Genomic DNA, 57,671 nt, shown 5'->3' with positions numbered 1-57,671 from the left:
TTTTTAGACTTAAGTGCTTGAATACATGCTTGGCTATCGAGAAGTGCACCGCGAGAGGTGTTAATCAGCATGACACCGTCTTTCATCCTCTTAAATGCGTTAGCATCAATTAAATGATGGGTGTGCTCGTTGAGCGGGCAGTGCAATGAAATGACATCACTTTGGGTAAGCAATGTGTCTAAATCGCATAGGGTGTAAGGGCCTTCACCAGCCATAGGGTCGCACACGAGCACCTTAGCACCAAAGCCATTTAAGATATTAACCAGTGCTAAACCGATTTTGCCACAGCCTATTATCCCAATAGTTTTTTTAAACAGATTAAAACCGAGTAAACCGTTTAAATCAAAGTTGCCTTCACGTACTCGGTTAAAGGCTTTATGGGTTTTTCGGTTGAGCGTTAGCATGAGTGCAATACAATGCTCTGCTACTGCTTCTGGGCTATATGCAGGGACGCGGCAAACCTTGATGTTATGCTCTTTGGCAGCATCAAGGTCAACATTATTAAAGCCTGCACAGCGTAATAAGATTGCTTTTATACCGACAGCCGCCATATCAGCAATGACGTGTTTGTCGACCGTATCGTTTACAAACACGCACACGGCATCAAAACCTTGGCAAAGGGGTGTGGTATTGCTGTTCAAGGATTGCTCAAAATAACTGAGCGAAACAGACTCAGCGTATTCAGTTAGATTCCTTTCAAAAAACGGTTGCTCATACTTTTGCGCACTGAATAAGGCCAGTTTCATCATTTAAATTACTCTCTATCACCATTTTGAGGGTTTCGGGCTTGGTGCGCGGGGCATATCGCGCAACAAGTTGACCCTCTGAGTTTATAAGAAATTTGGTGAAATTCCATTTAATTGCGCGGTTTTGCGCAATTCCACGGGTATGGCACTTTAAATAATTAAATAAAGGGTGAGCGTCAGGCCCGTTGACTAACACCTTGTTAAAAATAGGAAAGCTGACATCAAAGTGTTGCTGATAAAAGGCTTTAAGTTCATTGCCTTCAAGTGGCTCATTATGGCCAAATTGATTACAGGCAAAACCGAGTACGGTAAATCCTTGCTGTTTATATTCTTGATAGAGTTTTTCAAGGCTTGCCATTTGCACTGAAAAATTACATTTGCTAGCAATATTGACGATAAGCGCTGTTTTTCCTTGTAGCGATTCAAGGCTGAAGTTTTCACCAGATGCAAGCTGGGCATTGAAACGATATATACTATCCATGTTTTACCTGTGTGTTTTTAAACGGTTTAAATGAACTTTTTTTCATTCGCTTTTTAGTTATTCGGTTGAGATAATGAAATTGTTACTAATTTATCACTCAAATAGGTCAGTTTTATGTCAATGAAAGTCGCCTTCATCGGATTAGGTGTAATGGGTTACCCAATGGCGGGTCACCTTGCCAACGCAGGTCACAGTGTGACAGTTTACAACCGCACAACGGCTAAAGCGCAAAAGTGGGTATCAGAATATCAAGGTGAACACGCTGAAACGCCAAGTGAAGCCGCAAAAGGGGCTGATATCGTTTTCATGTGTGTAGGCAATGATGATGATTTACGTTCAGTTGTTTATGGTGAAAATGGTGTGCTGGCAAGCATGCATGAGGGCAGCTATTTAGTTGACCACACTACAACATCAGCTGAAGTGGCACGTGAAGTGGGTGCTCAAGCGAAACTACAAGGCATCGCATTTTTAGATGCACCGGTTTCTGGCGGTCAAGCTGGGGCAGAAAATGGGGTATTAACCGTGATGGTTGGTGGCGACGAAGCTGATTTTAATGTTGTTCAACCTGTCATGGCTGCTTTTAGTCGTTTTAGCCAATTATTAGGTGAAGTAGGCTCTGGTCAACTTTGTAAAATGGTAAATCAAATTTGTATTGCGGGTGTGGTACAAGGCTTGGCTGAGGGGTTACACTTTGCAAAACAAGCAGGCCTTGATGGTGAAAAAGTAATTGAAACCATCTCTAAAGGCGCTGCAGGCTCGTGGCAGATGGAAAACCGCTACAAAACAATGTGGGCTGGCGAATACGAATTTGGTTTTGCTGTTGACTGGATGCGTAAAGATTTAGGCATCGCTTTGGATGAGGCAAAGGCCAACGGCGCAACTTTGCCGATGACGGCAACAGTTGATCAATATTACGCCGATGTACAAGCCTTAGGTGGCGGTCGCTACGACACATCTAGTTTATTAGCGCGTATCGAAGCGTTACATAAAAAGTAATATCCATAAAAAACGCGACAATAATTGTCGCGTTTTTTATTACATGCTTTGTGCGTAATTGTACAACGCTTTTAATATATGCAGATTTTTCTCGTTATCATCATTTTCATGAGCCAGATTTTCAAGGGTGATCATGAAATCTTGGCCACTGATCGACGGGCTATCTTCACCGTGCATTAGCTTGTTTTGGCAATACTGGCGCCATTTTGCCAGTTCATCTTGGCTAAGCGTGTGTGGCCAGTTTCGAGCGCGGTATCTAAATAACAAGGTTGCAAACTTTTTATCATCAAAATCAAGCTGCATTGATGCTAGTTGCTCAGGGCTTGCATCTCGAATAATGGCAAATTTAGCTTTATCAGCATGGCTTGTAAAACCATCATAAAGTTGATAATCAGGGTTAGTGGTTTCGCCATAATCACGCTGCTCGTTAAACACTTCGGTGACTTTGTCGCGAAGTTCTGTGTTGGCTTTTAAAATAGCGAGATTTTGTAGGCACTTTTCGCGGTCAATACCTAAACGGGCTGCGTTCTCTGGTAACAAGGTTTTTGCTGGTGCAAGAATAGGGCACTTGTTTAAATGCACGAGTTTTAAGCCTACCGGTGCTTCGTCTTCGCCAAGGTCGCTGTGTTTTGTGTAAAGACGCGTGCGTAGCTCTTCAACAGATAAATCTAATAGCACTTGCGGATCTTCAGTTAAATTAAAGCAAATAATGGCGTTTTTATTAACTGGGTGAAAGCTCATTGGTGCAATCCAGCTGGTGCAGCCTTGGCTTGCCGGAATTCGTGATGAAGTGTGCACCAATGGTGTCATGTTAAACACATCAACTAAATCAGCCAGTGCTTTTTTAGAGCGTAAGCTAAAGAAGAACTGATACAACTTAGGTTGTTTTTCTTTTATTAATTTTGCCAACGCTATGGTTGCCGTTACATCACTTAATGCATCATGAGCGGCAGCGTGCTCGATGCCATTGGCAACGGTTAAGTGCTCGAGTTTAAAGCTCGGCGTACCATCTTCTTTAAGCGGCCATTCAATACCTTCTGGGCGTAGTGCATAACAGGCACGCACTAAATCAATAATATCCCAGCGGCTATTATTGTTTTTGTATTCACGCTCGTATGGGTCATAAAAGTTACGATATAAGCTGTAACGTGTGACTTCATCATCAAAACGGATGCTGTTATAGCCCGCAACACAGGTGTTAGGTTGGCTAAATTCAGCATGGATCTTTGCCATAAACTCAGCTTCAACTAAGCCTTTTTGCATCGCAACTTGCGGGGTAATACCCGTTATTAAACACGCTTCAGGGTGGGGCAAGTAATCGGCTGCAGGCTTGCAATACTCAATTAACGGCTCACCAATAATATTCAAATCGAGATCGGTACGAATACCTGCAAATTGACTCGGGCGGTCCTTTTGCGGGCTTGCGCCAAATGTTTCGTAGTCGTGCCAATAAATTGTTGGTTGCTGTTGTTCTGGATATGCCATGCATTAAACCTTGCTAAGCGTAGGGCCGCTTTGACTTATTTTTTGAATTAACAGAATTATGGCATAGAGCCTAGCTAGTTTATAGATCTAAACGGTTTGATGCTGTTCAGCGTACGTTTTGCATACGTGGATAGTATAAAAAATGGCCTAACGGTTTAATTTTATGCTTATATAGGGGCTAGTCGTTAGTTTTTACCCAATTTGTATTTTAGTGGCTCGGTATTTGCTAACGAAAACTATCTTTAACAATGAAGGAACAAAAAAATGACTTTATCAGCTTTATTACTATCTACTTTAGCATTCGACGCAGCACCAGTTTCAAGCTTTGATACGACAAAACTTCAAGGCTCTGGTGGAATCGTAATCATTAAAGAAAAGAAAAAGGAAGAGCTACAAGGTTCTGGTGGAATAGTTATTATTAAAGAAAAAAAACCTAACTAAACAATAGACTATTCAAAATAACCAGCTCAAACAGCTGGTTTTTTTTGCCACATAGTAATATCCTAATGCTTGGTATGAAGGGTAAACTATGTTTGAATACTTAGCAGAATTATACAACAAGGCATTATTGGTCAGTGAAAACAGAGAAGTGTTTTCATATCAAGTACTCATATCATTGTCTTACCTCTTAGCCCTCATACTTTCAATGATACGAGCTGTTAAAGATAAAGAGTTATTTAGTGACTTTTTAACAATAGCTGTTGTCGTCACGAAATACATGCTTACAACATTATTAATGGAATATGCATTGACTTATATTCAAGAAAATCATGCAGTTGATAATGTTCAGAATGTTTACCTTGGTTTAAGCGCTACTTCATTGTTTAGTATGTATGTGCTTGCAAAGCTTCATGAAAAGTTTAGTTATAAGTTCGGTTTGCTATTCTTTTGTGTTATCAAGCTAACAGTTGGCCTTTCTATAGCTCACTTTATTCTTTGGTTTAAGTTTGTTGTGTTAGACATACAAGCTGAACACGCCTACATACACTACATGTATAGCTTTATTGTACTCTACATTAGTATTGTGCTTGCTGTTGTGATGTTGTTTCCTGGTCTTTTGAAAACCAAATTAAAACTATTACTTAGTCCAAGCTGGCCGTTCGGAACAAAAACTTAACATTAATTATTAGATGAATTTCAGTCTCATACTAGCATTTATAATGCTTTTTCCTGATGTATTACGGACCAAGTTTGGGTGTATAGTAACTTTTAGTTTACCGAGGGATCGTAATGCTTGAACTAATTTACATAGCTATTGCCGTTTTAGCCATCTTGCTGATTGCAAGTACGTGGTTGATTGCGCGAAAAAATATCTTTGAAGATCAAATCAGGTCTAAGTCTGTTGAGGTGGTTTGGTGCACGTTACAAGCCGAACATGAAACAGATATCAGCAAAGCAATTAAACTATTTAATAAAGCTGAACAATTGAAGGGCGAAATTGCAACCTTAATGGGCAATTCACCACACGCCGCACATTTTAAATTAGCAGAACCTGCCGGGCTTGATAGCGATAAAATAAAGGAGTTATCGCTTGGGGAGCTGCAGCGATACTACGATAAGCAAAACAATATATCTGACATTTACGAGAAAATGTACAAAGGTAAGAATTAGTAAAAAGCCAGGTTATTTAACCTGGCTTTGTATTTTGAGCTCTTTTGCTATTTGTTTTAGCTGAATATCTGCAAGTTGACTAAGTGCTTCTTGCGTTTGGTTCTCACCTTTAATTAACCCCGCCATTGATAGCTTTTTTATACTCTTAATAATACCGTTACTGACTGCTTGTAATATGGGACCATCAAGTACAGCTGTGGTTTGGTTACTACCATTAAGTAGTGAATCAAAACTAACCTCAGAAGCTTTAGCTAGTTTATCAATTAACTCATAGGGCACAGTTGCAAGCTCAATACTTTGCTCACAAAAGCCAAGTTGTAATGATAAATGTTGCTCTAATTCTAAATTATTTTGCACCTGACAAAGCGTACATAAGCGCATAAAAATATCACTTACATGCTGTTGCTCAGTGCTGAGCGTTTGATTGAACATAGCATGTCCTTGCACTGCTTTTTTATTTATATTAAACGACTTTTTAAAAAATCTCATGCATAAAGTGATAGTTAGCGAATTTTTTAACTCATATACAATGCTATTTGATGATACAAGCCAATTCCTAGTAATACATTGAAAGGAAAGGTTATGCCTAAAGAACATAACATGGCTAAGCCTATGTCAGCATCAGGAATAGCTGCTTTTATAGCGGCTGGAGCTGCAATATAAGAGGCACTTGCAACTAGGCTTGCTAATATCACTACCGATCCCAGCTCGAGTTGCAGGGCAGTACCAACACAGACGCCGATAGCACCTAATAGATTTGGAGTTATAACAGCGAATAACGCTAAACGCCAATGATGCCATGGAATAGGGCGCAGTGTTTGTGCGGCCATTAAACCCATTTCGAGTAAGAATAACGCTAATACAACTTTAAAGCTGCTGGTAAGAAGGCTAGTTACTTGGCTGCCTTGCTGCGTGCCGTACATCATGCCAATAATCACACCACCCACAAGCAAGATCACACTTTTGTTAGTCAGTGTTTCATGCCACAGCGCTTTGAGTGATAGGTTTTGCCCAGAGCCATTTCCTAGACGGCGGTATAGTAATAAGCCAACGATGATGGCAGGTAATTCAAGCATTACTAAATAAAGCGTGACTTCAGCACCTACATTAAGTGAGTTCGATTCGGCATAAGCTAAAGCAACGGCGAATGTACCTGCGCTTACTGAGCCGTAATGCGCGGCAATACTTGCGCTATTAGCAACAGAAAGGTTAAGCAGTTTGTTTAATACCGGATACAGCATTAATGGTATCAAGCCGCCAAGCAGTAACACAGCGCCCATCTCGGGTAGAAGTTGCCAATGCAAATTGCCATGCAGCACCATGCCGCCTTTTAAGCCAATGGTGAGCATTAACAATAGGCTAAGGGTTTCATAGGTTGCTTGCGGAATTTTAAGATCAGAGCGAAGTAATCCGGCTGTGAGCCCTAAAACAAAAAACATTACAACAATATCAGGCACTTTGTTCTCCTCTTGGTTAAAAGCGCCGCTATTCTAGATAAAAATTCACATAGTAAATAATTAAATAAATGATAGTATCTTATAGGTTATTATCTATGGGTTGGTGTTAATGGACTTAAGGCATATTTCTTTTCGCTTACTTGAAGTGTTTATGTGTGTGGTAAAAACGCGCTCAATTAGTGAGACAGCAAGGCAGTTACACTTAACGCAACCAACGGTTTCACAACAAATTAAACGCTTGCAAGAAACAGTGAATGAGCCATTAGTGATGGTTAATCAGCAGCGTATTCATATTACAGAAGCGGGTTTTGCGTTGTTTCAAACTTGCCAGCAGGTGTTTGGTCATTTTGATGATTATCAGGATTACTTAGCTGAGCTCAGAGGTGGGGAGCGCGGGCGCTGTAAAATAGCCATGGTTAACACCGCACAATATATCTTGCCCAAATTGCTTGGACCGTACAGTAATTTACATCCTCATGTTGAGCTGCCGCTTGAAATAGGTAATCGTGCCGAGGTGCTTGCTCGATTTGAACGAGGCGAAGATGATATTTATGTATTTAGTCACCCCCCTTCATTAGAGCACGCAAAAGCAGGGCGGTTTTTGCAAAACCCATTAGTGTTTATTGCGCCAATAAACCATCTACTTGCGAGTAAAAGCCATGTCACTTTGCACGACATAGTGAGTGAACGTTTTTTACTTCGAGAGCCAGGCTCTGCTACGCGAATGCTTTTTGAAAGTGAATTACAAAGTAGAGGTTTTGTTTTAAGCAACACAGTACAAATGGCGAGTAACGAGGCAATACGTGTTGCAGTTGGCTCAGGAATGGGGCTCGGTGTTGTTTCTCGCCATGTATTGCCACCCCATGATACGAGCTTTTGCATGCTAGATGTAGAGGATGTGAATTTAGCCAGTCATTGGTATTTTGTGGTTCGCACCGATCGCCATTTGTCACATGCGGCGCGCAATTTTTTAAAATTTGCCCAACTTAACTTAGAGCAATGCTTAGATAAACAGTGGGTGACCAATGAGTTAAGTCAGCTAAATAAAAGTTTAAATTAAACTAACAAGCTGTCACGTTAAAATGCCATAGTAACAACTTGATTTCGGCCATTTAATTTTGCTTTGTATAAGCCTTTGTCGGCTTCTGCCAGTAATTCGTTAACATTATTTGTGCCCGATTTATGAGTTATGATGCCAACACTAATTGAAAGCTTTATTGAATGTTGCTGATATTGAAAGCTATCGTTGTGTATTGCTAAACGGATCCGCTCAGATAGGCTTTCGCCTTGGGTCTGACTGGTGCTTGGTAATATTACAGCAAATTCTTCACCGCCGATTCTGGCGACTAAATCGTGTTCGCGAAGCTGGCTTTTAATCTTTTTAGCAACCCATTTGAGTGCTTCATCTCCGGTTTCATGACCATATTGATCATTTACTTTTTTAAAGAAATCGATATCAATCATCAAAGCACAGAGCTCTGTAAGATTACTATTAGCTTGCTCTAAGTAATTATTGCTAATCATTATAAATGATCTGCGATTCAATAATCCTGTAAGCGGGTCACGATTGGCAAGATCGCTTAGTATCTGCTCTGATTCTAAAAACATCATTAATGGCCAAATCATAGCAGTTAGGGTGGTAATTATAATATGGCTTATCAAAATGACCGCGAGAATGTGGCTTAAATCAGTATTAATATCGCCCTTATAATCAGAAACTAAAAGCAAAAATTGTACTAACATAATCAAAGCATGAATTACAAAGCACAGTTTTAGTAAAGCCAGGTGTATGATGCGCTCAACTTGCAGCTTTCTGAGCGCAAATGCAGCGTAGCTAAAGCAAATAGCTATGATAGCCGTGCTGATTATTTGGTTTAATGGGGAGTCATGCACTGGCAGTAATATCAGCATGGATAGGATCAGCACAAAGGCGCAGGCTTTATGGTATTTCCTATCTGACTGACTATAAGCATGGATCCCTAAAATTGCAGCCAAAGGCGCTGAAATAATGAGTAAAGCTGCCAGATAATGGGTAATTAAAGGTAAGTCGATAAAAACACGAAGAGAAGCGGTGATTTGCGCAAATACAAAAAATAAACACGAACTACCCCAATATAAATAGCTCGGCTGTTGCCTTAAAAAATACAAAGACAGTAGAAACGCCCCAATAATCACATTCAATAAAATTGAAATGCTGATTATGGTGGGTAAATGCATCATGATTTTCCCTGAATAATCACTCGACTAAAATCAGATTAATTATTATGTATTAGTTGAGTATTATCAACCCGTACATTGTAACTATAATTTTAGACTTTCTAATGCTGGTTTTAACGTTGGGTAATGGAAGCGGTAATTATGACTAAGTAGTTTATTGGGAAGCACAAATTGACCATGAAGGAGTAGGTCTGACATCTCGCCCATCATCAATTTTAAAACCCAGCTAGGCATACGTAACATGGCAGGACGCGATATCACATGTGCAAGAGTTTGACTAAACTCATTATTATCAACAGGATTTGGCGCAGTGGCATTGACAGGCCCGTGTATATCCTGATGTGAAAGCACAAAAAGGATGAGTTGGATCATGTCGTCAATATGGATCCACGACATTCCTTGTTGACCATGGCCTACTGGTCCACCCAAGCCAAATTTAAAAGCAGGCAGCATTTTACCTAAAGCACCACCTTGCTTAGCTAATACGATACCTGTACGAAGTAGGCATACTCGAGTTTGGTCAGATTGTGCTTTCGTCGCTGCATGCTCCCAATCACGGCAAAGCACATGGCTAAATTCAGGATAAATATCATTAAAGCTTTCATCAATTGGCTGGTTTTCTTGGCGGCCATAAAAGCCAATCGCACTGCCAGAAATAAAGGTATGAGGTGGTGATTCACAGCGGCTAATCGCTTTAGATATCTGTAGGGTAAGATTAATTCTGCTATTTAACAAAGTGCGCTTTTGCGACTCGCTCCAACGTTTGTTGACAATTGGCTCTCCAGCTAGATTAATTACAGCGTCAACCTCTTCAAAATTCACCTCATCGAGTGACTTAACAGTGTGCACTTGATGAGTCAGAATAACAGCAGCTTGAATTGGGTTTCGTGTAAGTACAGTCACCTTGTGATGGTTTAATAAAAAAGGGCACAAATGCCTACCAATAAGACCCGTTCCGCCTGTCAATAAAAGATGCATAGTGTTGCCTTAAGTTAAAAGTGCTGTGTAAATTTTATACATAGTGATGAGGGTTTTTGCAAATATATACGGATAAAGCAGTAATTTAGATTAGTCTTCTTGAGTACTATTCTGGTAAAGATGATAACCATTTTTTGACGCTTGTTTAGCTTGGTACATTGCTTGATCAGCAAGCTTGAGCAGTTTTTGAGGATCTTGACTGTGATCAGGTGCTAGGGCTACACCAATACTAAGTGACACCGTAACTGTGTGTTGTTCGAATATAAAAGGGCTATCAAATCGTTCCATTAGATGGTTGAGCATGGCATTTATGTAGCAACGCTTGGCAATGTTGTGGGCAACAATAACGAATTCATCCCCTCCATAACGGTAAACATCATCATCAGCTCTAACTGATGAAGTAACCCGTTTTGCTGTTTCTTTAAGTACTAGGTCACCGATTAAATGACCATAGTTATCGTTGAGTTGCTTGAATTTATTAATATCAATAAAGATTACAGCCAGTTTGTTATCTTCAGAACAAAGACTAGTAGCGTGTTTTAATGCAGGCTCTAGTTCCGTTCGATTTAAAACACCCGTCAAATGATCGTGACTTACTTGAAAATTTAATTTACTTGCTCGCTTATTAATTATGTTGCTCATACGTATGAAGCGTTTGAAAAGGTAACCTATTTCATCATGAGAATTAATCGTCATCATTTTTGCAGGCATGCCTTTTTCAAGCTGTTTGGTATTTTTTATTAATATTTTCATTGGCTTGAAAAGTTTAGAATTGATATAAAAAGCACAAAATACTAATAAGATAACAATTAATGGGATTTGCAAAGTGACGAACCGGGTAATAAACAACCTATTTCTTTGGTACTCAGCATTTTGCTGTTCTAGCTTGGCTTTCTCAGTATTTTGAAACTGTAGAATATGCCAACGGATTTGGTCCATATACTGTTTACCCTCATCAGTTAACACAATCGCTTTAGCTTCTTCAAGGGCATAAGGTGTGCCTTGCATTACAAGTGTCACTGTTAATGCCAACTCAGCTAATTTTTTGTTAACTAGTTCATCAATTAAAGCAAGCGTATTTTGTTGTTCGGGGTTGCTTAGGGTAAGTCTATTAACAGCCAAAAAATGTTTTTTTACTTGTTCAAGAGCCGAATAGTAGGGTTCTAAATAGTTGAGGTCTTGCGTTAATAAATAACCCCGTTGTCCAGTTTCGGCACTCGTTATTTGATTGTAGAGCTTTTCTGATTCATCGAGCACATTATGAGTATGGATCACTGCTTCAAGCTTAGCCTGACCTTGTTTATCTAATGCATAGATAATGAAAGTATTGGCTACCACCACACAAAAAATTGTGGATAGCAGAAGGATAAATTTAGCTCTTAGCGACATTGAATGGGTAGGGGACTGTTTCAGTTATTAATAATAAAGTATTGATGGGTATTGAGTATTTTTCCAGTGTGAGTTTTAAGATATGTAGTCGAAATTTTGGTTAAATTATTAATGTGAGCTTAACAAATTGGTGCAGATTGTGTTTATTTTTGGTAATTTAGTCCCGATAATAAGTAAATAATGTATTTAAGGAACTATTATGCATAAGGGATTAATTGCAGGTGCTGCAGTTTTTAGTATGTTTAACGCATACTCTCTTCAAGCTGCAACAGTCGAAAGGGTCAGTCCCCTCAACCAACCACAACTTCAAAACCTGCTGTTAATAAATCAGAATCTTCAAAATAATCAAAAAAAAGGTTCTTATTTTGAAGAGGTAACTTTGCCTCACTTTAACTCGAGTAGTGTGTTAAGAAAAAACTCATCAAATAAAATTTTACAGCAATATTATTCTGGCATTCCAATTTGGGGCCAACAAATTCGTGTTCAAGCGCAGTCACAGCATATGAGTGGCTTTTTTGCGACTGATATCAATGAAACACAATTGCAATTAAGAGCGAATAATCAATTTGATTTAGAGACCGCTGTTTTAGCAGTACTTAAAGCCTCTAAACTGTCACTAGATTCTTCTTATAAGCTCGTAAAATCAGAGCGCTACATTTATGTTAAAAACGATCAAGCTCATTACGCATATTTAATTGAACTTGAAATTTTAAATGCAAAACATGAATCAAGGCCTTCAGCTATTATCAGTGAAAAGACTTATGAAGTGTTTAAAGCGTGGAATAATATCAAGCACACACAGGCGATGGGACCTGGTGGTAATGAGAAAGTTGGCCGTTATGAATATGGCGATGATTATCCCGCATTTGCTGTTTCCCAAGTAGGAGAAACATGTTTTTTAGAAAATGATAAAGTAAAAACTGTTTCGATGGAGTCAGGGAGCGAGCCTTCATCTGCGTTTTCATTCCCATGTGCTCGAAATACTCACAAAGAGGTTAATGGTGCCTATTCGCCTTTAAACGATGCCCATGCATTTGGTACCTCAGTGTTTGATATGTATGAGCAATGGTATAACACGGCACCACTGACTTTTAAGTTATTGTTACGTGTTCACCAAGGTGATGGTTGGGAAAACGCGACGTGGAATGGCTCTGCGATGAGCTTTGGTGATGGTGCTGATAGTTTTTACCCACTAGTTTCTTTAGATATCGTATCTCATGAAGTAAGTCATGGTGTAACTGAGCAAAATTCTAATTTATTTTATTATGACCAATCGGGAGGGATCAATGAGTCTTTCTCAGACATGGCTGGTGAAACTGCTGAATACTTTGTCAGAGGCACTACAGATTGGTTGTCTGGTGCCGACATCACAAAAAATAGAACTGCATTGCGTTATTTTGAAACACCGTCAAATGATGGTATTTCAATAGACCACGCATCACAGTTTTATTCTGGAATTGATGTTCATTACAGTAGTGGTGTATTCAACAGAGCATTTTATTTACTAGCAAATAAGCCAGAGTGGGATCCACGTAAAGCTTTTCAAATTATGCTCTACGCAAACCAAAATTATTGGGTAAATTCAACGGACTTTATCGATGGTGCATGTGGTGCAATAAACAGTGCCATTGATTTAGGTTATGCGGCAAATGATGTTGTTGATGCATTCAATACGGTAGGTGTTGTATGTAATAATATTCAATTCATTGATAATGATAACGATGGAATGGATGACAATTGGGAGTTGTTATATTCACTCGATTCATCAGACCCTACAGATGCCTCAGGTGATCTAGATGAAGATGGATTGACCAACCTAGAAGAATACAGTTTAAATTCTTTGCCAAATGATTCTGATTCAGATGACGATGGTTTAACTGATTACCAAGAACATCATGTGTATCAAACGAGCCTAACTAACCCTGATTCTGATAACGATAAAATGACGGATGGTTGGGAAGTCAATTTCGCCTTAGATCCACTTGATAGTTCAGATGCACAAAGTGATTTAGATAATGATAGCTTCACTAACCTAATTGAATTTTTATTAGGTTCAGACCCAAGTGATGCTGATTCTACGCCAACAATACCTGCAACAATCTCATTTAACTTTAATGACAATCTTGTTCCTGAGAGTTTTAATTTTACAGACCCTTCTACGCCTTGGGAAACTTCACAAATAGATGAAAACTATAGTTTCTCTTTGGCTAATAATGACATTGACGATAGTCAAGCAACTAGTTTTGAATACAGCTTTGTAACAGACCAGACTAAGTATTTAAGCTTTATTTATAAACTTTCTACAGAAGCTGGTTTTGATCATTTGTATGTTTACCTAAACGAGCAATTAATTGTTATTGATTCTGGTATCACCGATTGGCGCTCTTTCGAGCAGGTTATTCCTGTAGGCTTAAATACACTTAAATTCGCTTACATTAAAGATGGTTCTGTATCATCAGGCTTAGATACAGTTTTCATTGATAACATTTATATCAGTAATGAATTTGCAGATAATGATGGTGATTCAATACCCGACTCTTGGGAAGTTGCACACGGACTAGATCCTTCGAATCCAGACGATGCATCATTGGATAATGATAATGACGGTTTGAGTAACCTCAATGAATTTTTAAATCAGGGCGATCCTAATAACCTTGATACAGATGGAGACCAAATTCCAGACGGCTGGGAATATGAGCATGGTCTAAATTTAACAGACTCTACTGATGCAATGCTTGATAGTGACAATGATGGATTTAGTAACTATACCGAGTTTCAGTTACAAACAGACCCACAAGATGCAGCGTCATTTCCAGAGCAATTGAATCTAACTAGTTCATTTGAAGACTCTCAACTACCTCAATGGTTTAACCATTCATCAGAGAACAACTCAGATTGGTACATTGATAATAGTTTTGCTACCGATGGTTCGCATAGCATTCGTTCTGGTAAAATCTCAGATAGTCAGATGAGCTCATTCAGTGCTACAGGTGTCTTCGTAGAAGCATACCTTGTATTTGACTATAAAATAGAATCTGAAGAATGTTGCGATTCTTTTGCGCTGAGAATTAATGGTTCAAATAGTGATATTGAGTGGATCGCTGGAACGAAGGAAGGGTCGGTAACTGTTAAAATCCCTGAAGGTATTAACGTTATTGAGTTTTCATATTCAAAAGATGGTTCAATATCTACAGGAGAGGATGCTGTTTGGCTAGATAATTTTAAGTTTATTTCTAAAACGAGCGATGCTGATACAGATAGTGATGGGCTGCCAGATTTTTGGGAAGTTGAAAATGGGCTTAATTTAACTGATGCTAATGATGCATCTTCTGACTACGATAATGACGCATTAACAGCTCTGCAAGAGTATGGTATTGGAACAGATCCTAGACATTCTGATAGTGATGGAGATGAACTTCCTGACGGTTATGAAGTAAATATACTTATGACCTCACCGATTAATGCAAATGTTACTGGTGCTGATTTAGATGAAGATGGTTATACAGACGTACAAGAGTATTATGCACAAAGCTCACCATCAGATTACGCTTCAACACCTTCAGCAATAAATAACCTTTTCGAAAGTTTTGAATATGGTGGGTTACCAAACCGCTTTACGGTGTTAGCAGCAAATAATGTTGACTGGATTTCAAGTGATAGTTGGTCTACAAACGGAGTGAATAGCCTTTCTTTCAATCCTAAGTTTGATGGCGAAGATTATACAGAAGTAAATGCAGGTTTTGCTATTGCTGGTTTGTTTGAGCAGGGTTTTATCACCGTTGACTATAGAGTTAACAAAAATGACCACTTTCAAGTTCAACTGAACAACGAAAATCTCCTTGTTCAATATAGTGAATCTCGTTTACTTATACCTGTCAATGATGGCTTCAACGTCATTAAAATTAATCTAGCTGATGCAGACTTTTACCGTTATGAACCATTTTATATTGATAGAGTCATGTGGATTTCTGAGGTTGATACTCGTTTAGATACCGACAATGATGGCATTCCAGATTTCTGGGAGTATCAATTTGGCTTAAATGTCCTTGACTCATTCGATGCAAGTCAAGATTTAGACAGAGATGGTTTGGCTAACATAACTGAATTTGAAATAGGGTCAAACCCAACAGCTGAAGATACTGATTCAGATGGTGTGGTTGATAGTGAGGATAGTCATCCAGATGATCCAAATTTAGGAGAAAATTTACCACCTGTTTTCTCTGATTTAACACCTGTGACAATTGAAGGTGTCTATGAAAACACATCTATTCCTAGAAGTCTTTATCCTGAGGTTACAGATAACAATAGAGCAGCAGTTGAGGTATACCCTTTATCTAGAACGCTAGTATATGGCGAGAATCAAGTAACTTGGGTCGCTGAAGATATTGCAGGGAATAGCGCAAGAGCTGTGCAAACATTCTTTGTAACTGATACGACGGCTCCAACCATCCGAAACGATGTCGTCGCTATGAACGGCGAATTTACTGAAGAACAATTGTTTGAAACCTTGCTAGAGCAGTTTATTGTTTTTGATAGGGTATCAGGCATCAAAGAAATAACTGTCGGATCAGGGCTAGATATAGAATTTGAATCAGGGCGTTACTCATTAGATATTACAGCAAGCGATAATGCTGGTAATACAGCCTCAGGCACAATAAACCTACATATAAATCCTCGTATTGATATTCAGCCTTATACCTATGCTTATCGAAATGCTCTGCCCGTCGTTGCCCTTAATGTAAGAGGTAAACCGCTATATGATTATTTGGGGTTAAATTTAAGTGCTGGAAATTATAGCCATTATGTTGGTGACTACAGTATTGAAGGGATCAAGAATGTAGTCTTCCCAAGTATCGTGGAATCGTCAATCGATTCAATTGAGCTTGAAGTATACGACGGCGGTTATACAGGGGAGTTTAGTAAATCTGAAATAATTCATTTAGATGAAGATGCTCCACGTACTATCAGTGCCACTTATAAACAAAATGGTAAGAAAATGGCAAGTTTGGTCAAAGGGAATAGCGCCGAACTTTATATACAAGTATATGGCTTTTCAGATTATGAAAGTTTAGAGCTAAAAGTAACATTATTATCTGCTGAACAAGTCATCAATGAAGTTGATGTGTATATGTATGACACATCAATTTGGAGTGGCTATTTTGGTATTGAAGATGCTTGGCAAGGAGACATTACCTTACAGTATGACATTTTACAAAATGGAGAGTCGGTTCTGACTAAAACTGAGACCGTGCCATTAATTAATATTGTTATCTTTGATGATGAAAGTGCGGACACCGATGGTGATAATATCCCTGATAGCATAGAGTGGATAGGCGACAGTGATGGTGATGGGATTGTTGATTTCTTAGATAATTCAGCAAACACCTCGAAGGGGGTACTCGCATCTGATTCTTATGTACATACGAACAATGTTTTCCATATCATCAGAGCAGGTGACGTTATTCGCACTCACAGTGAGCACTTCATAGAAAATATGAATGTATCTGAAGAGATGTTGCTTGATGCCTTCACCGAGATGAGGGTTGAAGATCCTCACTTCCAATTGAAGAGTGACATGATAAACATTAATGTTGAGCTCGCTCAGCGCACAGAATCAGTAGACCTTGCTTTACCAATGCTTGAAAACGCTTTATTGAGCGATGAGCTACAAGCACGCGTACTAACGTTAAGTGGTTGGAAATCGGTAGAGATAATTGCAAGCAGCGAGTTTAGTTCTGAGTGCAGTAATTGTTCAGTGATTAGGATTGAAGATGGTAGTGAATTTGACTTAGACGGCGTGAAAAATGGTTTTGTTGAGGTTGTCGCAAAACTTGCACAAGAAAGTCTTAATAGCGCACCAACATTATCTCTTATTATTCCAGAAACGATAGAAGAGCTGCATACTTTCGTTCTAGATGCGTCAGGCACATCAGATAGTGACGCAGATGAATTAACGTATCACTGGGCTATTTCGATACCCGAAGTTACTATCGAAAACCAGAATGAAAGTATAGCAATCTTGAAAGTGTCTGAGCTTTTAGAGTCGAAGCAGGAAACAATTTCTTTAACCATTAACGATGGTTACGAGGAATTTGTTCATGAGCAATCTGTTTTATTCATGCATGTAAACCAATTGCCAACAATTGAACTTGCTAATAGTTATACAGTTAATGAGAATGCAGAAGGTGTGATTACTGTTTCTGCGACAGATAAAGAATCACAGTCATTAACTTACAATTGGACGCAAACGCAAGGGCTTCAAGCTGATATTCTTCAATCTACTTCTCAAACGTTAAAATTTAAATCTCCAACTGTCTCAGTGGATTCGTTAATCAGATTCAAAGTAGTTGTTTCGGATGGAGAAGGAACGACAGAACAATCAATAGATGTTACTGTCAAAAATGTAACTACTAGTAGCAATGGTGATAAAACTGAGTCTAGTAGCGGTGGCGTTTTTGTATTTCTAATTGCTCTGTTACCTTTCGTTTATAGAAGGCGAGTATACAGACACTAAAAGAGCTAAGAAAAGCCCCTTTTTAAGGGGCTTTTTAATAAGTGAAAATCATTATTAATAATACAAATTCAATCTTAAATTATGATTCCTGCTGTTGTTATTTGAAATTCTTGGTATGCTTCTTTAGAGCAAAATAAAATTCGTATAACTAGGGAGCTAGGTTGAACTTTCTGCGCCAATTTCACGATATAGTATCAAACCAAGAAATTGATTTTTCTAGTAAAGTAGTCAAGTTACTGCAATTTGGTTTAGATGTTTTCGAACTCGAATTTGCGATTGTGAGTCAAGTTGATGACAAGCTCTATACGGTCATTCATGTGGTTGCACCTGATGATGCGATTGCTGTTGGAACGCAGTTTGATATTGAGGGAACCTATTGTACTCATACTCTTGAAGCGAACAAGGCTTTGTCGTTTCATCATGCATCAAAAAGCCATATTGCACAGCACCCTTGTTATGTAAATTTCCAACTTGAGTCATACATAGGTGCACCTATTTATGTTGGCAAAAAAGTATTTGGTACAGTTAACTTCTCTGCCCCGAATGTATCAGAGCCATTTAGTGAAGAGTCCCATGATTATGTTGAGCTATTTGCTCAGTGGTTAGGGAATGAATTGGCACGAAATGCTTCATCTGAACGGTTATTGAAAAAAAACTACATGCTGGCGCAAGTGGAAGAGGTCGCTCGAATTGGTTCATGGGAACTCGATTTGTTGGCCAGTAAATTGTACTGGAGCAAGCAAACGAAAGCTATCCACGAAGTCCCTGCAGATTATTCCCCTAATCTTGAAACGGCCATTGAGTTTTATAAAGAAGGTGAAAGTCGTGATGCAATACAACACGTAGTCCAAGAAGCAATCGAGCAGGGTAAAGATTGGAATATCGAAATTCAGCTCATCACAGCAAAAGGGAATCCTATATGGGTTTCAACGTATGGCGAAGCTGAATTTGAAAACGGGCAATGCATTCGTTTAATTGGTACTTTTCAAGATGTCACGAAAGAGGTGCTACTTCGTGAAGAGCTTAAAAAGCAAAAAGCGGATGCTGAACGTACACTTGAAGATCGCAGTATCTTGCTGGCTAAAATTAGCCATGAACTGCGCACGCCGTTAAATGGCATTACAGGCATGCTAACGACTTTACTTTATGAAAAGTCAGAGCAAAAGCGAGAAGAAAAACTCAAAGTTGCACTACGAAGTGCTGATATTTTGTTAAACATCATCAACGAAGTGCTCGACTTTTCTAAGATAAATCATGGTGAACTCAAATTAGAGCCTAGTCACTTTTTACTAAAAACAATCTTTGTTGATCTTGCGTCATTATATTTACCTTTATACCAGGAAAAGAATCTCAATTTTGACGTCGACATTGATATTAGTGATGAATGTTGGATTTATTGTGACAATACTCGACTCACTCAAATAGCCTCAAACTTACTGAGTAACGCGTTAAAGTTTACTGAGCAGGGTGAAATAAAGCTTAAGGTATCTGCTAAACATCATGATGGTGATGTGAGCCTTCATTTACAGGTTAGCGATACAGGAATAGGGATGACCGAGAGCTTTATGAAATCGCTATTTTCACCCTTTACACAAGAGGTTACAAAAGAGCGTAAGCAAGGCGGAACAGGCCTTGGGCTCGCTATTGTCAAAGAACTGATTGATTATATGGGTGGCACAATACAGGTCAGTAGCGAATATCAAAAAGGCAGTTGTTTTGATATTCAACTACCTCTAAAGCTCGGGCAGCCACAATCACATGATGCGCTACTTACCTGTGATATCGACTTTTCAACCTTGCCTCTATCAATACTGGTTGTTGATGACAATCAAATAAATCGATTTGTTTTGAAAGCGCATCTTGAGAAATTAGGTTTAACGGCCGATTATGCCTGCGATGGGATTGATGCGATAAATAAGTGTAAGCAAAACAATTACAATCTAATTTTTATGGATTGTGTAATGCCTGAAATGGATGGTATTGAAGCAACCCGTATTTTAAGAGAGGAGCAAATCTGCCCAACGGATAAAACCTATATCATCGCTTTAACAGCCAACACCTCTGCAGATGATAAGGCAGCCTGCAAACAAGCTGGAATGGATTTATTTGTTTCAAAACCTGTTAAAAACACGGCCATTGAACAAGCAATAGCAACTGCAAAAGAGCATTTTTCAATGTAAGCATTCGTGTTGTATGGCTGCTCAGGATAGAAAAATTATAACAAGGTAAATTAGTACTTATTTTAGGCAATTTCGAAATTTAACCTATACTTTTAATGGGTTTAAAATGTTGGATTGCTAAATGGACTACTCTGATAACCGCCGTGACTTTCTTAAGACATTAGGTGTTGGTGCTGTGGCTTCAACACTTGCTTTCAAGGCTCCTTATGTGTTCGCGAAGAGCACGCCTACAATTAGGGTAATGGGCACCCACGTAACTCTACAAGAAGAGCTCAGGCAAAAAGCGATGCTTGAGCTGGGTATTAATATTGAATTTACTCCAATGGGCAGTGCCGCAGTGTTGCAAAAAGCAGCTTCAGATCCAAGTAGTTTCGATTTATATGAGCAATGGTCAGATTCAATTAACATTCTCTGGCAAGCAGGTGCAATTCAGCCTATCGAAACAGAGCGGCTTACTTATTGGCAGGAAATTAATCCACTTTCTAAAACGGGAAAAATTGTACCTGATGCTAAATTAGGCGCTGGTGACTCACCCAACAAACTTCTATACGTACAAGCAGATGGTTCGCTTGCGACTACACCAACCAATGCAATAAGTTTTATGCCTTATGTACACAATGTTGACTCGTTTGGCTACAACACACAATTTATAAAACAGGGTACTCCTTACGAAACAGAGTCTTGGTCTTGGTTACTCGATGAAAAGAATAAAGGTAAGGTCGCCCTTGTTAATGCGCCAACAATCGGTATTTTTGATGCTGCACTGGCTGCCGAAGCGCAGGGGCTGATGACATTTAAAGATATGGGCAATATGAGTATTAGCGAAATTGACCAGCTGTTTGCAATTTTATTGCAAAAGAAAAGGCAGGGTCACTTCGCTGGCTTTTGGACTTCGGTACCGCAATCCGTCGATTTTATGAAAATGAAGCGCGTCACGATTCAAAGCATGTTTTCGCCCGGTGTCAGCGCTTGCAAAGGGCAAGGTATACCCGTTGTGTATGCCTCTCCAAAAGAAGGCTATCGTGCTTGGCATGGGGTAATGTGCTTATCTGCAAATGCACAGGGGCATGTTAAAGATGCTGCCTATGAATACATGAATTGGTGGCTTTCTGGCTACCCAGGCGCGTTTATAGCAAGACAAGGCTATTACATTTCAAACCCAGAGCGGAGTCAGCCTCTTATGTCAAAAGCTGAATGGCAATATTGGTATGAAGGGCAAGAAGCATCCATCGATTTACGCGGAACAGACGGAAAAATATCTGTGCAAGCGGGTCAAGTCCGCGATGGAGGCAGCTATATCAAGCGCTTTTCAAATATAGCGGTATGGAATACGGTAATGCCTAACTATGATTACAGTTTAGATAAATGGTATGAGTTATTGAACTCATAAGGAATTACTTTGCTAACAATTGTTTCTAGGTCTTTGGCGGCCAAGGTGTTATTAGCATTGACGCTTGTATTACTTGCAATGGGGGCGAGCTACTTTGTCTTGAACAAGCGATTGCAAAGAATTGAAGCATCCTTTAACGATATAAGCCGTATCAGTAATTATGCTGTGGCTATTCTTCGAATAAATAAAGATATCGTTGAAATGCAGCGGGATATCTCTGTTTATGGATTCTCAGGTAGTAAAACGGTATTTAGTAAAATCATAGAGAACTTTGAAAGTATAAAAACACGCTTAGAAAGTGTTGATTTGAAAAGTGATGAACTTGAAAGCCAAGTGTATTTAAATTCAATGACACAACTGATTTCACGGTACGGTGAAAATTTAGATGTGCTTGCCAAGCGTTATGAAATCAAAACAGAACTTACTGACGTTGAGTTACCGCAAATCTATTTAGCTGCCATCAATGAATTAAATGGCCTTAAATTAACGGCGACTAACACTGAAGAAATACTGGTTATCACCGAGCATCTCAATGTATGGCATGAATTGCATCGTGATGCTTCCTTGTTTCTTGCCAAAAAGGATTATTCTAAAAGAGCTGCGGTTAATAAGGCACTAGCTATCTTATCAAATAAAACGTCAACCAATACAGAATTAAGCAAAAACCGTGACTATGCAAAAACATATCAGCAGGCTTTTTCGAAAGGCGTGCAGGCTAACCGAAACTATTTAAGTTTGGTTAATGTTGTTATGGCTGGCGATGCCATTGAGTTCAGTACCCTTGCCGATAAACTCAGGGAGCAATCTTTAGCAAAATTACAAAAGATTAAAAGGGAAGCGCAAGAAACAGTCATAAAAACAGATCAAACTCTGCGTTTTCTTGCTGTTGGCGTGGTTATTTATATTATCGCGCTTGCCATCTTTTTCCACCTGCATATATCGCGTGCAATCACACGTTTAACTGCAAGTTTTCAATACTTCTTAGCTGGTGATTTATCAGCACCCATTTATGATTTAAAGCGCAACGATGAAATTGGTGTGCTTGCAACTGCAGCAGATAGATTTCGGGTGTTAAGCCAAGATCTTACCCAAGCGAAGAAAACGGCAGAACACACCACCAAAGTTAAGTCAGAATTTCTGGCAAACATGAGTCATGAAATTCGCACTCCAATGAATGGCATTTTAGGAATGGCAAGGCAGCTTGGGCGTACCAAGCTGACACATGAACAAATGAAGATGCTTAATATTATTCAATCTTCAGGGACTGGACTATTGGTCATTATTAATGACATTTTAGATATCAGTAAAATTGAAGCATCTAAAATTGAACTTGCACCAATACCAATTCACTTAAATTCATTGTTAGATGAGCTAAAGCATCTATTTGCAGAGCAAGCAAAAAGCAAGCATATCAAATTACATATTTCTGTTGCAGATGAACTGCTGCATTGTATTTTTCTTGCTGATGAAACACGCTTAAAACAAGTGCTTATCAACCTGTTAGGGAATGCAATAAAGTTCACTGAAAAAGGCAGTGTGACGCTCAACGTAAAAATTAACGAGCTTGGTAGCGATAATCTGAGCATCAAATTTAGCGTGATTGATACAGGAATAGGTATCGCAAAAGAAAATCTCGGTAAGCTATTTGAAGCGTTTTCTCAAGCAGATACCTCAATTACACGGCGCTTCGGTGGCACAGGACTTGGCCTTGCTATCTCAAGTAAATTACTAAATTTAATGGACGCTCCTTTGCAAGTTGAGAGTGAGGTTGGGCAGGGGTCTCGTTTTTATTTTGAACTAAAAACTACACAGGTTATTGAGCAATCTGAGTTTGAAGTCGTAAATAAGCAAGAAACCGAAGAAGAACAACTAGACTTTTCATCACTAAATGTACTGGTCGTCGAAGACAATGATATTAATCAGGTTGTTATCGAAGCGATGTTAAATGAGTTTGGTATAAGCTCAATAAAAATAGCAGGGGATGGTGAGCAGGCCGTTGCGCTATGTAAGGAACATAGTGAGGAAAACAACCTGCAAAATAACTTTGATATTATTTTTATGGATATGCAGATGCCGGTACTTGATGGCCCACAAGCAACAATATGCATAAGAAAAATGCCAGCATATAAAGATACCCCTATTATTGCCTTAACCGCCAATGTACTTGAAGCGGATAAACGGCGATGTTTTGCAGCAGGAATGAATGATTTTGTTGCTAAGCCGATTGATTACCAATGCGTGAAAACGGCTTTGCTAAAGTGGTGTGAAAATGAATGCCATAAGTGAGAGGTATGCTAGCAATTCTCAATAATACTTAATCGTTTTGAGAGATAAAACCTGTCGCTATTTAAGCTAAAACTTCTGATTTAGAATAATAAAATTCAATTCATGAATCGCTTAAGCAAAAAAAAGAGCTACCTCTTTCGTGTTCAACACACGTAGAGGTAGCCCTTTTGTTAGCTAATGAATTAGGTTTAAGGAATTAAACCAGCTTAGCTAGAATGTCATTAAATGTTGAGCTTGGGCGCATTGCTTTAAATGCTAACTCATCATTTGGCTGGTAATAACCACCAACGCTCATAGCTGGACCTTGTGCATCGTTTAATTCAGTAACGATTTGGTCTTTTTGAGACTCAAGATCAGCTGCGATTTGTGTGAATTGTGCTTTTAATTCCGCATCATCATTTTGTGCAGCCAGTTCTTGTGCCCAGAATAATGAAAGGAAGAAGTGTGAACCACGGTTATCAATCTCTTTCACTTTACGTGAAGGTGATTTGTTTTCAGCTAGGAAAGTACCTGTTGCTTTATCAAGTGTATCAGCAAGTACTTGTGCTTTCTTATTACCAGTATTAACCGCTAGGTGCTCTAAAGAAGCCGCTAGTGCTAAGAATTCACCTAATGAATCCCAACGTAAGTGGTTTTCTTTTTCGAATTGTTGAACGTGTTTAGGCGCTGAACCACCTGCACCCGTTTCGAATAAACCACCACCATTCATAAGTGGTACGATAGAAAGCATTTTCGCACTTGTACCAAGCTCAAGGATTGGGAATAAGTCAGTTAGGTAGTCACGTAAAACGTTACCCGTTACTGAAATTGTGTCTTTACCTTCTTTGATGCGCTCTAAAGAGAATTTAGTTGCTTCAATTGGTGCTAAGATGTGGATCTCAAGACCGTCAGTATCATGTTGTGGTAAATACGCGTTTACTTTTTTGATTAACTCGGCATCGTGTGCACGGTTTTCGTCTAACCAGAAAACTGCTGGCGTGCCAGTTGCGCGAGCGCGGTTAACAGCAAGTTTAACCCAATCTTGAATTGGTGCGTCTTTCACCTGACACATACGCCAGATATCACCTTGCTCAACAGCATGCTCAAGTAAAGTTGTACCAGCGGTGTCTACTACACGGATAGTACCCGCAGCGGCTACTTCAAACGTTTTGTCGTGTGAACCGTACTCTTCAGCTTTTTGTGCCATAAGACCAACGTTAGGTACGCTACCCATAGTTGTTGGATCGAATGCACCGTTTTCTTTACAGAAATCGATAGTTGCTTGGTAAACGCCTGAGTAACAACGATCTGGAATTACAAAGCTCGTGTCTTGTAATTTACCTTCGCTATTCCACATTTGACCGCTAGAACGGATTGCAGCAGGCATTGATGCATCAATAATCACATCGCTTGGTACGTGAAGGTTGGTGATACCACGGTCAGAATCAACCATTGCGATAGCAGGGTTGTTGTCATATACCGCTTGAATATCAGCTTCAATTTCAGCTTTTTTAGCTGCATCTAGGCTTTCAATTTTTGCAAATACATCACCAAAGCCGTTGTTTACATCAACATCTAGTTCTTTGAAAAGATCAGCGTGTTTCGTGAATACGTCTTTGAAGAATACTTTTACAGCGTGACCGAAGATGATTGGATCAGACACTTTCATCATGGTTGCTTTCATATGTAATGAGAACAGCACACCTTTGTCTTTCGCTGCTTGAATTTCTTGAGCAAGGAAAGCTTGCAGCTTAGCAGCACTCATGCGCGAAGCGTCAATTACTTCACCCGCTAGTAATGGTGTACTTGCTTTAAGAACAGTGATATCACCGTTTTCAGCAACATGCTCGATACGTACGTCAGTTGCTTCTGCAACCGTTACTGATTGCTCAGAACCGAAGAAGTCACCGTCTTCCATGCTTGCAACGTAAGACTGAGAATCTTTGCTCCATGCACCCATTGAGTGTGGATTGTTACGTGCATATTCTTTTACTGAACCAGGAGCACGGCGGTCTGAGTTACCTTCACGAAGTACAGGGTTTACTGCAGAACCTTTGATTTTGTCGTAAGTTGCTTTAACTTTCTTTTCTTCATCAGTTTTTGGCTCTGATGGGTAATCAGGTAATGCGTAACCTTTTTCTTGTAACTCTTTAATTACCGCACGTAACTGAGGAATAGAAGCACTGATGTTAGGTAATTTGATAATGTTAGCTTCAGGTGTCTTAGCCATTTCACCTAATTCAGCAAGTGCGTCATCAATACGTTGATCTTCAGTTAGGTACTCAGGGAAGTTCGCAATTACACGGCCCGCTAATGAAATGTCGCGAGTTTCAACTTCAACACCCGCCGCGTTAGTGTACGCTTGGATGATTGGTAACAATGAATACGTCGCTAGAGCTGGCGCTTCATCTGTTTTAGTATAGATAATTTTTGATGTCATCATCATTCCTAGATAGTTGGCGTAATGTTTGGTAATGACTGCTAACAGTAACCCTTAATTAGCCATATTCAACAATGCAATAGATAGCTTTGAATTACCAAGTTTAAGCCCCTTGATAAAACAACAGCAAGCAGTCTGTTAGCTGTTGCAACTCAATACGTCGTATTAAAATAACCACAGCTGACAGACTGTAAAATTCTTATAGCTCATTTGAGCTAATTATGAAATTAGCCAAAAGCCGTACGTCAAAAAATGACGAAAAAGCTAAATTTGAGCAACAAGAGTGTAACAAGCTTGGCTCTAAAGGGCTAATAACAATTAAACAATTGGGGTAAAGAAATGGAATTTCAAGAGAATAATAAGGATATATTTAGTGAGGGAAGAGTAAGCGAGGAACTTAACAAGGTCGCTCGCTTGATACTCGAATAGGTTTTACCTAAGAGATTTCATCGTTAGGCGCAATATTCGTTGCGTGTAACCCTTTTGGACCTTGTTGCAATTCGAATGTTACATCTTGACCAGCTTTAAGTGTTTTATAACCGTCCATTACAATCGTTGAGTAATGAGCGAAGATATCAGTCTCGCTGCCGTCTTCTACGATGAAGCCAAAACCTTTGGCATTGTTGAACCATTTGACTTTTCCACAAGCCATACTTCTACATCCTTCTATAAGTTGACTAATTTAGTTATTCTAAACCGTGTAATTTGCTAGACTGACTAATGATTAATCAATCTATATTTGACTGTAGTTTATTTAGCCAGTCAGTCAAGTGTTTTAGACTATTTTTTAACAATTTATTTATTTTTTTATTCAAGTTTGCTTGAGTTCTAAAGACAAGACTATATTTAATTATGAGTGGCATGAAAGATTCTGGTGTTATTGAAACGGTTCGCGATAGTGAAAAGCAAAAATTGCAACCACCGCGAAAATATAAAGTCATTTTGAATAATGATGATTACACGCCTATGGACTTTGTGATAGAAGTACTAATGACGTTTTTTAATATGGATAGCGATAGAGCAACAGATGTGATGCTTCAAGTTCATCATAATGGTAAAGCGATATGCGGTGTTTACAGCGCTGATGTAGCACATACCAAAGCTGAACAAGTTAATCGTTACGCGCGAGACAACGAGCATCCACTGCTATGTAGTTGTGAGCAGGAATAAATACCAAGGTAGGGTGAACCAATTAGCCCGTCACAACGGTATATAAATATTATCTCAGTAAGGGGTTGCCAATGCTAAACAAAGACTTAGAACTAACCTTGAATGCGGCGTTTCGCGAAGCGAGAACACGTCGTCATGAATTTATGACTGTCGAGCATCTTTTACTTGCACTGCTCGATAACCCTTCTGCTGGAGAAGCGCTAAACGCCTGTGGCGTAGATATGAGCGCATTAAAAGTCGAATTATCAGATTTTATTGATGAAACAACGCCTGTTATTCCAGATCTTGAGGAAGACAGAGAAACTCAGCCAACGTTAGGCTTTCAGCGTGTTCTACAGCGCGCAGTATTTCACGTGCAGTCATCGGGCAAAAACGAAGTAACAGGCGTAAATGTACTGGTTGCTATTTTTTCTGAGCAAGAAAGCCAAGCTGTTTATTTACTTAAAAAATCAGACGTTAATCGTTTAGATATTGTTAACTTTATTTCACATGGTATCTCAAAAGCAGATGATGACATCGGCGGTGAGGACCACGATGACATACATGAAGAAGTGCAAGAAGTACAAGGCGAAGAGCCAACTAAACTTGAAAACTTTACGACTAACCTGAATCAGCAAGCTATCGATGGCAATATCGACCCATTGGTCGGCCGTGATAACGAAGTTGAGCGCACTGTACAAGTGTTATGTCGCCGTAAGAAAAACAACCCGCTCTTAGTGGGTGAAGCAGGGGTGGGTAAAACCGCGATTGCAGAAGGCCTTGCTTATCGTATCGTAAACAAAGAAGTACCTGAAGTGATTGCTGATGCCGTGGTTTATTCACTCGACATGGGCGCATTATTGGCGGGTACTAAATACCGTGGTGATTTTGAAAAACGTTTCAAATCGCTACTTAAAGAGTTACAAGCTAAACCAGGTTCAATTTTATTTATTGATGAAATTCATACCATCATAGGTGCCGGTGCGGCATCCGGTGGCGTAATGGATGCTTCGAACCTAATTAAACCATTACTTTCAAGTGGTAAGCTACGTTGCATGGGCTCAACAACATACAATGAGTTTAAGAATATCTTTGAAAAAGACCGTGCGTTAGTACGTCGTTTCCAAAAAATCGATGTACTTGAGCCGAGTGTGGCTGATACCACGAAAATTCTTAACGGCTTAAAAGAGCGTTATGAAGAGCACCATGGTATTCGTTACACTCAAAAAGCATTAAAGGCTGCTGCTGAGCTTAGTGCTAAATATATCAATGAACGCCATTTACCGGACAAGGCAATTGATGTCATCGATGAAGCTGGGGCGAATCAACGTTTACAGCCAGCATCGAAACGTAAGAAAACCATTGGTGTGGCTGATATTGAGTTGATCGTCTCTAAAATGGCGCGTATTCCTCAGCAAAGTGTTTCATCAAGCGATAAAGAAACATTGAAGAATCTTGATCGCAACTTGAAGATGCTGGTGTTTGGACAAGATCAATCGATTGATGCACTGACTTCGGCAATTCGTTTATCGCGCTCAGGCCTTGCTAACGAAGACAAGCCAGTAGGTTCATTCTTATTTGCGGGCCCAACAGGGGTTGGTAAAACAGAGGTGACTAAGCAACTTGCTAAGTGTATGGGTGTTGAGTTTATTCGTTTTGATATGTCTGAGTATGTTGAACGCCATGCGGTGAGTCGTTTAATTGGTGCACCTCCAGGTTATGTTGGTTTTGAACAAGGTGGCTTACTAACTGAAGCGGTAATTAAGAATCCGCATGCGGTTGTACTACTAGACGAAATCGAAAAAGCGCATTCAGATATTTATAACATCCTATTGCAAGTAATGGATCACGGTACACTGACTGATAATAATGGCCGGAAAGCTGATTTCAGAAACGTGGTATTAGTGATGACGACAAATGCGGGTGTACAAGAAACGGTTCGTAAGTCGATTGGATTTACAGAGCAAGACCATTCACACGATGCGATGAGTGAAATCAATAAAGTGTTTTCACCAGAGTTTAGAAACCGCTTAGATAACATCATTTGGTTTAACCACCTTGAGAAAGAAGTTATCTTGCAAGTGGTTGATAAATTCATTGTTGAATTACAAGCTCAACTTGATAAGAAATCAGTTAACTTTGAGCTTACTTCTAAAGCAAGAGAGTGGTTGGCAGATAAAGGCTATGATAAAGCAATGGGTGCACGTCCGATGGCACGTGTTATTCAAGAGGAGCTTAAAAAGCCACTAGCAAACGCAATCTTGTTTGGTGAACTCGCTGATGGCGGTTCGGTTAAAGTATCTGTGAAAGATAAGAAAATTCACTTTGATTTTGAGACTAGCTTAGAAACGGCTTAAGCTGTTTTTACTGAAAACAAAAAGCCCAGCAACTGCTGGGCTTTTTGTTTATTAAATGGAATTAAAACTAAGTTAGTTTGAACACCATTTAACAAACGCTTTTAGCTCTTTGTAATAAACACATCTGCTCATTCAAAGCAGCAAAAAGCTAAATCTCTCGTTAACGCACTAACTTAGCGAGCACGGAATACGATGCGACCTTTCGATAAATCGTAAGGAGTCATTTCTACGGTTACTTTGTCGCCAGTTAAGATGCGGATGTAGTTTTTGCGCATTTTACCAGAGATATGAGCCACAACTACGTGACCATTTTCTAGCTCAACTCGGAACATTGTATTTGGTAAAGTATCAAGGACCGTACCTTGCATTTCGATTACGTCTTCTTTCGCCATGTTTAGCGTAACACCTCTTTAATAGTTAAACGCTGCAGATTTTGCCGAAAATACAGCAATAAGTAAAGCTACAGGGCTTAATTTTGTAAATTAAATCGCCAACCACTCATCGCCAATATGCTTTTGTGCAGGCAAAAATTGGGTTTTATATTTCATTTTGTTGCATTCGTCGATTTGATATCCCAAATAGACAAATTGTTTTGCTTGTTGTTTAGCAAACTGAATTTGCTCCATGATCATGATGCTACCAATACTGTAGTGTTCATAATCTGGGTCAAAAAATGTGTAAATCGCTGAGATAGCGTTATGCATGCAATCGGTTACTGCAACGGCGACTAACTTATCGTCATCTCGTAACTCAATAAATGTGACAGGTAACCACTGGCAAAACAAAAAACTTTCGTATTGGCTCTGATCGGGTGGGAACATGGAGCCATCTTGATGCCTTTGGGTGATATATTTGCAGTATAACGGGTAGTATTCTGCACGCTCGTATTCACTATAACTAACGGTGAAAACTTTTTTCGCTTTATTTAATTTGCGCTTTTGTGATTTTGAAGGGATAAATTGTTGGGCTAAAACGCGCACTGAATTACACGCATTACAAATAGGGCAATGAGGACGATAGATTTGGTCGCCACTGCGTCTAAAACCCAGCGCTAATAATTGTTCAAATTTATCAGGGCAATAGCAACTTGGATCGAGTATAACAAGTAGCTGTTCCTGACGATCGGGTAAGTAACTGCAATCAAATTGCTGGCTTAAACCAAGCCTAGCGGGTAAGTGCTCAGTCATAAATATTAATCAACTCTTGCGGTTGCCACATGTCTTTTTTAGGCACAAAACTGTGCGCTAACTTAAGTCTAGTTAAAAATTCTCCGCGTGGGATAACTTTTGCACCTAAAGTGATTAAATATGGGTTTTCTAGTTGGCAATCAATAAAATACGCTTGATGTTTCTTTAGCCAATTGACTAACGCCCACATCGCCAGTTTTGAGCCGTTACTAATATTATGAAACATTGACTCACCACAAAATATACCGTTTTGCATGATGCCATACAGACCTGCAACGAGTTCATCTTCGTGCCATATTTCAAGGCTGTGTGCGACACCTTGATGGTGTGCTTCGATGTAGGCATGCATCATTTGCTCTGTGATCCACGTCCCTTCAGCATCAATACGTTGTTCACGACACGCATTGATAACGTGGGCAAATGCGTGATTAATGGTGACACGCACAGGAAAACGCTTTAAATGCTTTTTTAAACTGCGGCTGACATGAAATTCATCGAGTTCAATAATACCGCGCATACTCGGTGACCACCACATGATGGGCTCATAATCACTAAACCAAGGAAACACGCCGGTTTGGTAGGCATTTTTAATTCGTTCTACTGATAAATCTCCGCCAATTGCCAATAGGCCATCGGGCTCATCAAGGGCGAGTTCTGGGTCTGGAAAATCAACACTCTCGGGCGAGAGTTGGTAAAGTTGCTTGATCATGTCAGCGGTATCGTTGTTATTTGCTCTGATTTTAACAAAATTTTAGCTATAAAAAAGGGGCTGTTTTGCAACAGCCCCTAGTATTTAGTGCTTTAGATCAACTAACTATAGGTTATCTAAGAAACGTTCTGCATCAAGTGCAGCCATACAACCCGTACCCGCAGAAGTAATTGCTTGACGGTAGATGTGATCACACACATCACCTGCAGCAAACACACCAGGTACACTTGTTTGTGTTGCGTTACCGTTTAAGCCAGACTCAACAACTAAATAGCCATCTTTCATTTCAAGCTGGCCTTCAAACATATCAGTATTAGGTTTGTGGCCGATTGCGATGAATACACCGGCAAGATCTAGGTTTTCTGTCTCTTCAGAATCAGTTGCTTTGATACGGATGCCTGTTACACCCATTTCGTCACCAAGCACTTCATCCAAAGTACGGTTGTAATGAAGAACAACATTACCGTTGGTCGCTTTTTCATTTAAACGATCAGCTAAGATTTTTTCACTACGGAAGCTATCACGACGGTGGATAACATGCACTTCATCTGCAATGTTTGATAAATAAAGAGCCTCTTCAACAGCAGTGTTACCACCACCTACAACGGCTACTTTTTGACCGCGGTAGAAGAAACCATCACAGGTAGCACAAGCAGAAACACCACGACCTTGGAAGTTAGTCTCTGATTCTAAACCTAAGTATTTAGCTGACGCGCCGGTTGCGATAATTAATGCATCACATGTATACGTGCCAGAGTCACCTGTTAAAGTGAAAGGGCGTTTTGTTACATCAACTTTATTAATGTGGTCAAAAACGATTTCTGTTTCGAAACGCTCAGCGTGTTCTTTCATACGCTCCATTAACGCAGGGCCAGTTAAACCATGCGCATCGCCTGGCCAGTTTTCAACTTCAGTGGTTGTCGTTAATTGACCACCTTGTTGAATACCAGTAATAAGAACCGGGTTAAGGTTGGCACGTGCTGCGTATACCGCCGCTGTGTACCCCGCAGGGCCAGAACCTAAGATTAATAGTTTACAGTGTTTTGCGTCACTCATGGTTTTTCCTAAAAACGTTTCAATACGATGTCTATGCGCCCGATTCTAAGAAAAACAAGGCGGATGTAAACAAAAGCGCTGATTATTTTTTTAGTCAAATCGCTAAGCTGTCAAATAATCCTTACTGATTATAATTTAAATGCTTCTTTTTGCTTATAAAGTGAGCTGTTCGTGAATTGTTATGTGATCTAAGTACGGTAATTCATGACCAAGCAATAATTTTTTGATATGTTTTAGCTAATTTTGATATTAGCTCGCGGTATGAGCTAACTAAACGAACAGGCAATTATGGTATTTTGGCAGGAAAAGCCCGCTTTTGGGCTGACTACAGAAGACGTTCAAGTCTTAACAAATGCAAAAGAGTATCGCACTGAACTATTGCGTCTAATTGGTTCAGCAAAAAATAGAATTTATATTACCGCTTTGTATTTACAAGATGATGAAGCTGGCCGTGAAATTTTAACTGCATTACATCAAGCCTCGCTTGCTAACCCTGAGTTAGAAGTTAAAGTGCTGGTCGATTTCCACCGTGCTCAACGAGGTTTGATTGGCGCAGCAAAATCTGATGGCAATGCCAGCATGTATTGTGATTTTCAAGAGCAGTATCAATCAAATGTGAAAGTACATGGTGTTCCTGTTAAAGCGAAAGAGCTTTTCGGGGTACTGCATCTAAAAGGCTTTGTGATTGATGATACATTTTTATACAGCGGCGCGAGTTTAAATAATGTATATCTGCAGCAAGATGACCGTTATCGCTTAGACCGTTATTTTTTAGTTCATCAAGCAGGCTTATGTAACTCGGTTATCGATTTTATCGAAACCCATCTTTTAAGTTCAGCGGCGGTCCCACGGATTGATACGCGACCACTTATTAAATTTAATGATATTAAAGTCGCCCAAAAACAATTGATGCGTGAATTAAAATCGGCAAGTTATGAAAGTGCTGCAGAAGCGAGTGCTGGTGAGCTGGGTGTGCGCTTATTCTTAGGTTTAGGTCGCCGAAGTAATAAACTGAATCGTTTAATCAAATCGTTATTTGATACCACAGAGCAAGAACTTGTTCTTTATACCCCTTACTTTAACTTTCCAGCGCCTTTAATGCGCTCATTACGTCGTTTATTAAAACAGGGTAAGCAAGTAACTATTGTGGTAGGGGATAAAACAGCAAACGATTTTTATCTGCCGCCAAGTGAACCATTTAGTAAGATTGGTGCATTACCTTATTTATACGAAACGATTTTGTATAAATTTTTAAAGTCACAGAAACGCCATATCAATAATGGTAATTTGAATGTTTATCTTTGGAAGCATGAAAGTAATTCTTTTCACTTAAAAGGGATTTGCGCTGATAAACGTTTGCATTTATTAAGTGGCCATAATCTAAATCCGCGTGCATGGGGCTTAGATATTGAAAACGGTATTTTAATTGACGACCCTAAGCAGCACATTCTTGAGCAAATTGAACAAGAAAAGCAGGCTATTTTACAGCATTGTCGTCGCTTAACTGGTCCACAAGACTTAGAAACGATGGATGATTATCCTGCACCGGTTAAAAAACTGTTGGGGCAGGCTAAACGTGTGAAAGTTGATTTTATTATCAAACGTTTTATTTAATCGGAAATTAAAAAAGCAGCGAAAGCTGCTTTTTTTGTGTTTAGATATTAGCTATCTACTTTACTTCTGTTGAGCATCTAAAGACTGGCCGTTCACTTCTTTAGAGTCGTCGCTCATCAAGTATAAATAAGTCGGCATTAAATCTTCAGGTGTTGCTAACTTATCTCTATCTTCACCAGGGTATGCTGATGCACGCATCGATGTGCGAGTAGCACCTGGGTTAATACAGTTTACGCGAATATTAGTTTTACCCACTTCACAAGCCCACGTTTGCATCATGCCTTCAACAGCAAATTTTGAGATTGCATATGCACCCCAGTGTTCGCGGCCTTTGCGACCCACACCAGATGAAGTAAAAATAACAGATGCACTATCTGATTTACGAAGCAGTGGAAACATGAATTTGGTGATCATAGCTTGTGCGGTTACATTCACTTTCATGATGTTTTCAAATGTTGATACACAGAAGTGCTCAAGCGGACCTAATGAACCTAAGATACCTGCGTTATTAAGTAATCCATCTAACTTACCAAACTGCATTTCGATGGTTGCAGCTAGATCACGGTAGTTTTGTTTAGTGGCACCTTTTAAATCCATCGGCACGATGGCCGGTTGTGGGTAGCCCGCGTTTACGATTTCGTCATAAACACATTCAAGTTTATTGGTTGTTTTTCCTAGTAAAATAACAGTGGCACCATGCTTTGCATAAGTTAATGCGGCAACACGACCAATGCCGTCACCAGCACCTGTTATTAAAATTACTTTGTCTTTTAGCGCATTCTCTGCGGCTGTATAAGTATGCATAAACGTACCATCGATTAGATTTTTCATCATTTTACCATAGCAAAAAGCCAAGTTATCGAATTTATTGCAAATTAAGGTGGCGAAAATTGAAACTTTACGTTAACTTTAACTGGTCTAATGTCTTATTAATAATCTAATTACATTAAATTAACTTAGAATAAAGGTAGTAGAATAACTACTTTTAACCCTGAACACACAATAACAATAATATTTGCGCGGAGCGAAATTATGAAAAAACTGCTACTCTCACTAGCCATTGCGTCAGCCATTACTGGCTGTGGTGGAGGAGAAACATTAGAAGATGTTAAAAATGATAATCCTCCTGTTCTCCCAACCGCGACAGTAAAATTTGACCCAGCGAACAGTGTAATCTCAGTACCGAATGATTTACTGATGAGTGGTACCCTTGATGGTACTTTAAACATACCGGGTGAATTAGACGACAACAATGTCAGCGTTGAACGCGCAGCCTATGCCGATCCACAACTAGCACTGGGCGCGCTTGATGGCTGGTCAACACAAACTCCGTTTAAAATCGATTTAACTTTCCCTGCGGGGATCTCTCTTGATATGACATCTGCTGCTTCACCAGGCGCTGTGCGTATTTTTGAAGTTGTAATGGGTGCAAGCCAAACAGATGAAACTTGCTCGCAAGTCCCAGCAGGTATTGCTTGTAAACTAGTGTCTGAATTAACCTTTGGCGTAGACTTCGTCACTCAAGGTTCTGGTGATGCAGTAGCTGTGATCCCACTTAAACCATTTAAAGCTGGCAGCACTTACATTAATGTTTTGACAACATCATTAATGGACTCAGAAGGTCGTTCAATCGAGCCATCTTCAACATATGCGCTAGTGAGCGAAGAGACTACGCTTATTACTGATTCGCAAAAGTCACTTCAAGCAGTTATCAATAGCTATGAAGATGCAGTGACATCGGGCGGTGCCATCACAAAAGATGAAATTATCTATTCTGCTGCGATGACTATGCAATCAGCAGGTCAAGTGCTTGGCACAGTAAAGCAACTTCTTGCCGCAAGTTTAACGCAAGATGCACTTCCAACGCCGATGGTGCAAATTCCTGAGCAACCAGTCATTACAGTTGAGCAAGTATTCGCATCACAAGGTATTACCGGTGTGTCACCTGTATTTGGTGGTGTGCAATATCAAAAGGGTAGCGTGATGTTACCTATGTATTTAGCCACACCAACCGGCGCAACGGTTAACGATTTATCTGCAACGTATTGGCAAGGTTTATGTGACAGTGGTGTAGCTGTATTAGGTTATGCAGCTGCTGCGGGGGATTCATTCCCAACAGACCCTATTAGCGAAACTGATGGCCTTTGTATGGCGTTAAGTGGTGGCAAGTTACGTGATTTAGGCTTAGATCAAACTAAACATCTAACTAAGTACAACACAATTCCAAAAACACAAAGTATCGCTAATGTACCAGTGCAAATTACTAAACCAATTTTACCTGTGATCAATGCAGTGCGAGCTCAGCTTGGCTTAGACGCATTAAGCATGCCTGAGACAGGTTGGCCTGTTGTTATCCTTCAGCACGGTATTACTTCTAAAAAAGAAGATATGCTAGCAATTACAGCGCAGCTAACAATGCAAGGCTTTGCAACAGCAGCAATCGATCACCCTATGCATGGTGAGCGTGGTATTGATGTAAATGGTGACGGTACTGATGATTTTAATGCTTCTACAGGTTCTGTATTAAGCTACATGAATTTACAGTCGTTATTAGTAGCGCGTGATAGCTTACGTCAATCAGTTGCAGATTTACTTGGTTTACGCTTAGGTCTTAACTTTACAGGTGCTGCTGATTTAAATGCGCAAGATGTATCATTCTTAGGTCATTCATTAGGCTCGGTAGTTGCTCCAGCATTTGTTGCTGTGACTAATGCACCGCTTGCTGACCAAGTTGATCCAATGTTCAACGTGAAAAGTGTGGCACTTGCCAGTGGTGGCGGTGGTATCGCAAGCTTCTTAATTGAGTCAAATACATTTGGTCCATTTGTACAAGGATCTGTATTACTTGCTGCGGGTATTGATGAGTCAGCTGAGTTTGGTGCCTATACTCAAAATGAAGCATTATCAAACTGTGGTGCGCTTGCTGCTAATCAAACCGCGTTCGTTACATGTGCCTATAAAGAATATATTGGCGCGTTAACGGTTGCGGGTGAAACTGCAAAACTTGCAAATATTCAAAGTGTGATCACTCAGTTTGCTTTTGCTGCGCAAACAGCCCTTGATAGTGGTGATCCATCTAACTATGCATCATCTGTTGCAGCGCTTGGCACGCCAGTGTACATGAGTGTAGTGGTTGGCGATGGTGCTAACAACAATGCTGATATGGTTATTCCACCAACAGTATCAAGCAACCCAATTGCTGGTAGCTTACCTCTTGCTAACCTAATGGGTTTATCAACCGTTGCTGAAACACAAGGCCCGACAGCTGATGCAATGAGCTATGTGGTTAAATTCACTAAAGGCCATCACAGCTCAGTGTTAACACCTGTTGCAACCGCTGATTCTGGTGCGACTGCTGAAGAAAGTGCTGCGGCAACTGCAGAAATGCAATTGCAAATCGCGACGTTCTTAGCAAGCCGTGGTCAATATCTTCAGGTTACCAACCCAGACGTTGTTACAGAATAATCGAAACCTTACTAATTAAGTAAAACCAATTAAGTAAAAAGCCACTTTATGTGGCTTTTTTTTACTTTAAAGCGTGGTAAATTGTGCCGATGCATTAATAAATGGAGAGTTTGATTGGAATTTTTATATGAATATGGGTTATTTTTTGCAAAGACCCTCACATTTGTCATCGCACTTGCGGTGATTGTAGCCATTATCATGGGCGCTGCAGTAAAACCCAAAGCAAAGAAAGGGGAGATAACAATTGATGATTTGAGTGAGCAACTTGATGACTTAAAACAAAGCTTTATAGCAAATACCCTTTCCAAAAAAGAGCTCAAGGCTCACCAAAAACAGCAAAAATCTGAAGCAAAAAAACAGCACAACGACGAGCCAAAATCACGTTTGTATGTAATTGATTTTAATGGCAGTGTTGATGCCCACGAAGTAGAAAGCCTGCGCGAAGAAATTACCGCTATTTTAACCATCGCTGACAAAGAAAAAGATCGCGTGCTGGTACGCCTTGAAAGCGGCGGCGGTGTGGTTCATGGTTATGGTCTGGCGGCATCTCAACTGCAACGCTTACGCAATGCTGGCATTCATTTAACTGTTGCGATTGATAAGGTTGCGGCAAGTGGGGGCTATATGATGGCCTGTGTGGCCAATGAGATAGTGGCGGCACCTTTTGCAATTGTTGGCTCGATTGGCGTAATTGCGCAAATTCCTAACTTTCATAAAATTTTGAAAAAGAATGATGTGGACTTTGAGCAAATTACAGCAGGTGAGTACAAGCGTACGTTAACTATTTTTGGTGAAAATACCGAAAAAGGCCGTGAAAAATTCAAAGAAGAAATTGAACAAACCCATGGTTTATTTAAAACCTTTGTTAGTGAGCAGCGTCCGTCTCTTGATATTGATACTGTTGCAACCGGTGAGCATTGGTTTGCTACACAAGCGTTTGATAAAGGCTTAGTTGATAAGATTGATACCAGTGATGATATTTTATTGAGCCAAGCGAAAGAGCGTCAAATCTATAAAGTGAAGTACCGTATTAAGAAGAATTTAAGCGATAAGCTTGCCGTAGGTTTAAGTTCAGGGGTAAGTAAAGCGGGTGTTAGTTTAATGTCTCGCTTAAAAGGCTTAAACCCATAATCCAGCACTATCAATAAAAAACCCGCTAACTTAGCGGGTTTTTTATTGGCTGCGAATAAGTCTTTACTTAATTGACTTATGATAGTCCTCTAAATCTTTAGCGGCATTTGGGTCGTTAAATACGTCCTCATCAAATTCACCTTCAGATTTTGCGACCACGCAGGTCACCATACAGTCACCTGTTACGTTAACAGCGGTTCGTGTCATATCAAGTAAGCGGTCAACACCAATGATGATTGCAATTCCTTCTACAGGCAAGCCTACTTGGTTTAACACCATGGCTAACATAATAAGGCCGACACCTGGCACACCTGCAGTACCAACAGAGGCAAGTGTTGCAGTTAAAATAACCATTAAGTAATCAGAAATTGTTAAGTCAACTGAAAATACTTGTGCGATGAACACGGTCGCAACACCTTGCATAATTGCTGTGCCGTCCATGTTAATGGTTGCGCCTAAAGGTACAGTAAACGAAGCAACTGAGTTGTGCGCACCTAATTTCTTGCTCGCAGTTTCAAGGGTAATAGGCATAGTTGCACTTGAGCTAGATGTACTAAATGCAAATAGACAGGCGTTTTTCATCTTCTTTAAAAACATCACAGGGTTAAGACCAGTGAACATTTTTAATAGCACACTGTAATTAACAAAACCGTGGAATAATAACGCGAATACTACTACACCGAAGTATAAAGCAAGGCTTTTAATTAATTTTAGGTCAATGGTAGTAAATAGTTTAGCCATCAAGAAGAAGACACCATAAGGTGCAATGTTCATCAGTAGGGTAACAAGTTTTAAAATTACTGTGTTTAAGTCTTCGAACACACTTGCAACACGTTGACCTGCTTTACCACTTAGGGCCATAGCAACACCAAACAGTAATGCAAAAACAATAACCTGTAACATGTTACCACTTGCCATAGCGTCAATAGGGTTTGTTGGGAACATACCAATAATAACTTGTGCAAGGGTCGGTGCTTCTTTTGCACTGTAGTTAGCATCAGAAGGTAAGTTAATGCCCTCACCAGGATTAACTAATAAGGCTAAAGTAATAGCAACAGTAATGGCGATTGCTGTTGTCGCTAAATAAAGCAAAATAGACTTACCACCTAAACGGCCTAATTTTTTAGGGTCACTTAAGCTACAAGTACCACAGACTAATGATACAAAAACCAGTGGCACGACAAGCATTTTTAAGCTTGCAATGAAAATTTGGCCACCAACATGGAAAATACCATCAACAAAAAATGCTTTAATTGGTAAAGAGAATAACCCTAGTGGAATAAGGAAATCGTCTTCACCCGCTAAAATGGCTTGGAAGATAAAACCAACGATTACACCCAGTACCATACCTACCATGATACGAGATGTAAGGCTTAAAGATCGTACTTTTGACATACACCCAGACTATTTTTTTATAAATTTTGTCATAGACTACCAGCATGAAGATTTTTATACAGAAAAATTCGATAAATAGTGAAATAAATTCGTTGCCTTTAAAGGAAAAAAATTATGATCTTCGTTTAATTTTTAGGTTAATATTAGGTAAACAATCAAATAAGTAAAAAATAGCTAACTAGGGAGAGGTCGATGCCTTTATTGCGATGGCTAAGTGTTTTAGTTTTCATCTCATTGTTAGCCGCCTGTGGCGGTGGTGGATCATTAGACAGTGATTCATCAGACGGAGATGATGGCACAACCGTAGAGACAAACTATGTTGTGTCTGTTCAGGGTTACAGCCAATCAACGACGGAAACAGCGAATGCAGTTACAGCAGACGCACCGTTAACCATTTCGGCAACACTCACTAACAATGATGAAGCCGTAGTTGGTGCTGTAATTAACTTTAGCCTCAATGGCGATATCGGTTTACTAGATCCTGTTTCTGGTACCGACCTAACCGATACAGACGGTGTGGCATCTATTACGTTAACTGCGGGCGATACTGCTGGTGCGGGGATTGTTACTGCAACATATGTAATCGACAGTGAAACCTACACTGATACCTTTGGATTTACTTCCGATGGCTCTGAAACCGATGACTCAAGTGTCAGTGGTAGTGTGACTCTTAGCTTGAACATCGTAGATAGTTCAGGCCAGCCATTCTCTCTTGATAACCCAGTAAGCAAAGATAACAAGGGTACGGTTACAGCGACTTTACTTGATGATGATACGCCACTGGATGGGCAACTTATTTCATTTACTACGAACTATACAGGTAAAATCACGCCTGTATTGGGCACTGCTTTAACGGACGAAAACGGTGAGGCATACGTTACACTTAGTAGTGGTGACTCTAAAGGCGCAGGACAAGTTGTAGCTACTTACACAGATGAAAGTGGTAACAGCATTACAAAAGTAGCTGGGTTTATTTCAAATGGTGATGATGCTCCTGTCGAAAGTGCTGAAGCTGAACTTGATATTAAATTACTTCAAGGTTGTGCGACTGATTGGGACGCTAATCGCAGTACAACATCTCTTGAAACGACTTACTTAACGTCAGGTTGTACGGTTGTAAATCAGTTCTCATCTGACGAACTAATCGATGTCATGGTCAAAGTAACTGATACAAGCTCGGGTGACGGTATCGACGGTATTATTGCTGAGCTTTCGACTGATCTTGGTGGTTTATTACCAGAATCAGGTAAAGCGCTAACGGATAACTTTGGTTTTGCCATTTTAAAATTACAGCCTGGCGCAAACAGTGGTGCGGGCGAGGTTACTGTGACTGCTAAGTCTGTGACTTCTTCAAAAGCATTTGAAATTGCAACAGCTGAGTTGAGCGTTGAAATTTCAAATGGTCTATATAATAAGCTAGATGACTCAGGTAATGTTATTGATGACGAATTTGTGCCGCTTGCTGCAGGTGCGACAACTGTCATCACGGTTACAATTTACGATGCATCAGGTGATTTATATGTTTCGCCTCTTGATGTTGAGTTCACTTCAGGGTGTGTTGAGTCAGATTTATCTGTAATGGATGAAACCGCAACCAGTATTAGCGGCATTGCAACAGCAACATACAGAAGCAACGGCTGTAACACTTCGCAGGGTGATACAGTAACGGCGACAGTATTAACTGGTGGTACGCCAAAAGTGGTATCAGTAAATGTGCCAGTATCGGCTGCTGAAGTAAGCGCAATCGAATTTGTAGAAGCGTCTGCTAATGTGCTTGCATTAAAAGGCACGGGTGGTGTGTCACGCCAAGAAACAAGTCAACTTACATTTAAACTTACTGATGCAATTGGTAATGTTGCAAAACAAAAACGCTTAGATTTCCGCTTAAGTTCGACCAATGGTGGTATTTCTCTCTCTGAAGTAACTGATGCAAGCGGTTACTCGCATGCTAGTGTGTCAACTGACTCAGAAGGCTTAGCGCGCATCCAAATTAACTCTGGTTTTGTGCCGCAAGCAGTGCGTGTACAAGCTTGTTATATTCCTGATGATCAAATCCCAACGGATCAAAACAACAATGTGACATGTTGGAAAGAGCTTTTTGACGAATGTCTTCTAGATGAAGCAGACCGTGATAGCAATGTATCATGTCCGACAGGGGAACTTTCGTTAGTTGCACTTGATGAGCAAGTAACCAGCGTGTCAGATCTTGTTTCAATCAGCTCTGGCTTACCTGATGGTAATAGCTTTACTGCTGGCCCAGAAATCATCAACATTGAAGCATTAAATTACATTGGTGATACTACGGATATTTCGGTTTATGTTGCAGATCACTTTAATAACCCAGTACCAGATGGCACGTCGGTTTATTTAACGACTGAAGGTGGCGCTGTAGGGACATTAGATGGTGAGGAGTTTAATCCTCAACTTGAATGTAATACTGTTGATGGTGCGTGCGTTGCACAGTGGCGTTCACAAAATCCGATTCCATTTAGCGAAGATAAATGGGGCAACAAAATTAATAGCACTAATCCAAAAACAAGTGCAATTAACTGCGACCTTTATTTTGGTGTGGCAGCACCTTGTATGGCGGGCATTTTAAATGCCGCGTTTGATGACGATGGTGTACCGCTCGGTGGTCGTGCAACAGTGCTTGTGACAGCCAAAGGTCAAGAGTCATTTATCGACATTAATGGTAATGGTCGTTTTGACAAAAATGAATATTATAGTGGTTATGACTTACCAGAAGCCTTTGTTGATCATAATGAAAATGGTGTTTATGATGGCTTAGCAGCAATTTATGATCCTGTTACAGCAACGATTACAAAGGCTGCTGAAAACTGCCAAGAAGGTGATGCAAGCGACCCATGTAGCGCAACGAACACAAATGCAGGTCATACTGAAGAGAACTTCGATATTGACTTAAATGAGATGCATACACTTGCTGATGGTAAGTATAACGGCCTTGAGTGTTCTGAAGATGCGACAGAGCCAGATGAAGATGCAACATTTGAAAGTTTATGTACAAAAGAGCTAATTGATGTTCGTGATTCGTTTGAGATCATTATGTCAGGGAGCTTTGCATACAGTCGCTTCGTGGTAACAAAAGATGAGCTTCGAAATCGCTTTGCTGAAGCACTCGCTGAAACAACAGAGGACGATCCAACTGTATTTACAGATAATGCGATGCAACTTGCTGTGGATATTGAGAACTGTAGTACTATTTATCGACAAGCAGATACTCAGTCAGGTGCAATTATCGCTCGTTTAGAAGCGACAGCGAATACTGACTACTGTGATTTAGGCTCTATTAACATTACTACCGCTGATTCGGGTAATCAGTTAGCAGCACTGAGCTTTGAGATTTATTTCTCTGATATTTATAACAATCCAATGCCATCTGGTACAGCGGTTGCAATTAGTGCAGATAATGGTGATTACAGTGGTACATCTGGTTTTGATATAGGTAATACAAGCCGAACAACAGCGACTGGGGTTGCCCTTACGATTAGCCGTGAAGCTGATCCAAATGATAAAACAGATGGTTTCTTAACAGTTGAATTCACAACAGGCAAAGACAATGTTTCAACTGCTACAATAGCAATAAGTGACGATGGCTAATAAGTAGTTATTTGTTTAAATTTAAAAAAATGCCAACCAGAAGGTTGGCATTTTTGTTGCTGTTCTATATATTCCCCTTGAAATTACCGCAAAACACCACATTGACTAAATTAGCAACAAAAATTGTTTAATTATTCACTCAATGAAGAAAAGTTTCGATTAAAAGCTTGTAACAATTGGTGTTTGTAGATATACCTATAAATATTCGTGCTCCAATGTTAAAAAATCATACTTATTTGTTTAATGTGATGGATATACATTTATAAGGGCAAAAAACTTTTAAAATATTCGGTCAGAAATAGGCAACTATGGGCAAATCACTTGTAATTGTAGAGTCTCCAGCAAAGGCAAAAACAATTAATAAATACTTAGGTAACGATTTCATCGTAAAGTCCAGCGTTGGACATGTGCGTGATCTACCAACTTCAGGTTCGGGCAAAACGAAAACTGCAGCAACAAAAACGCCTGCAGAAGTTCGAAAAATGTCACCAGAAGAAAAAGCTGCCTATAAAAAGCAACGCGATTATAAAAATCTTGTTGCCCGTATGGGTATTGATCCTGAAAAAGGTTGGGAACCGCATTACGAAGTCTTACCGGGCAAAGAGAAAGTTGTTCAAGAATTAAAAAAACTTGCTGAAAACGCCGATAAAATCTATCTCGCAACCGATTTGGATAGAGAAGGGGAAGCGATTGCATGGCACCTCGAACAAATTATCGGTGGCGAGCCTGAAAAGTATAAGCGAGTTGTTTTTAACGAAATAACTAAAAATGCAATTCAACAGGCATTCGAAACACCCGGTGAACTAAACACTGACATGGTCTACGCACAGCAAGCGCGTCGTTTCCTTGACCGTGTAGTGGGCTTTATGGTGTCGCCATTACTGTGGGCTAAAGTTGCTCGTGGTTTATCAGCAGGTCGAGTGCAATCGGTAGCAGTGCGTTTGCTTGTTGAGCGAGAGCGTGAAATTAAAGCATTTATTCCAGAAGAGTTTTGGGATGTGCATGCCGATGTAAAAAATAGCGAAGCTGCACTTCGCTTAGAAGTGACTAAACACGCTGATAAGGCTTTTAAGCCTGTAAATGAAGCACAGGCAATGTCTGCCGTTAATGAACTTGAAAAAGCCCAGTACAAGGTCATTAGCGTTGAAGAAAAGCCAAGTAAAAGTAAACCAAGTGCACCATTTATTACCTCAACCATGCAACAGGCAGCAAGTACACGCCTAGGTTATGGTGTTAAGAAGACCATGATGTTGGCACAACGCTTATATGAAGCGGGTCACATTACTTATATGCGTACCGACTCAACAAACCTATCGAAAGATGCTGTTGAAATGTGTCGTGATTACGTGACAGAGCAATTTGGTGAAAAGTATTTACCAAAAGCCCCAATTAGTTATAGCTCTAAAGGCAATGCGCAAGAGGCGCACGAAGCGATTCGTCCTTCAAGCGTTACCGTGCTCTCTGGTCATTTAGACGGCGTTGAAGCGGATGCTAAAAAACTGTATGAACTTATTTGGCGTCAGTTTGTTGCTTGCCAAATGGTACCCGCTGAATATGACCTAACCACATTAACGGTAGGCGCAGGTGATTATCAGTTAAAAGCAAAAGGTCGTGTACTTCGCTTTGATGGTTGGACAAAGGTTCAGCCAGCTGTTCGTAAAAAGAATGAAGAAGACCAGTCGCTGCCTGCGGTTAAAGAGGGTGAAGTACTCACATTAGTGGAGTTAGACCCTAAACAGCACTTTACAAAACCACCTGCACGTTTTAGTGAAGCAAGCTTAGTTAAAGAATTAGAAAAACGTGGTATTGGTCGCCCTTCTACGTATGCATCAATCATTTCAACGATTCAAGACCGTGGTTATGTACGCGTTGAAAATCGCCGTTTCTTCGCTGAAAAAATGGGTGAGATTGTTACAGACCGCTTAGTCGAAAACTTTGAAGATCTGATGAACTTTGATTTTACCGCTAAGATGGAAGGTCGTCTGGATGATATCGCAGAAGGTGAGCGCGTATGGACACAAGTACTCGATAAATTTTATGCAGACTTTTCAACTCAGTTGGAAATTGCTTCAGGTGATGAAGAGCAAGGGGGGATGCGTCAAAACCAAATGGTTGAGACAGATATCGATTGTCCAACTTGCGGCCGTAAAATGGGTATTCGTACCGCCTCAACGGGCGTGTTCTTAGGTTGTACGGGGTATAACTTGCCACCTAAAGAGCGTTGTACAACAACCATGAATTTGGTGCCTGGTGATGAAGCGATTGCTGCCGATGTTGAAGACGTTGAAACAGAATCATTGATGCAAATGAAGCGTTGCCCAATCTGTGAAACGGCAATGGATTCATACTTAATTGACGAAACGCGTAAATTGCATGTGTGTGGTAATAACCCAGCTTGTAAGGGTTATATCGTTGAACAAGGTACCTTTAAAATTAAAGGTTACGACGGCCCAATTATCGAATGTGATAAATGCGGTTCAGATATGCAGTTAAAATCAGGTCGTTTTGGCAAGTACTTCGGCTGTAGTAATGAAGAGTGTAAAAATACACGTAAATTACTTAAAAACGGTGAAGCAGCGCCGCCAAAAGAAGACCCAGTTCATTTACCAGAACTTGAGTGTGAAAAGTCAGAGGCATATTTTGTACTGCGTGATGGTGCGTCAGGTATTTTCTTAGCGGCAAATACCTTCCCTAAATCACGTGAGACACGCGCACCTAAAGTGGAAGAGCTGAAGCGATTTAAAGACCGTATCTCTGAAAAGTTTTATTATCTAGCTGATGCGCCAACACAAGACCCTGATGGTAACCCATCAATTGTTCGTTACAGCCGCAAAAATAAAGAGCAGTATGTAATGAGTGAAGTTGATGGCAAAGCGACAGGTTGGACCGCTCACTATCAAAGTGGCAAGTGGGTAGAAGAGAGTAAAAAGAAAGCGCCAGCTAAGAAAAAAGCCACGGCTAAGAAGTAAATTTACCTTCATATCGAAAGGGATTGCAGTTGCAATCCCTTTTTTTTATGTCCTGCGAATGTCGTTTTTTACCAATCTTTACTTTTAGGCTGTTGTTATTGTGTCATCAACATCAAGACAGGAGATTTAAAATGCAAACACGTTTATCACAACAGCAAGTATATTCACTTAACCCAGGCCTCGTTAAACACTTAACAGGACTGAGCACACTGCCAGAAGGTACAAATATAACCGCGAAGCTTGCTGATTTAGTCAGACTCAGAGTATCGCAAATTAATGGCTGTGGTTTTTGTCAGCATATGCACTCAGCAGAACTCAGAAGCCATGGTGAACGTCAACAGCGACTAGATGTACTGGCAGCGTGGCGAGAAGTACCAGTATTCTCACAAGAAGAAGTAGCTGCACTCGCCTGGGCTGAGTCATTAACAAATATCATTGATAAGCATGTTGAAAATGATGTGTACAATCAAGTGTCAGCTATCTTTAGCGAAAATGATATCGTGGCCCTAACGACGGTTGTGTTAGAGATAAACAGCTGGAATCGCATAGTTAAAGCGTTTCACTTTATCCCTGAATTAACAGAATGAGGAAAGGAATATGAAGTTTACACTTGCCCTTAAGGTCAACGCGTTAGTCAATATCACATCAGCATGTGCGTTTTTCTTCGGCAGTACTTTATTTTTACCCTCATTTATAGAGTACGCCACAGTCGGTGTGGTGTTATTCATGATAGGTTCGTTATTATTTTTATTAAGTGCTGTGGCGGATTTTAATAGCCATTAAAATAAAAAACCGGAGCGCACATCATTGTGTCATTCCGGTTTTTTCTCATTCTTTCAAACGTTTAATTAGATTTGTACGTCTGTAACTTTTTTATAGCCTTCAGCTTCAAGCTCATCGTTTACACATTTTAAAACGTATGGCTTTAATTCTTCGTTGCTGATGTCATCATCTTTCGCCCAGTTTAAACACATTTCAGTGTATTCTTTGATCATTTCAGCAGATGCTTCAGGTGCTTCGTTAGCGATTGCATTTGTTGCAGACACACTTAAAACAGGTGCCAAAATTAGTGCTAGCAATGCTTTTTTCATTTAATTATTCCTAATCAACAAAATTAATTATTACCGGCTAAATTGCACAGTAATGGTGCGCAATGTGTATCTCACTTTGCTTGAGTGAATTTATAAACTAAATCTCTAAAAAAGATAACGAAATTTTTTTATCGTAAAGATAAGCAAAAAATCAGCGTTGTTTTAACCTACAATGCTGGTAAAAGCGTTTTGTTTCCACGTATTATCTCGTTAATTTTAAAGGAAAGAGATTTTAGTTATGTCTGAACACGTGACTCATTCAAAAGTAAAGAAAGTACCAACCAAACTAGAGCAAATTGTTGAGAGTTTTATTTTTCGTTCGCGTTGGTTATTAGCGCCATTCTTTATTGGCTTATTAGTCGCAGTGGTATTACTGCTGCTAAAGTTCTTTAAATATTTATACAGCATGGCCTTAAATACGTTTACAGCGTCAAACCAAGAGCTTTTGGTTGGTATTTTAACCTTAGTTGATACTGCACTTTTAGCAGGGCTCTTGCTGATCATTATTTTTAGTGGTTACGAAAACTTTGTTTCAAAGTTGAATATAGAAAACCACGAAGACAGGCCTGTGTGGATGGGGAAGGTTGGTTTCTCAGGTCTTAAGATGAAATTAATAAGCGCCATTGTTGCCATCTCTGCTGTAGAGCTTTTGAAGGTATTCATCAGCTCAAATAACCATTCGACAGATGAATTACTCTGGAAGGTACTCATTCATGTCACGTTTGTGGTGTCGGGCGTGTTATTTGCACTAACCGATTACATTAATAGTAAAACCATGAACCACTAATACCAATCCGCTTAATTAAGTAGTCTATTTTGAGGCGATAAAACCTCGTTGATAACAAGGCAAAAATTTAGTTATTTAGTTGTTCTAAATGAGGAATTTTTAACGCAGTTAGCGACAGGTTTAATCCCTCAAAATGATTAAGTATTATTGCCGGTTGGTATAATACCACGATTAGTCATAAAAAAGCCCTGCATTGCAGGGCTTGGTTTTTAACAACTGATGATTAATAATTCAGGGTTGCATAAAAACAACCGAACCCGGGCAGAGTGACTGTATTATTGTTTAAATCAGCTGTGTGATGAGAAATCTCAGTATGCTGTGAAGACACAGAATCAGAGAGTGTTAGGTCGCTAGTATCAGCACTTAAATTGAAAGCGCAAAGCATTTTAACGTCGCCAAGTGTTCTATAAAAAGCAAGCACTGGCTCTTGCGTGTTCAAAAACTCAATATCGCCTTCAAGCAGTACGTCTTTATCTTTACGCCATGCCATAAACTCACGATACGCATTCAGGATTGAATCTTTATCTTGATCTTGTGCGCTAACAGCAACGGCTTTGTGTGCATCGCCTACAGGTAACCAAGGTTTTACTGTAGAGAAGCCTGCTTGTTCAGGATCCGTTGCATCCCATGGCATTGGTGTACGACAACCGTCACGGCCTTTAAAGTTTGGCCAGAATGTAATGCCGTATGGGTCTTGTAAGTCTTCAAATGCGACTTCAGCTTCACCTAAACCAAGCTCTTCACCTTGGTACATACACACGCTGCCACGTAAAGACGCTAACAGGGCAGTAAGCATTTTACATTGCTGCGGATTGATAGTGTTATCTTTACTCCAGCGGCTAGCAACACGCTCTACGTCGTGGTTACTGAATGCCCAACATGGCCAGCCTTCAGTCATGCGTTGCTCAAGAGTACTTACTGTTGTACGAATATATTCAGCGCTATAGTCGTTAGTCAGTAGCTCGAAGCTATAACCCATGTGAAGTTTGTCACCACCTGATGTGTACTCAGCCATGGTTGCAAGTGAATCTTCAGATGAAATCTCACCTAATGCAACTGTGCCAGGGTACTTGTTTAGTAGGGCACGAATGTCCTGCATAAAACTCAGGTTCTCAGGTTGCGTATTATTGTAGTAGTGATACTGGAACGCATAAGGATTGTCTTCGCTAAAGCCACGGCCTTGACGCTTTTCAGGTGGCTTAGCAGGATTATCACGTAATTGAGCATCGTGATAGCAAAAGTTAATTGCATCTAAACGGAAGCCATCAACGCCTTTTTTAAGCCAAAACTCAACATTGTCTAATACAGCTTTGCGAACTTCAGGATTATGGAAGTTTAAATCTGGCTGCTCAGCAAAGAAGTTATGTAAGTAATATTGACCACGGCGCGGTTCCCATTGCCATGCAGGGCCACCAAAAATAGATAACCAGTTATTTGGTTGTGTACCGTCTGGTTTAGCATCTGCCCACACGTACCAATCGGCTTTGTCGTTGGTTTTGTCTTCACGGCTATCAAGGAACCATTGATGTTGATCTGAGGTATGGCTCAATACCTGATCAATAATGATCTTGATATCACGTTGGTGCGCTTGCGCGATAAGTTCATCAAAATCATCAAGATTACCAAACAATGGGTCGATATCACGATAGTCACTGATGTCATAACCAAAGTCTTTCATTGGTGATTTAAAGAAAGGTGAAACCCAAATAGCATCAACACCTAGGCTTTTTATATAATCAATGCGATCAATGATACCTTTGATATCACCAATGCCATCGCCATTGGTGTCTTGGAAACTGCGCGGATAAACTTGATAAATAACCGCACCTTTATACCACTGCTTTTGAGCCATGTTTTTCTCCATCGTGACACTCAGTGTGTGTAAACTGTTAGGCAACCACTACTGTATATGTTGCCGGAATGTCAAAAGCATACGTGAAGGGTGAGATACTGTAAAAACTCTGCATACGTATGCACGCCAAATTCATCGTTGACCTCAGTAAAATTTATTAGCTTGATTTAAAATTAAACAACACGAATTTAGCATCTTAAAATTTACCAATTAGCAATATAGCCGTCTCATTACAATGCAAAATGCCAGCTTGGTGCATAATATAGCTGGCTTACACCACAATGGTGCAACGCCGTTATTGGTAAGACCAATTATCATTAGTATAGCCTTGTACCTATTGCTGTTGCGTTAAGTCGCCAATATACCGAGATAAATGACTTAGCACCTATCTATGTAGCCAAAATGGGAGCAAAAATATAGCGAAATTGTTTCATTACTATTAATTTACACTGAAAATCTGATAAATCATTTATATTCAATTGCTTAGTTGGTGCTTTTGTAAAGATGTTGTTAATTTTTGTTATGTTCGACTACGCTGAATACGTATGCATAAATTTGTTAAGAAAATAATCAGAGCGTTAATATTCAATTCGACAACAAAATCAGTCAGCGAATAACAGCTATTATGTAAATGAATAACTGCAACACGTTGGCATTACAATTTGGGTAATGGGAAAACATCATGTCTATGTTCAAACCAAGTATATTAACTCTGGCTTTAACAGCCGCAGGTTTAAATAGCTTTGTAGCGTATGCTGCAGAAGAAGACCAAAAAGCAAAAAACGATAACGTTGAAGTTATCGAAGTAAAAGGTTTTCGTGGCAGTGTTGTAGAATCTATTAATACTAAACGCTTCACGCCTGAAGTCGTTGAATCAATCTCAGCAGAAGATATCGGTAAATTACCTGATTCATCAATTGCAGAATCAATCGCACGCCTTCCTGGTTTAACAGCACAACGTCTAGACGGTCGAGCTAGTCGTGTAAGTGTTCGTGGTTTCAGCGAAAACGAAAGTGCAACAACATTCAACGGTCGTGAGCAAGTATCAATCGGCGACAACCGTGGCGTTGAATTTGACCTTTACCCATCAGAAATTATGAGTGGCGTAACGGTATATAAAACACCAAGCGCAGGCATTGATGCTGAAGGTATCGCGGGTGTTATCGACATGCAAACTGTTAAACCTTTAAGTAAAGGTGAACAAGTTATCATGTTCAACGGTCAATACGAGCAAACGGGTTTTGATAAATTAAACCCAGACGGTGACGATAGCGGTTTCCGTGGTACGTTCTCATACATTGATCAATTTGCTGATGACACTATCGGTGTTGCATTTGCTTACAACACAATGAGCTCTCCAAACCAAGAAAAACGTTGGAACTCTTGGGGTTACCCTGAATTTACTGGTGATGACGGTAATACTTATTCAATTTTAGGTGGTGCTAAACCATTCGTTCGTTCATCGACTCTTGAGCGTGATTCAGCAATGCTAGTAATTGAAGCTGCGCCGAATGACCGTCTAAACATGACATTTGATGCTTTATATGTAGATTTCTCTGATGAGAAAATCTTACGTGGTATTGAAGTACCATTTGCTTGGGGCCAAGGTTCAATCGACCCAAGCTCAGCAGTAGTTGATGCTGACTCTGGTTTTATCACTAGCGCAGTAACAGAAGGACAACGTGTTGTTGTTCGTAATGACTACGAAGAACGTAACGCTGAGCTAACTCAGTTTGGTTTCAATGCAAAATATGACATCAGCGATGATTGGTCAGTTGAATTTGATGTAAGCCGCTCTGAAGTTGAACGTCAAATCTGGAGTATCGAAAGCTACTCAGGTACAGGCCGTGGTGATGCAAATGGTGTTGCTGACACAATTGGTTATGAATTTGACGGTGGTAACACAGGCGCGCAATTCAGCCACAACCTTGATTACAGTGATTACGACCTAATTCAACTGGGTGGTCCATTATCATGGGGTGCGAGTGCTGCTCTTAACGATAAATACGGCTTAACAGGTACTGAGTATCAAAACACAGCACAAGATGGCTTTATCAATGCACCAGAAATCAATGATGAACTAAGCACATTGAAACTTGCTGCAAGCAAAGTACTTGATAACGCTTATATCAGCCGTGTGTCATTTGGTATGTCTTACCGTGACCGTGAGAAGAGCAAAGTGTCTGAAGGTTACTTCATGACATTAAAAGATTTCTCATTATCTAACCCGGGTATGTTATCAATCCCTGAGCAATACCGTTTAGGCACAGCGAGCCTTGACTTCATTGGTATGGGCAACATGGTTGCTTACGATACAAACGGTCTAGTAAACGATGGTTATTATAACCTTCTTCAAGAAAGCTTAACTGATTCAAAACACAAGACACAGTCTTGGACTGTACAAGAAGAAGTGACAGCGTTCTTTGCGCAAGCTGATATTAATGCTGAAATTGGTTCAATTCCTGTAACAGGTAACGTTGGTGTTCGTTATGTGAAAACTGAACAGTCTTCACAGGGCTATGCTGCTAACACAGTGGATGGTTTAGTTGTTGTATCTCCAACAGATGTAAGCCATGACTACAGCCATTTCTTACCAAGCATCAACTTATCGTTTGCAATTGATGAAGAGCAAACTGTTCGTTTTGGTGCAGCGAAAACGATTTCTCGTGCTCGCTTAGACGAAATGAACGCGTCAGTTAATGCGTCTTACAACCAGCAACCAGATAACAATGGTAACTACTGGAGTGTATCAGGCGGTAACCCAGAACTTGAGCCTAAAGAAGCAACAGGTTTTGATTTAAGCTATGAAAACTACTTCCATGAAGAAGGTTACTTTGCAGCTGCTGTATTCTATAAAGATATCACTCAGTGGATTTTCGATGGTTCTTACGAAATCGACATGAGCGGCGTAGCTGACCCATCGACTGGTGAGATCCCTGCAACTTCAACAGGTACGGGTTCTGGTAAAGTAAATGGTGGCTCTGGTGACCTATGGGGTTATGAGCTTTCATTAACACTACCATTCACTATGTTTAGTGAATCACTTGATGGTTTTGGTTTAATTGCAAGCCACACTGCTGTTGAGCAAGATATTACTGACCAAAATGGTAACGATTATGAGCTTCCTGGTCTATCTGACCAAATCGATAGCTTAACAGTTTACTTTGAGCGTAACGGTTTCCAAGCACGTACAAGCATGCGTAAACGTAGCGACTTTAAAGGTGACGTATACGGTCTAGGTTTTGCGACTACACAAGTTGACATTAAAGGCGAAACAATTTGGGATGCTCAAATTGGTTATGACTTTAGCGAAGGCGGTGTAGAAAGCCTTGACGGTTTATCTGTAACTTTCCAAGTACAGAACATCACAGAAGAGCCGTTCACTTCACTACAAGGTGATAACTCACTTCAAGTACGTGATTACCAAGACTACGGTCGTACATTCCTGTTAGGCTTCAGCTACAAGCTGTAATTAGCTAAAACAGCGATAGAAAATTGCCCTTGTGATTTGTTTTACAAGGGCTTTTTTATATCAGTGAGCTACACTCAATGAATTAAATTTAGTGTTAGGTGTACTATGGAATCAAAAAAAATAACCAAGGTAGTGATTGCCGGTGGTGGCACAGCAGGGTGGATAACCGCTGCGTTACTTAATAAAGTGCTGGGTAAAGTGATTGAGATCACCTTGGTTGAGTCAGCAGAAATTGGCACTGTTGGTGTAGGTGAAGCGAGCATTCCACCTATTTTGCATCTAAATGGTGCGCTTGGCATTTCTGAAAAAGAATTTATTAAGGCTACTGGTGCAACGATTAAACTCGGTATCGAGTTTGAGAATTGGCGCAGCCAAGGCCACCGCTACATGCATGCCTTTGGTGAGATAGGTAAAGATTTTCCGTTTTGTGAATTTTACCATTTTTGGTTAAAAGCACATCAAGCTAACAATGCACCTGACTTTTGGGATTTTTCACTTAACTATCAAGCTGCCAAAGCACATAAGTTTGCCCACCTTAAACACATTCCTAACACCCAGTTAGCGGGCTTACATTATGCTTACCATTTTGATGCCACTCGATATGGCGAATTCTTAAAAGGATTAGCGCAATCACGGGGAGTAAATCGCATTGAAGGCAAAATTGAATCGGTTAATCAATGTCATCAGAGCGGGCATATTCGCTCTTTGCTGCTTACAAATGGCGAGCATATTGATGGCGACTTATTTATTGATTGCACCGGTTTACGTGCTTTATTGATAGAACAAACTCTTAATACTGGCTTTGAAGATTGGTCACATTGGTTACCATGTGATAGTGCGATTGCGGTGCAAAGTGAATCAGCTGCTGATGCAATTCCTTATACACGTTCAATTGCAAGAGAGTCAGGCTGGCAGTGGCAAATACCATTACAGCATCGTGTAGGAAACGGCATTGTATATTCTTCTCGTTTCTTATCAGATGAAGCGGCAAAGCAACAGCTCTTAGAAAACCTACCTGCTAAACCACTGACAGAGCCCCGCGTTATTAAGTTTAAAACAGGTCGTCGCTTAAAGCAGTGGCATAAAAATGTGGTATCGGTTGGCTTATCGAGCGGATTTTTAGAGCCATTAGAATCGACCAGTATTCATTTAATTCAAAGTGCAGCTATTCGTTTAATTAAGTTTTTTCCTCATCAAGGTATTAAACAAAGCCTTGTGGATGAATTTAATCAACAAAGTAAAACAGAATTTGAGCGAATTCGTGACTTTATTATTCTTCATTACAAGATTACTGAGCGTGATGACAGTGCGTTTTGGCGTTTTTGTAAAGGCATGGATATTCCAAGCAGTCTTAAAAAGAAAATTGAGCTATTTAAAACCAGTGGCAAACTCATTAGAGAAGACGATGAGCTATTCGCCGAAGTTGCGTGGCAGCAAGTGATGATAGGCCAAGGGCTAATTGCAGAGGATTACCATCCATTAACTGATGCGTTATCAGATGAGCAATTAAATGAGTTATTTAGCAATTTAAAAACCTTGATTAACAGCACTGTCGAGCAGCTGCCGAGCCATAGTCAATTCTTAGAAAAAGTACAAAATTAATTATGAAAAAAACACAATCATTTTTAGCGCTAACGACCGCATTTACACTTTTTAACTCAACAGCAAGTTTTGCTATTACTGCGTCACCAGAAAACTGGTGGGTAGGGATGCAAAATGACTCATTACAAGTCATGCTTTACGATAACAATATTGCTAACAAAACGTGGCAAATGATGCCCTATAAAGGTGTTGAGTTTAAAGGGGTGACAACAACGAGTAATCCTAACTACGCATTTTTAGATTTAAATATCAGTGACAATGCAAAGGCGGGAACACTGACTTTTAAAGCTAAAGATGGCACAGAATTTACTTACCCATTAAATACCCGTGATAAGCAAAGTGCCAATCGTCATGGATTTACAAATAAAGATACGCTTTATTTAATCAACCCTGATCGCTTTGTAAATGGCGACCCAAGTAATGACACCGTTGCTGGAATGCAAGAGCCAGCAAACCCAAGTTTTAAAGGAGGCCGACATGGTGGTGATATTCAAGGTGTTATTAATAGCCTAGATTATCTTGAGGACCTCGGTGTGACGCAACTTTGGTTAACGCCGGTGCTTGAAAATGACATGCCAGACTATTCATATCATGGCTACGCCATAACTGATTTTTACAAAGTTGATCCTCGTATGGGCAGTAATGCGCTTTATAAAACCTTGTCGGCAGAAGCGAAAGATCATGGTATCGGTTTAGTGATGGACATGGTACTTAACCACTTTGGTTCATCACATCAGTGGATGGCTGACATGCCAACAGCTGATTGGGTTAACTTTGATGGCAAGTTTGAAAACGGTAAAAATGCCACTAGTCACGCCAGACAAACAATTCAAGACCCTCATGCGAGCCAATACGACAAACGTCAATTTAATGATGGTTGGTTTGTTGAGTCGATGCCTGATTTAAATCAGCGCCAGCCGTTACTATCAACGTATTTGATTCAGAATGCCATTTGGTGGATTGAATACGCCAACTTAAGCGGCATTCGTGTAGACACGTATTCATACTCAGATAAAGCATTTTTAGCCGATTGGACGAAAGCGATTATGACCGAGTATCCAAACTTTAATATTGTTGGTGAAGAGTGGACAACCAACCCTGCAATTGCATCTTATTGGCAGCGCGGCAAAGTCAATCAAGATGGTTATACCTCTGATTTACCAAGTGTGATGGACTTTTCATTACAAGAGGCGTTGATCCAAGCACTTAACGAAGAGGAAAGCTGGAATACTGGGTGGGTAAAAGTATATCAATCGCTGGCGAATGACTTTTTATATGCCGATACAGATAACATTTTAGTGTTTGCTGATAACCATGACATGAGCCGTGTTTACACTGAGCTGGGTCAAGACCTCGCAAAAACTAAATTAGCCATGACGCTGCTGTTAACAACTCGCGGTATTCCACAAATTTATTACGGCACTGAGCTGCTGCTCGATAACACCCCAAGCAATGACCACGGTGATATTCGCATTGACTTCCCAGGTGGGTTTAAAGGTCAAAAAGCGAATGCTTTCACAGGCAAAGGCCTTTCAACTGATCAGCAAGAGATGTTAACTACCATTAAAAAACTGCTTAAGCTTCGTCAAGAAAAACCAGCGTTAAGTGAAGGTCGTTTAATGCATTTTTCACCTAAGCAAGGCGTTTATAGCTATGTGAGAGAGCACAATGGCCAAACTGTATTGGTTGTTCTTAACAAAAACCAACAAGCCATTGATTGGGATTTAAGCTACATGCAAGAAGTGTTGAAAGGCAACAATAAAGGACGCGATTTAATCAGCGAAAAACGCGTTGATCTTACGGCGCCAATCCGCTTAAAAGCTATGCAAGCACGCTTAATCGAACTTGAATAATTGCAACTAATAGGCTGAATACGTATGCATTTACTGTCCGTATGCAGCCCTTAACATTAGTATGAACTGATATTTACAGAAAAATGAAGTAATGATGACAACATACAAACTAACTGCGTTAGTAGTGGCTTCGGTTTTAGGTTTAACTGCCTGTGGTAACGATGCGCCAGTACAGCAGAACACGCAACAGCAGCAATCAGAATCTAGCCAAGCAG

General features: G+C 40.0%; 41 protein-coding genes (2 of these 41 running past the window's edge). 23 read left to right on the top strand and 18 right to left on the bottom strand.

Annotation, left to right across the window (positions count from 1 at the left end):
• Both NH153_RS16235 and NH153_RS16230 read right to left on the bottom strand, forming a co-directional pair.
• A protein-coding gene (locus NH153_RS16235; RefSeq protein WP_063706187.1) for a 2-hydroxyacid dehydrogenase crosses the window boundary here: on the bottom strand, window positions 1-746 show its 5' portion. It extends 238 nt beyond the left edge of the window; only the first 746 of its 984 coding nucleotides appear in the window; the start codon lies at window positions 744-746; its stop codon lies beyond the left edge, outside the window.
• Window positions 712-1,227, bottom strand: a complete 516-nt coding sequence (locus tag NH153_RS16230; RefSeq protein ID WP_063705772.1) for a glutathione peroxidase — start codon at window positions 1,225-1,227, stop codon at window positions 712-714. The genes NH153_RS16235 and NH153_RS16230 overlap by 35 nt, the downstream gene beginning before the upstream one ends.
• A 114-nt stretch (window positions 1,228-1,341) precedes the next feature.
• Between NH153_RS16230 and NH153_RS16225 the strand changes: the two genes are divergently transcribed.
• Window positions 1,342-2,223: an NAD(P)-dependent oxidoreductase gene (locus NH153_RS16225; RefSeq protein ID WP_063705770.1), complete on the top strand. Its 882-nt coding sequence runs from the start codon at window positions 1,342-1,344 to the stop codon at window positions 2,221-2,223.
• A 39-nt stretch (window positions 2,224-2,262) separates the two neighbouring features.
• On the opposite strand, the gene sbcB is transcribed toward NH153_RS16225, so the two are convergent.
• Window positions 2,263-3,708 (bottom strand): exodeoxyribonuclease I, encoded by a 1,446-nt coding sequence (gene sbcB / locus NH153_RS16220; protein WP_063705768.1) that lies wholly within the window; start codon window positions 3,706-3,708, stop codon window positions 2,263-2,265.
• Between the two features lie 264 nt (window positions 3,709-3,972).
• On the opposite strand from sbcB, the gene NH153_RS21780 reads away from it, so the two are divergent.
• From NH153_RS21780 to NH153_RS16210, 3 genes are all read left to right on the top strand, one after another.
• Window positions 3,973-4,149, top strand: a complete 177-nt coding sequence (locus NH153_RS21780; protein WP_156503651.1) for a hypothetical protein — start codon at window positions 3,973-3,975, stop codon at window positions 4,147-4,149.
• 88 nt (window positions 4,150-4,237) lie between these two features.
• A complete protein-coding gene (locus tag NH153_RS16215) occupies window positions 4,238-4,825 on the top strand; it encodes a hypothetical protein (protein ID WP_063705766.1) in 588 nt (195 codons plus the stop codon).
• Window positions 4,826-4,938: 113 nt separating this feature from the next.
• On the top strand, window positions 4,939-5,319 hold the full coding sequence (locus NH153_RS16210; protein WP_063705764.1) for a hypothetical protein: 381 nt from the start codon (window positions 4,939-4,941) through the stop codon (window positions 5,317-5,319).
• A gap of 12 nt (window positions 5,320-5,331) precedes the next feature.
• Here NH153_RS16210 and NH153_RS16205 read toward each other — a convergent pair whose 3' ends face one another.
• Both NH153_RS16205 and NH153_RS16200 read right to left on the bottom strand, forming a co-directional pair.
• The gene (locus NH153_RS16205) at window positions 5,332-5,751 is read right to left on the bottom strand and encodes a hypothetical protein (protein WP_063705762.1); all 420 of its coding nucleotides are present in this window, start codon (window positions 5,749-5,751) and stop codon (window positions 5,332-5,334) included.
• An 83-nt stretch (window positions 5,752-5,834) separates the two neighbouring features.
• On the bottom strand, window positions 5,835-6,776 hold the full coding sequence (locus NH153_RS16200; protein WP_063705760.1) for a sodium-dependent bicarbonate transport family permease: 942 nt from the start codon (window positions 6,774-6,776) through the stop codon (window positions 5,835-5,837).
• Window positions 6,777-6,885: 109 nt separating this feature from the next.
• Here NH153_RS16200 and NH153_RS16195 point away from each other — a divergent pair, with 109 nt between their 5' ends.
• Window positions 6,886-7,836, top strand: a complete 951-nt coding sequence (locus tag NH153_RS16195; RefSeq protein ID WP_063705758.1) for a LysR family transcriptional regulator — start codon at window positions 6,886-6,888, stop codon at window positions 7,834-7,836.
• A 17-nt stretch (window positions 7,837-7,853) separates the two neighbouring features.
• On the opposite strand, the gene NH153_RS16190 is transcribed toward NH153_RS16195, so the two are convergent.
• The 3 genes from NH153_RS16190 to NH153_RS16180 all read right to left on the bottom strand — a co-directional run bounded on the left by NH153_RS16190 (window position 7,854) and on the right by NH153_RS16180 (window position 11,312).
• Window positions 7,854-8,996, bottom strand: coding sequence for a GGDEF domain-containing protein (locus NH153_RS16190; protein ID WP_063705756.1), 1,143 nt, complete (start codon window positions 8,994-8,996; stop codon window positions 7,854-7,856).
• An 81-nt stretch (window positions 8,997-9,077) separates the two neighbouring features.
• Window positions 9,078-9,971 (bottom strand): TIGR01777 family oxidoreductase, encoded by an 894-nt coding sequence (locus NH153_RS16185; RefSeq protein ID WP_063705754.1) that lies wholly within the window; start codon window positions 9,969-9,971, stop codon window positions 9,078-9,080.
• A 90-nt stretch (window positions 9,972-10,061) separates the two neighbouring features.
• A complete protein-coding gene (locus NH153_RS16180) occupies window positions 10,062-11,312 on the bottom strand; it encodes a diguanylate cyclase domain-containing protein (RefSeq protein ID WP_167350246.1) in 1,251 nt (416 codons plus the stop codon).
• Window positions 11,313-11,763: 451 nt separating this feature from the next.
• On the opposite strand from NH153_RS16180, the gene NH153_RS16175 reads away from it, so the two are divergent.
• The 4 genes from NH153_RS16175 to NH153_RS16160 all read left to right on the top strand — a co-directional run bounded on the left by NH153_RS16175 (window position 11,764) and on the right by NH153_RS16160 (window position 23,730).
• Window positions 11,764-17,874, top strand: coding sequence for a M4 family metallopeptidase (locus NH153_RS16175; protein ID WP_240494382.1), 6,111 nt, complete (start codon window positions 11,764-11,766; stop codon window positions 17,872-17,874).
• Between the two features lie 161 nt (window positions 17,875-18,035).
• A complete protein-coding gene (locus NH153_RS16170) occupies window positions 18,036-20,054 on the top strand; it encodes a hybrid sensor histidine kinase/response regulator (protein WP_063705747.1) in 2,019 nt (672 codons plus the stop codon).
• Window positions 20,055-20,175: 121 nt separating this feature from the next.
• The gene (locus NH153_RS16165) at window positions 20,176-21,444 is read left to right on the top strand and encodes an ABC transporter substrate-binding protein (RefSeq protein WP_063705745.1); all 1,269 of its coding nucleotides are present in this window, start codon (window positions 20,176-20,178) and stop codon (window positions 21,442-21,444) included.
• Window positions 21,445-21,453: 9 nt separating this feature from the next.
• Window positions 21,454-23,730 carry an ATP-binding protein gene (locus tag NH153_RS16160; protein WP_063705743.1) on the top strand — a complete coding sequence of 759 codons (2,277 nt, stop codon included), beginning with the start codon at window positions 21,454-21,456 and terminating at the stop codon, window positions 23,728-23,730.
• A 196-nt stretch (window positions 23,731-23,926) separates the two neighbouring features.
• Here the strand turns inward: NH153_RS16160 and NH153_RS16155 are convergent, their stop codons facing one another.
• Together NH153_RS16155 and cspD are read right to left on the bottom strand one after the other, a co-directional pair.
• The gene (locus NH153_RS16155; RefSeq protein ID WP_063705741.1) at window positions 23,927-26,149 is read right to left on the bottom strand and encodes an NADP-dependent isocitrate dehydrogenase; all 2,223 of its coding nucleotides are present in this window, start codon (window positions 26,147-26,149) and stop codon (window positions 23,927-23,929) included.
• A gap of 436 nt (window positions 26,150-26,585) precedes the next feature.
• Window positions 26,586-26,801 (bottom strand): cold shock domain-containing protein CspD, encoded by a 216-nt coding sequence (gene cspD / locus NH153_RS16150; RefSeq protein WP_036968098.1) that lies wholly within the window; start codon window positions 26,799-26,801, stop codon window positions 26,586-26,588.
• Window positions 26,802-27,010: 209 nt separating this feature from the next.
• Between cspD and clpS the strand changes: the two genes are divergently transcribed.
• Together clpS and clpA are read left to right on the top strand one after the other, a co-directional pair.
• Window positions 27,011-27,319, top strand: a complete 309-nt coding sequence (gene clpS, locus NH153_RS16145; protein WP_161804337.1) for an ATP-dependent Clp protease adapter ClpS — start codon at window positions 27,011-27,013, stop codon at window positions 27,317-27,319.
• Window positions 27,320-27,390: 71 nt separating this feature from the next.
• Window positions 27,391-29,655 carry an ATP-dependent Clp protease ATP-binding subunit ClpA gene (gene clpA / locus NH153_RS16140; RefSeq protein ID WP_063705738.1) on the top strand — a complete coding sequence of 755 codons (2,265 nt, stop codon included), beginning with the start codon at window positions 27,391-27,393 and terminating at the stop codon, window positions 29,653-29,655.
• A 173-nt stretch (window positions 29,656-29,828) separates the two neighbouring features.
• On the opposite strand, the gene infA is transcribed toward clpA, so the two are convergent.
• The 4 genes from infA to trxB all read right to left on the bottom strand — a co-directional run bounded on the left by infA (window position 29,829) and on the right by trxB (window position 32,607).
• On the bottom strand, window positions 29,829-30,047 hold the full coding sequence (gene infA, locus NH153_RS16135) for a translation initiation factor IF-1 (protein ID WP_002962494.1): 219 nt from the start codon (window positions 30,045-30,047) through the stop codon (window positions 29,829-29,831).
• A 90-nt stretch (window positions 30,048-30,137) separates the two neighbouring features.
• A complete protein-coding gene (locus NH153_RS16130; RefSeq protein WP_063705734.1) occupies window positions 30,138-30,842 on the bottom strand; it encodes an arginyltransferase in 705 nt (234 codons plus the stop codon).
• On the bottom strand, window positions 30,835-31,551 hold the full coding sequence (aat, locus tag NH153_RS16125) for a leucyl/phenylalanyl-tRNA--protein transferase (protein ID WP_063705731.1): 717 nt from the start codon (window positions 31,549-31,551) through the stop codon (window positions 30,835-30,837). The genes NH153_RS16130 and aat overlap by 8 nt, the downstream gene beginning before the upstream one ends.
• A 105-nt stretch (window positions 31,552-31,656) precedes the next feature.
• Window positions 31,657-32,607 carry a thioredoxin-disulfide reductase gene (trxB, locus tag NH153_RS16120; RefSeq protein WP_063705728.1) on the bottom strand — a complete coding sequence of 317 codons (951 nt, stop codon included), beginning with the start codon at window positions 32,605-32,607 and terminating at the stop codon, window positions 31,657-31,659.
• Between the two features lie 288 nt (window positions 32,608-32,895).
• Between trxB and pssA the strand changes: the two genes are divergently transcribed.
• On the top strand, window positions 32,896-34,221 hold the full coding sequence (gene pssA / locus NH153_RS16115) for a CDP-diacylglycerol--serine O-phosphatidyltransferase (protein WP_063705726.1): 1,326 nt from the start codon (window positions 32,896-32,898) through the stop codon (window positions 34,219-34,221).
• Window positions 34,222-34,281: 60 nt separating this feature from the next.
• Here pssA and NH153_RS16110 read toward each other — a convergent pair whose 3' ends face one another.
• Window positions 34,282-35,025 (bottom strand): YciK family oxidoreductase, encoded by a 744-nt coding sequence (locus NH153_RS16110; protein WP_063706185.1) that lies wholly within the window; start codon window positions 35,023-35,025, stop codon window positions 34,282-34,284.
• Between the two features lie 228 nt (window positions 35,026-35,253).
• Between NH153_RS16110 and NH153_RS16105 the strand changes: the two genes are divergently transcribed.
• Together NH153_RS16105 and sohB are read left to right on the top strand one after the other, a co-directional pair.
• The gene (locus NH153_RS16105; RefSeq protein ID WP_063705723.1) at window positions 35,254-37,686 is read left to right on the top strand and encodes a VolA/Pla-1 family phospholipase; all 2,433 of its coding nucleotides are present in this window, start codon (window positions 35,254-35,256) and stop codon (window positions 37,684-37,686) included.
• Between the two features lie 114 nt (window positions 37,687-37,800).
• Window positions 37,801-38,817, top strand: coding sequence for a protease SohB (sohB, locus tag NH153_RS16100; protein ID WP_063705721.1), 1,017 nt, complete (start codon window positions 37,801-37,803; stop codon window positions 38,815-38,817).
• Window positions 38,818-38,880: 63 nt separating this feature from the next.
• Here sohB and NH153_RS16095 read toward each other — a convergent pair whose 3' ends face one another.
• On the bottom strand, window positions 38,881-40,212 hold the full coding sequence (locus NH153_RS16095; RefSeq protein ID WP_063705719.1) for a dicarboxylate/amino acid:cation symporter: 1,332 nt from the start codon (window positions 40,210-40,212) through the stop codon (window positions 38,881-38,883).
• Between the two features lie 192 nt (window positions 40,213-40,404).
• On the opposite strand from NH153_RS16095, the gene NH153_RS16090 reads away from it, so the two are divergent.
• The 4 genes from NH153_RS16090 (at window position 40,405) to NH153_RS16075 (ending at window position 47,582) form a co-directional block, all read left to right on the top strand.
• Entirely contained in the window at window positions 40,405-43,830 is a 3,426-nt protein-coding gene (locus NH153_RS16090; RefSeq protein ID WP_063705717.1) for an Ig-like domain-containing protein, read from the top strand.
• Window positions 43,831-44,138: 308 nt separating this feature from the next.
• Complete coding sequence (gene topA, locus NH153_RS16085; protein WP_063705715.1) at window positions 44,139-46,799, top strand: type I DNA topoisomerase; 2,661 nt, start codon at window positions 44,139-44,141, stop codon at window positions 46,797-46,799.
• A 131-nt stretch (window positions 46,800-46,930) separates the two neighbouring features.
• The gene (locus NH153_RS16080) at window positions 46,931-47,386 is read left to right on the top strand and encodes a carboxymuconolactone decarboxylase family protein (protein ID WP_063705713.1); all 456 of its coding nucleotides are present in this window, start codon (window positions 46,931-46,933) and stop codon (window positions 47,384-47,386) included.
• A 10-nt stretch (window positions 47,387-47,396) separates the two neighbouring features.
• The gene (locus NH153_RS16075) at window positions 47,397-47,582 is read left to right on the top strand and encodes a YrhK family protein (protein ID WP_063705710.1); all 186 of its coding nucleotides are present in this window, start codon (window positions 47,397-47,399) and stop codon (window positions 47,580-47,582) included.
• A 65-nt stretch (window positions 47,583-47,647) separates the two neighbouring features.
• Here the strand turns inward: NH153_RS16075 and NH153_RS16070 are convergent, their stop codons facing one another.
• On the bottom strand, window positions 47,648-47,890 hold the full coding sequence (locus NH153_RS16070; protein WP_063705707.1) for a hypothetical protein: 243 nt from the start codon (window positions 47,888-47,890) through the stop codon (window positions 47,648-47,650).
• 238 nt (window positions 47,891-48,128) lie between these two features.
• Here NH153_RS16070 and NH153_RS16065 point away from each other — a divergent pair, with 238 nt between their 5' ends.
• Window positions 48,129-48,677 (top strand): TIGR00645 family protein, encoded by a 549-nt coding sequence (locus NH153_RS16065; protein WP_063705705.1) that lies wholly within the window; start codon window positions 48,129-48,131, stop codon window positions 48,675-48,677.
• A gap of 223 nt (window positions 48,678-48,900) precedes the next feature.
• On the opposite strand, the gene NH153_RS16060 is transcribed toward NH153_RS16065, so the two are convergent.
• Window positions 48,901-50,529: an alpha-glucosidase family protein gene (locus tag NH153_RS16060; protein ID WP_063705702.1), complete on the bottom strand. Its 1,629-nt coding sequence runs from the start codon at window positions 50,527-50,529 to the stop codon at window positions 48,901-48,903.
• Window positions 50,530-51,211: 682 nt separating this feature from the next.
• On the opposite strand from NH153_RS16060, the gene NH153_RS16055 reads away from it, so the two are divergent.
• From NH153_RS16055 to NH153_RS16040, 4 genes are all read left to right on the top strand, one after another.
• Window positions 51,212-54,001: a TonB-dependent receptor gene (locus NH153_RS16055; RefSeq protein ID WP_063705700.1), complete on the top strand. Its 2,790-nt coding sequence runs from the start codon at window positions 51,212-51,214 to the stop codon at window positions 53,999-54,001.
• A gap of 105 nt (window positions 54,002-54,106) precedes the next feature.
• Window positions 54,107-55,603 (top strand): tryptophan halogenase family protein, encoded by a 1,497-nt coding sequence (locus tag NH153_RS16050; RefSeq protein ID WP_063705697.1) that lies wholly within the window; start codon window positions 54,107-54,109, stop codon window positions 55,601-55,603.
• A gap of 2 nt (window positions 55,604-55,605) precedes the next feature.
• Window positions 55,606-57,456, top strand: coding sequence for a glycoside hydrolase family 13 protein (locus NH153_RS16045; protein WP_063705696.1), 1,851 nt, complete (start codon window positions 55,606-55,608; stop codon window positions 57,454-57,456).
• 94 nt (window positions 57,457-57,550) lie between these two features.
• Window positions 57,551-57,671, top strand: partial view of an alpha-amylase family glycosyl hydrolase gene (locus NH153_RS16040; RefSeq protein ID WP_420820059.1) — the 5' portion only. 1,754 nt of this gene lie beyond the right edge of the window; the window shows 121 of its 1,875 coding nt (coding positions 1-121); it begins with the start codon at window positions 57,551-57,553; its stop codon lies off the right edge, out of view.

Source organism: Pseudoalteromonas gelatinilytica, from assembly GCF_001641615.1.
GTDB classification, from domain to species: domain Bacteria; phylum Pseudomonadota; class Gammaproteobacteria; order Enterobacterales; family Alteromonadaceae; genus Pseudoalteromonas; species Pseudoalteromonas gelatinilytica.
This window is presented reverse-complemented; position numbering and strand designations above follow the sequence as displayed.

Excerpts from the sequence above, each read along its gene's own strand:
- NH153_RS16230 (WP_063705772.1), bottom strand. The coding sequence starts at position 1,227 with ATGGATAGTATATATCGTTTCAATGCCCAGCTTGCATCTGGTGAAAAC.
- NH153_RS16225 (WP_063705770.1), top strand. The coding sequence starts at position 1,342 with ATGTCAATGAAAGTCGCCTTCATCGGATTAGGTGTAATGGGTTACCCA.
- sbcB (WP_063705768.1), bottom strand. The coding sequence starts at position 3,708 with ATGGCATATCCAGAACAACAGCAACCAACAATTTATTGGCACGACTAC.
- NH153_RS21780 (WP_156503651.1), top strand. The coding sequence starts at position 3,973 with ATGACTTTATCAGCTTTATTACTATCTACTTTAGCATTCGACGCAGCA.
- NH153_RS16215 (WP_063705766.1), top strand. The coding sequence starts at position 4,238 with ATGTTTGAATACTTAGCAGAATTATACAACAAGGCATTATTGGTCAGT.
- NH153_RS16210 (WP_063705764.1), top strand. The coding sequence starts at position 4,939 with ATGCTTGAACTAATTTACATAGCTATTGCCGTTTTAGCCATCTTGCTG.
- NH153_RS16205 (WP_063705762.1), bottom strand. The coding sequence starts at position 5,751 with ATGTTCAATCAAACGCTCAGCACTGAGCAACAGCATGTAAGTGATATT.
- NH153_RS16195 (WP_063705758.1), top strand. The coding sequence starts at position 6,886 with ATGGACTTAAGGCATATTTCTTTTCGCTTACTTGAAGTGTTTATGTGT.
- NH153_RS16190 (WP_063705756.1), bottom strand. The coding sequence starts at position 8,996 with ATGATGCATTTACCCACCATAATCAGCATTTCAATTTTATTGAATGTG.
- NH153_RS16185 (WP_063705754.1), bottom strand. The coding sequence starts at position 9,971 with ATGCATCTTTTATTGACAGGCGGAACGGGTCTTATTGGTAGGCATTTG.
- NH153_RS16165 (WP_063705745.1), top strand. The coding sequence starts at position 20,176 with ATGGACTACTCTGATAACCGCCGTGACTTTCTTAAGACATTAGGTGTT.
- NH153_RS16155 (WP_063705741.1), bottom strand. The coding sequence starts at position 26,149 with ATGACATCAAAAATTATCTATACTAAAACAGATGAAGCGCCAGCTCTA.
- cspD (WP_036968098.1), bottom strand. The coding sequence starts at position 26,801 with ATGGCTTGTGGAAAAGTCAAATGGTTCAACAATGCCAAAGGTTTTGGC.
- clpS (WP_161804337.1), top strand. The coding sequence starts at position 27,011 with ATGAAAGATTCTGGTGTTATTGAAACGGTTCGCGATAGTGAAAAGCAA.
- clpA (WP_063705738.1), top strand. The coding sequence starts at position 27,391 with ATGCTAAACAAAGACTTAGAACTAACCTTGAATGCGGCGTTTCGCGAA.
- infA (WP_002962494.1), bottom strand. The coding sequence starts at position 30,047 with ATGGCGAAAGAAGACGTAATCGAAATGCAAGGTACGGTCCTTGATACT.
- NH153_RS16130 (WP_063705734.1), bottom strand. The coding sequence starts at position 30,842 with ATGACTGAGCACTTACCCGCTAGGCTTGGTTTAAGCCAGCAATTTGAT.
- aat (WP_063705731.1), bottom strand. The coding sequence starts at position 31,551 with ATGATCAAGCAACTTTACCAACTCTCGCCCGAGAGTGTTGATTTTCCA.
- trxB (WP_063705728.1), bottom strand. The coding sequence starts at position 32,607 with ATGAGTGACGCAAAACACTGTAAACTATTAATCTTAGGTTCTGGCCCT.
- pssA (WP_063705726.1), top strand. The coding sequence starts at position 32,896 with ATGGTATTTTGGCAGGAAAAGCCCGCTTTTGGGCTGACTACAGAAGAC.
- NH153_RS16110 (WP_063706185.1), bottom strand. The coding sequence starts at position 35,025 with ATGCATACTTATACAGCCGCAGAGAATGCGCTAAAAGACAAAGTAATT.
- NH153_RS16105 (WP_063705723.1), top strand. The coding sequence starts at position 35,254 with ATGAAAAAACTGCTACTCTCACTAGCCATTGCGTCAGCCATTACTGGC.
- NH153_RS16095 (WP_063705719.1), bottom strand. The coding sequence starts at position 40,212 with ATGTCAAAAGTACGATCTTTAAGCCTTACATCTCGTATCATGGTAGGT.
- NH153_RS16090 (WP_063705717.1), top strand. The coding sequence starts at position 40,405 with ATGCCTTTATTGCGATGGCTAAGTGTTTTAGTTTTCATCTCATTGTTA.
- topA (WP_063705715.1), top strand. The coding sequence starts at position 44,139 with ATGGGCAAATCACTTGTAATTGTAGAGTCTCCAGCAAAGGCAAAAACA.
- NH153_RS16080 (WP_063705713.1), top strand. The coding sequence starts at position 46,931 with ATGCAAACACGTTTATCACAACAGCAAGTATATTCACTTAACCCAGGC.
- NH153_RS16075 (WP_063705710.1), top strand. The coding sequence starts at position 47,397 with ATGAAGTTTACACTTGCCCTTAAGGTCAACGCGTTAGTCAATATCACA.
- NH153_RS16070 (WP_063705707.1), bottom strand. The coding sequence starts at position 47,890 with ATGAAAAAAGCATTGCTAGCACTAATTTTGGCACCTGTTTTAAGTGTG.
- NH153_RS16065 (WP_063705705.1), top strand. The coding sequence starts at position 48,129 with ATGTCTGAACACGTGACTCATTCAAAAGTAAAGAAAGTACCAACCAAA.
- NH153_RS16060 (WP_063705702.1), bottom strand. The coding sequence starts at position 50,529 with ATGGCTCAAAAGCAGTGGTATAAAGGTGCGGTTATTTATCAAGTTTAT.
- NH153_RS16055 (WP_063705700.1), top strand. The coding sequence starts at position 51,212 with ATGTCTATGTTCAAACCAAGTATATTAACTCTGGCTTTAACAGCCGCA.
- NH153_RS16050 (WP_063705697.1), top strand. The coding sequence starts at position 54,107 with ATGGAATCAAAAAAAATAACCAAGGTAGTGATTGCCGGTGGTGGCACA.
- NH153_RS16045 (WP_063705696.1), top strand. The coding sequence starts at position 55,606 with ATGAAAAAAACACAATCATTTTTAGCGCTAACGACCGCATTTACACTT.